We start from the raw sequence: 55170 nt of genomic DNA on the forward strand, positions 1-55170 counted from the left end.
CTATCGCTGGCTCAGCGACGAGCCGACCGGCGTCGTCGCCGGCGTCAAGACGGCGTGACATGATTGGCGAATGGGCTCGTGGTCGTCACGATCCCATTTCCATCGATGCGCCGAAGCGGTTCTGTGGAATTATGATTTGCGCGGCGGCGTCACTTCGGTGACGTGGCCCATCTTGCGGCCGGGGCGCGGCGTGCCCTTGCCGTACAAATGCACGGTGGCGCCGGGAACGCTGAGCCACTGCTCGTAGCTCAGGATGTCGTCGCCGATCAGATTGGTCATGGTGACCTCGCCATGGCGCACCGGCTTGCCCAGCGGCCAGCCGGCGATCGCACGGATGTGCTGCTCGAACTGCGAGATCGAGGCGCCGTCGAGCGTCCAGTGGCCGGAATTGTGCACGCGCGGCGCGATCTCGTTGACCAGCACCGTCGCGTTGCCGCTGCCGGGCACCACGAACAATTCCACCGCGAGCACGCCGACATAGTCGAGCGCCGTGGCGATCTTTTCGGCGATCGCGCGCGCCTCTGCGGCAAGCTGTTCGGGAATCGCAGCCGGCACGCGGGAAAATTTCAGGATGTGGTCGCGATGCTCGTTTTCGGTGACGTCGAAGCACTCGACGTCGCCGGATGCGGAGCGCGCTGCGATCACCGAGATCTCGCGCTCGAACGGCACGAAGGCCTCGAGGATCGCCGACTTGGTGCCGAGATCGTCCCAGACCTGCTCGATGTCGTCGCCCTGGCGGATGATGGCCTGGCCCTTGCCGTCGTAGCCGAAGCGGCGGGTCTTGATCACAGCAGGCAGGCCGATCCGCTCGATCGCGCTGCGCAGCGTCGCGACCGAGGAGACGTCGGCATAGTCGGCGGTGCCGATGCCGAGCTTGCTGACGAAATCCTTCTCGTACAGCCGGTCCTGCGTGGTCTCGAGGATCTTGTACGCGGGCAGCACCGGGCGGCGCGCGGCGAGCACCATCGCGGTCGCGGCCGGCACGTTCTCGAACTCATAGGTGACGACGTCGACGTCGTTGGCGAACAGCTCGAGCGCCTCGACGTCGGCATATTCCGCGCAGGTCGCGTGCTGCACCACGTCGAAGGCCGGCGAGTCCGGATCCGGAGAGAACACCTGGCAGCGCAGCCCGAGGCGCGCTGCGGCCATCGCCAGCATCCGGCCCAATTGCCCGCCGCCGAGGATTCCGATGGTGTCGCCCGGCTTCAGCCTCACAGGGTTGGAAGCCGTCACGCCGTGCCCTCCGGATGGTCCTTGACCGCATCGGTCTGCTCGGTGCGCCAGGCCGCGAGGCGGGCCGCCAAAGCGGGATCGCTGAGCGCGAGCACGCTTGCCGCGAGCAGCGCGGCATTGATCGCGCCGGGCTTGCCGATCGCGAGCGTTCCGACCGGAACGCCGGCCGGCATCTGCACGATCGAATAGAGCGAATCGACGCCGGACAGCGTCCTGGACTCGACGGGAACCCCGAACACCGGAAGCTCGGTCAGCGCCGCCGTCATGCCCGGCAGATGCGCGGCGCCGCCGGCGCCGGCAATGATCACCTTGTGGCCGGCCGCCTTGGCGCCCTTGGCAAAGGCATAGAGCCGATCCGGGGTGCGGTGGGCCGAAACGATGCGCGTTTCGCAGGCAATCCCCAGCGCGGCCAGGGTGTCGGCGGCATGGCGCATGGTTTCCCAGTCGGACTGGCTTCCCATGATGATGGCGATCGGAGCGGTCATCTCTTCAATTCTGTTCAGGAATCCAAAAGCATAGGCCGATTATAGGGGCGGCCCGGTTCTCATCCAAGGCGTGGCAAGGGAGATAGAATGGACTATCCTGTCTTGGTGAATCCCGGCAAGCCTTCATAAGCAAGCCTCAACAAAGATGCGCATGAAGAAGAAGACCACCGCGGCCGCCTCCGGGGCGGCCAAACGGCGAAAAGCCGCGGCTGCCGCGAGCAAATCGGCACCGGGCAGAACTGGAACCCAAAAGACCGGCGCAAAAAAGACTGGCGCAAAGGCGGCTGGAACCAAAGCGTCCGGAACCGGTATTGCCAGGCGTGCCGCGGTCACCTCCGGCGACAAATCGACCATCCGCAGGCTGCGGGCGCAGCTGGCGCGGGCCCAGGCCCGGATCGAGCAGCTTCAGGCCTCGGCCGAGACCGACTTTCTGCTCGACATCCTGAACCGGCGCGGCTTCGAGCGCGAGCTCGCCCGTTCGCTCTCCTTCATCAAGCGCTATCAGGCCTCCGGCGCGCTGATCGTGCTCGACGTCGACCGCCTCAAGCCGATCAACGATGCGTTCGGGCACGCGGCCGGCGACGAGGTGCTGAAGGCGATCGTTGCCGCGATCTCGGACCAGGTGCGCGCCTCCGACGTGATCGGCCGGCTCGGCGGCGACGAGTTCGCGCTGCTGCTGTGGAATCTCAGCGAGACCGACGCCCGCGCCAAGGCGGCTGCGCTGGAAGAAGCGATCGACCGCCTGACCTTCGTGTTCCGTGACTGCCAGGTCTCGGCGGGCGCCTCCGCAGGCGTTGCGATCCTCACTGCGCATTCGGATCTCGATCGGGTTCTCGATGAGGCCGACCGCGCGATGTATGTGCGCAAGGCGCAGCGGCGCCATGAAACCTAGATCTCAGAGAATCCCGGGGGATTACAGCGCGCTCAGGTCTTCAGGCACGTTGCCGTAGGCCCGCAGCAGCTTGGCATCGCCGAATTCGCCGATCGCGGGATCGCCGGTGCGGCTGAATGCGACGGCGCCGATGCTGCCCGGCATCCGCGACATCGTCTCCGCCCGGCGCAGCGCAATCGCCGAACTCTGGCATTCCTCGGCATTGCCGGCGACCGGCGTGCCGTCGTCGTCCTGCATGAAGGGCAGTGCCACGTAATAGGTCACATCGGCCATCGCTGTGCTCCCTGATGGTCAGGCCAACAATCACAAGAATCAGGCAGCGTCGCTTGCCACGTCGCTCGTCAATTCGCTCGCCATTTGGGGGCGTGCCGGCACGCAGCCGGCGGTGATCGCGGCCTGCAATTCCTCGAGCTCGGCCTCGAGATACTCGTTGGCCATGATCAGCGCCTTGATGGTGCTGCGCAGGTTGCCGTCGCACATCGCGATCGCCTGATCGCAGGCCTTTTCGTAGCGGCTGTTGTGGTCGGGCAGGGACGGCGGGGCGGACATGGCGAAACTCCCTTCGATGGCTGGCGGCTGGATCGAAATGTTCTCTTTTTGTTCTGATAGAGTCAAGCGCCGAGAAACGGAAGAACATCCGTTGCCGGGAATGTGAAGCCGAGGGGGCGCTGTGGATGACGGGGAAAACCGCCGGATCGAACCGAACCAGGGGCCGCGAGGCGGCGCGTGGCTCAGGCGATGATGTCGGGCGTGATCTGGTCTTCGATGAAGGCGATGCGATCGCGCAATTGCAGCTTCCGCTTCTTCAGGCGCTGCAGCATCAGGAGATCCGGCGCCGGCGACTGATGCAGCGCGTCGATCGCGGCGTCGAGGTCGCGGTGCTCTTGTTGCAGACGCGCAAGCTCGGCGAGGAGTTCGCGCTCATCCTGATCGTTCATGGTTGTGTGTTAACTGGTAAGCACGACGAAGCTGTTGCGGCCGAAGCAGCCGCTCGCCGGAATATCCTCCCTCGGCGCGCGCCGCGCAAGCCGAACCGGTTCCCTGATCACGATTGGTTACAGATAAACCGAAATGCGTGCGTGCGGCATATCGCGTCCCCTATCGACAGGCCCGTCCACTCGTGTACACTTGTTGGTCCGGATCGACCCTGAGGTTTAACGCACCGAGGAGTGTTCGCAATGGCAATACAGGCCCATCTCGTTGAGTTGGAGCGTAAGCACAAAATACTCGAGAACGAACTGCACGAAGCGCTCGTTCACCCCTCCGTAGACGATCTCCACATTTGCGAGCTGAAGCGCCGCAAGTTGATGGTCAAGGACCAGATCGAGCGGTTGAGACTGTCCGCCGACGACACGGTCCACTAAGCCGGCCCCCGCAAATCAGCAAACAATCCTGACCTTTTCACCGAGGGATGAACGCCGCAGCGCGCATCCCCCGGGAGGTCATGCTGCACGTGCTCAGCCGTATTGGCCAAGCCGAATTTGTTCAGTGTGCTGCCAGCTCGCCGACATGGTCGGCGACCGCGAGCGACGACGTCAGCCCCGGCGATTCAATCCCAAACAGGTTGATCAGCCCGGCGACGCCGTGGTCGGCCGGCCCCTGGATCAGGAAGTCCTGGGTCGCCACCGCCGGCGGCACGATCTTGGGCCGGATTCCCGAATAGCTCGGCATCAGCGCGCCATCCGGCAGCGTCGGCCAGTATTTCCGGATCGCCGGATAGAATCGCTCGGCCCGCGCCGGGTCGACCGCGTAATCGATCCGATCGATCCATTCGACGTCGGGACCGAACCGCGCCTGTCCGGCCATGTCGAGCGTCAAATGCACGCCGAGCCCACCGGGCTCCGGCACCGGATAGATCAGGTGCGAGAACGGCGCCCGGGCGCTGCAGCTGAAGTAATTGCCCTTGGCCAGATAGGCCGTTGGAATCAATTCGATGGGCATGCCCTCGACATTGCGCGCGACCGCCGGGGCGCCGAGCCCTGCGGCATTGACCAGCAGGTCGCAGGCGAGTGTCATCGGCGCCGCGCCGCCGGCCTCGACCTCGAACCCGTTGCCGGTGGCCCGGGCGTGGAGCAGCGGCGTATGGAACGCGAAGGCCGCGCCCGCCTCCTCGGCGTCGCCGCGCAGCGCCAGCATGTAGGCATGGCTGTCGATGATCCCGGTCGAGGGCGACAGCAGCGCCGCGTCGCAATTCAGCGCCGGTTCCAGCGCACGCGCCGCAGCGCCGGACAGCAGCTGCATGTCGTCGACGCCATTGGCCGCGGCATGGGCGCGGATCGATTGCAGCTTTTCGGTTTCCGAAGGCGTGGTGGCCACGATCAGCTTGCCGCAATTCCTGTGCGGGATGCCGTGCTCGGCGCAATAGCGGTACAGCGCCCGCTTGCCGCTGACGCACATCCGCGCCATCAGGCTGCCGGCCTTGTAGTAGATCCCGGCATGGATCACCTCGCTGTTGCGCGACGAGGTCACCGTGCCGATGGCTTCGGCCTCCTCGAGCACGACCACCTCACGGCCGGCCTGTGCCAGCCTCCGCGCCACGGCGAGGCCGATCACCCCCGCCCCGACGATCACGCAATCAACCCTGTCCATCTCGTCCTTCAGGTCCGACAATTTCCGCGCGATCGCGCCCCCGGCCGCCGCCGCCAACATCGTTCAGCCGATCCGATCGCTTTCGGCAAGTGCCTATTAGCCAAGTGCTTGGGCCATCTCAAAGAGTTGGGGAGCCATGCCCTGTTAGTGCAGCATTAATCATGTCAGGGCAATTGCCGCAAATTGCGCCACGTTTACCGGTTGCATCCTGACGCGTTTACCCGATCCAAACCGCCAAAGCCGGACACTCGCCCTGGAAATCCGCGGGTGATCGATGGCTGGCAGGAAGTGGCAGGCGGGCGGGAAGAATTCGATTCCGGCAAGGGCCGTGCTTTGCCTGATCGCTGCCGTCGTGCCGCACGCCGCAGCCCGCGCCGGCACCGGCGGATTCGCGCCATCGAGCTATCTCGGTGATCTCGATCCCGGCGTGGTCTGGGAGCTCCTGATCGGCAGCGTGGTGGCCGCGTCGTTTTTCGGCGCGATCGGATTGTGGATCCTCTCGGCGCTGCGCAAGGCCAAGCGCGCCCAATTGCGGCGCAACGCTTTCGTCTCCTCGGCGCTCAACCATCTGAACCAGGGCGTGGTGATGACCGATGCGTGCGAGCGCATCGTGTTCTGCAACGACCGCTATCTCGACATCTACGGCCTGTCGCGCGCCGACATCAGGCGCAACATGACCGGCACCGAGCTCTTGGAGCTGCGCCGCGACCGCGGCGTGCTCGACATCAGCGCCGCGGATTTCTTTACCCGGGCGGCGGCGCCGGAAGGCCTCGTCACCGAACTGCCCGGCGGCCGGTCGGTGCTGGTGAAGTATTTCCCGCTGCCGAACGGCGGCTCGGTCGCCACCCATCTCGATTGCACCGACCAGCGCCAGCTGTCGCGCAAGCTCGCCTCGACCACGCAATTCCTGGAATCGGTGCTCGACAACGTCCCGGTCTGCGTCGCCGCCAAGAACATCGAGGACGGCCGCTACATCTTCGCCAACCGCGCCTTCGAGCGCTTCTCGCGGTTCTCGCGCGATCACATCGTGGGCAAACGCGCCGACGAGATCTTCCGTCCCGAGACCGCGGTCAGCATCGACACCGCCGACCGCGCCGCGCTGGACGCGCCGCAAGGCTATCACCGCAGCGAGTTCTTCGTCGAACGCGGCTCGGAGAAGCGCATCCTGGCGTCCAACCGGGTGATCGCCCGCAACGAGGCCGGCGCGCCGGAATTCCTGATCGCGCTGTTCGAGGACGTCACCGACCGCCGCGCGCTGTCGCGCGAGCTCGAGAACAACAAGAAGTTCCTCGAGCTCGTGGTCGACAACATCCCGGTCTCGCTGATCGTGCAGCGCGTCAGCGACGGTCGCTATCTTTTGGCCAACCGCAGCGCCGAGACGATCCTCAACCGCCGCCGCGAGGACGCCGCCGGCCTCACCGCGTCCGACATCTTCAACGCGCGCGAAGCCAAGCTGATCGTCGCCCGCGACGAGGCCGCGATCAGAAAGCGCAGCATGATCGCCGAGGAGCATCCGATCTCGACCAAGGATGGTTTGCGGCTGTTCCTGACCCGCCGCATGACCGTGCTCGACGATGACGGCGAGCCGCAATATCTGATCAAGACCCATGAGGACGTCACCGACCGGCGCCAGACCGAGTCGCGGATGGCGCACATGGCCTATCATGACGGCCTGACCGATCTGCCGAACCGGGCCGCCTTCCTGCAGGCGCTGACCCAGATGATCGAGGCCTGCGACGGCACCGGCGAGGAATTCGCCGTGCTCTGCGTCGACCTCGACGGGCTGAAGGAGATCAACGACGTCTACGGCCATGCGATGGGCGACAAGGTGCTGATCGAGGTCGCGCAGCGCCTGCAGACCGTGGCGCGCGGCGGCGTGGTGGCACGGCTGTCCGGCGACGAATTCGGCCTCATCATCGACGGCCAGCAGCCCGCCGCCGGCATCGCGCTGGCCGAGCAGGCCGCCGAGGCGCTGGGTGGGGATTTCGCGATCGACGGCAAGTCGGTGCGCACCGGCCTCACCGCGGGGATCGCGGTGTTCCCGCACAACGGCACTGATGCGGCCTCGCTGCTGGCCAATTCCGGCGCGGCGCTGTTCCGCGCCAAGGCCAAATCGCGCGGCACGATCTCGATCTTCGAGCCGGAGATGGACCAGCAGATCCGCGATCGCCGCGTGCTGCACCAGGAGCTCTCGGTCGCGATCAAGAACGGCGAATTGTCGCTCTATTACCAGCCGCAGGCGGCTGCCGGCGGCAGCGTCGCGGCGAGCCAGATCATCGGCTTCGAGGCGCTGGCGCGCTGGCACCATCCCCTGCGCGGCTTCGTGCCGCCCGGCGACTTCATTCCGCTTGCCGAGGAAAGCGGCCTGATCGTCGAGATGGGCGAATGGATCCTGCGCGAGGCCTGCCGGGAGGCCGCCTCATGGGCCGTCCCGATGCAGGTCGCTGTCAATCTGTCGCCGGCGCAATTCATCCATGGCGACCTCGTCGGCCTGGTCCATTCGATCCTGCTCGAGACCGGGCTGACGCCCGACCGGCTCGAACTCGAAATCACCGAAGGCGTGCTGATCGAGGATTTCGACCGCGGCCTCTCGCTGCTGCGGCGGCTGAAGGCGCTCGGCGTCCGCATCTCGATGGACGATTTCGGCAGCGGCTATTCCTCGCTGAGCTATCTGCAGGCGTTTCCGTTCGACAAGATCAAGATCGACCGCGCCTTCGTGATCAATCTCGGCCGCAATCCGCAATCGGCCGCGATCGTGCGCGCGGTGATCGATCTCGGCCACGGCCTCGAAATGTCGATCGTCGCCGAGGGGGTCGAGACCGAGGCGCAGCTCGGCTTCCTCTCCGAGGAAGGCTGCGACGCGGTGCAGGGCTATCTGATCGGGCGGCCGGCCCCGATCGGTCAGTTTGCCGCGCTGGTCGGCGGCGACCGGCTCGCCGAAACCGTGCGCAAGGCCGGATAAGCCGGCGGTCGGCCAGGCCGGCTGCGCTTGCCATCGGTTGCACGTCCGGTTACCGTCCGACCACCACATCATTTCGGCCGAGAAAGGAGGGCTGCGTCGTGGCGAGATCTAGCGATCCCCACCTCAAGCGTGGCCCCGTCAACGCCCTGCAAATGCGTTTGCAGGGCTGACCGGAAACTCGGCTAAAATCTTGTCCTGGTCTGCCCTTCGTGGCCGTGCGGCACCGAACGTTTGAACGTTCGCGCCTGCACTCAAATTCCTCGCCGCGCTTCGACACGCACATCCGTTGATGGCTGCATGCCCACGCGATGACGTGATTGCCGGCAAGACCAGAGAATTGATCGTGACCCTCATCAATGTCCGCAATCTCGGCGTGACGCTGAACGCGCCGCTGTTTTCCGACCTGAATTTCGTCGTCAATGCCGGCGACCGCATCGGCCTCGTCGCCGCCAACGGCCGCGGCAAGTCCACGCTGCTGCGCTGTATCGCCGGCGCGATGGAGCCCAATACGGGTGACATCACCCGCGCGCGCGGACTGACCGTCGGCCATGTCGAGCAGGATGCGCCGGCGGGGCTGATGGATATGCCGTTCCATACCGCCGTGCTGGAGGCGCTCCCCGCCGGGCAGCGCGACAGCGAGAGCTGGCGGGTCGACATCGCCCTGCAATCGCTCGACGTGCCTGAGGAATTGTGGGCGCGGCCGTTGAAGCAATTGAGCGGCGGCTGGCTGCGGCTCGCGCTGCTCGCCCGCGTGCTGGTGACCGAGCCCGATGTGCTGCTGCTCGACGAGCCGACCAACCATCTCGACCTCGCCAAGATCGCCCGGCTCGAGGTCTGGCTCAATGCGCTGCCGCGCGAGATGCCGGTGGTGATCGCAAGCCACGACCGCGCTTTCCTCGATGCGACCACCAACCGGACGCTGTTCCTGCGGCCGGAACGCTCGCAGCTGTTCGCGTTGCCATACACCGCGGCGCGTGCGGCGCTCGACGAATGCGACGCAGCGGACGAGCGGCGCTTTACGCGCGACATGAACGCGGTCCGGCAGCTGCGGCAGCAGGCCGCCAAGCTGAGCAATCTCGGCATCAATTCCGGGAGCGACCTCCTGCTGTCGAAGACCCGGCAGCTGAAGCAGCGCGCTGAGCGACTGGAGGAGACCGCGAAGCCCGCGCATCTGGAACGCTCCGCCGGCACGATCCGGCTCGCCAACCGCGACACCCATGCCAAGGTCCTGATCAGGCTGAACAACGCGGTGATCGCTACGCCCGACGGCAGGCCGCTGTTCCGAACCGGCCCGCAATTCATCTGCCGGGGTGACCGGATCGCGCTGCTCGGGCCGAACGGCGCGGGCAAGACCCGGTTCGTCGCGGCGCTGCGGCTGGCGATCGAGAACTCCGTGGCGGCAGTCGCCGAGATCCGCGCCACCGAGTCATTGGTGCTGGGCTATTGCGACCAGGCACTGGCCGATCTCGCCGATGGCGACACCCCGATCGGCATGCTGACGCGGCGCTTTGCGGTCGGCGATCAGCAGGCGCGCGGCCTGCTCGCCGGCGCCGGGCTCTCGATCGAGATGCAGGGCCGTCCGATCGGGCGGCTGTCCGGCGGGCAGAAGGCCCGGCTCGGCATGCTGGTGCTGCGGCTGACCCAGCCGAACTTCTATCTGCTCGACGAGCCGACCAACCATCTCGACATCGAGGGTCAGGAGGCGCTGGAGGATGAACTGATGCAGCAGCAGGCCAGCTGCCTGCTGGTGTCGCACGACCGCCGGTTCGTGCGGACGGTGGCCAACCGGTTCTGGGTGATTGAAGGCAAGAAGCTGATCGAAGCCGATGGGCCCGAACACTTCTTCGCCTCGGTCGGCGCTGCGCCCTGACGCATTTTTCGTGCGAACACGTATTCCGTTCGCAATGAAATGCGATACGCGTTGTGCATGGCGGACTATGACGTTGCGATCATCGGCGGTGGGCTGAACGGCACGAGCATCGCACGTGATGCGGCCGGTCGCGGCCTGCGCGTGATCCTGCTGGAGCAGGGCGATCTCGGCTCCGGCGCGTCGCAGGCTTCGCCGCGGCTGGTGCATGGCGATCTGGCCGGGCTGGAGCGGCGGCAGTTGTTCCGCGTCCGGACCGCGCTCAGGGAGCGCGACGTCTGGCTGCGTATCGCGCCGCACCTGGTTCGGCCGGCGCGCTTCGCGATCCCGGTTCATGCCGGGGAGCGGCCGGTGTGGCAATTGCGGTCGTTGCTGCTGCTCTACGAGCGGCTCGCCTCGCGCAGCGGCCTGCCGCGCTCGACGACCCTCGATGTCACCCACCATCCGGTCGGCAACGCGCTGAAGCGGCCGTTCGGCACCGCGTTCGAATATTCCGACTGCGTCGTCGACGATTCCCGGCTCGTCGTGCTGAATGCCGTCGACGCCGCGGCGCGCGGCGCCGAGATCCGCACCGGCGCGCGCCTGACTCGGGCCGAGCGCGGCGAGACCTGGCGGCTGATCGCGATCGACCGCGGCTATCGGCGGGTGATCACGGCGCGGGCGCTGGTCAACGCGACCGGCGCGTGGACCGCCTCGGTCGCCGACACGGTGTTGCGCGTACCGGGGCCGCCGCTTGCCACCGTGCAGATCGGCCAGATCGTGGTGCGCCGCCTGTTCGACTGCGACAACGTCTATGCGTTCCAGAACCCCGACGGGCAATTGATCTTCGCCAGTCCCTATGAGCGCGACTTCACCCTGATCGGCAGCGTTAGCCATGCCTTCAAGGGTGATCCCGCCATTGTCGCGATGGATGCGCGGGAGGTGGCCTATCTCTGCGACGCAGCCAACCGTTACTTTCGCGAGCAGATCACCCCGGCCGATGTGCTGCGAACGGTCTCCGGTGCCAATTCCGTCGTCGCACCCGCGCGCTGGCGACGCGCTGGCACAGTGTCGCCCGACTTCAAGCGCGGCAGGGCGCCGCTTCTCACGATCTTCGGCGGCGACGTCACGACGTCGCGGCGCCGGGCCGAGCGGGCGGTTTCGAAGTTCGCGCGGTTCTTTCCGATGGGATCGCGCTGGACCGCGACGGCGCCGTTGCCGGGCGGCGAATTCGCCTGGCAGCGCTTTGAGAGCGAGGTCGACATCGCCCGCGACCGCTGGCGCTTCCTCAACGAGGCGCAGGCGCGGCGGCTGGTGGCCGCCTATGGACTGAACGTGAAGGATATCCTGGGTGACGCGAAGACGAAGGCCGATCTCGGCCCGGCCTTCGGTGCTGAATTGACCGGCGCCGAGGTGCGTTACCTCATGCGCAAGGAATGGGCGCGCTTTCCCGACGATGTGCTGTGGCGCCGCTCCAAGCTCGGGCTGACCACGCCGCAAGCCGATCGCGATGCGCTTGCCGCGTTCATGGTCAAGGCGGATTGAGCGCGATTAGCAGCGGTGTTTCCGCGCCGTCATGGCCGGGCTTGTCCCGGCCATCCACGTCTTTCTGTCGCGGAGACCAAGACGTGGATGCCCGGCACAAGGCCGGGCATGACGAGTTTGTGGAGCTATCGAGTCCATATGCGAAAGGCCGGCGCTTGCGGGGGGAAGGGACAGCTCCAACAGCTTCTATTGCCTTGCCGCCTCCTGCGCCCAGGCGAGGTCGCGCCGGGACGGACGGCGATGCAGCCGGTCCGAGATCAGGCCTGTGGCTTGCCGGCCCTGGCCGGCGCGCAGGCAGGCGACGATGAAGGTGTCCTCCCACAATTCGCGTTGCGCATGGCTGCCGCCGATCCGCACCAGCTCGGGCATCAGCGGTGCCAGGATGCGCACGGCGCCCTCGTGATCCCCGGCGGCGAAGGCCGCAACGCCTCGGCCGAGCCCGATCGCGGCCGGGCCGGGCGCCAGTTTGCCGTCGGCGTCGCGCGCCGCCATCTCGGCCAGCCGCGCCTCGAGCGCATCGTTGTTCGTCGTGGCGGCGACCAGCGCGTAGTGCACGTCGGCGAAATGCGCGCCGGCTTTCGGGAAATAGCCGTCGCCATAGGCGGCGACATCCTTCCAGTGCGCGTCGAGGCCGGTCTTGCCGGCGACCGCGAGACGCCACAGCAGCGAGGCCGTGTCGGTATAGATGTTGAGCGGCGGATAAGGGCGGCCCGCCGGCTTGATGTGCTGCTCGTAGATAGCGAGCGCACCGTCGGCGTCGCCCTCCTCGATCGCGATCAAGGCGAGGTGCCAGGCGAGATGGCCTTGCAGGAAGCTCGTGCGATCATTCGCCGGCAGCCACGCGGAGAGGAAGCTGCGGCCTTCGGCGCCGTCGCCCTGTTCGAACAGCGCATGCGCCAGCGCGTGTGCGGCGCCGGCGTTCTCCGGCTTCAGCGCATAGCCGCGCTCGGTGATGGCGCGGCCGGAGACGACGTCGCCGGCCTCGGTCTTCGACCAGCCGAGATAGGTGAGGAACCACCAATCGTCGCCATAATCCTTGGCGTAACGTTCGGAGATCGCGAGCCGCGCAGCGTCATGATCGGGCCGGCCGGAGAAGGCGTAGAGGCCGAACGCGCCGAGCAGCAGGGAGAGGATCTGCGCATCGCGCGGATATTCGCTGAGATGCTGTTCGGCCGCGGTCATCGCCTTCTTGGCCTGGCCTTCGATCACGGACGCGATGATCTCGATGTGCTGGCGCTCGCGCGGGCTTGCGGCAGCTGCGAGCTGCCGGGCATCGGCCGCCTTGGCGCGGGCCGCGGCGCCCTCCATGTTGAGCTGATGCACGCGGGCGCGGCCGAGATGGGCCAGCGCGAAATCGGGATCGTCGGCGATCGCCGCCTCGAACGCCGCATCCGCACCGTGCAGCGCCGCCAGCATCCGATCGACACCGTCGACATAATAGGCGGCGGCGCGGTCCGACGTGGTCGTCAGCGGCAGGCCGTAGCGGTCGCAAATCATCGGTTGTCCTCCCGAATTCGGCTGCGAAGTCTAGGGCATGTCCTCATAAAGGCAACGAGCCCCTTCGGGGCTCACGTCCGCTTAGCCCTCGATAGCATCGCAAAAGCGAACATCGCGGAGGTCCGAGTTGGGCCATGAGCGGACGTCGTTCATCGGAGCACGGTCGGTTCGGTCCGGTCCGAAGGGAAGGTGACCGGCGTTTGCGAATGCAGCCAGAGATGGCACGAAGGTCTGATGCCTGTTCGCCTGGCCGATTTTCCGCGTCGCTTTCCCTAACGGTTGTGTTCGGTAAATTGCGCCTGCTAGGATTGAGAGCAGTTGCGGGAGGTACTATGGCGATGAAGCGTATCACTCTTCTGGCTGTCTGGCTCGCGGTCGTCGCTTCAGTGACTGCTGCTCGGGCACAAAGCGGAGACGTTCTGCGACCGGAGGATGGTTTGCCGGTTGACGAACACATCGCCCGAGAGCTGCAAGAACATCGAGGTGTGGTGATCGTTGACGCAATCCTCATGATGTCAAATATCGGTGGGGGTCTCACGCGTTGTGTCTTTCCTGTAGTCACTCTCGGCCAAACTCTCGACAAGAGCGCGCCGACGAAAACGATCAGAGTCAGCGTGGTCGGAGGAGGAAAGTTGACGGCGTTTGGCGGGATTACCTCACTTCCTCCGGGCGAGTATCTTTTGCTGAGCATAAGGTGCGACAATATAAATGCCGGCTATGGTGGCCCTCATGCCAAATTCCAGGTTCGCGCTGGAGAGATCGTCGACATCGGCGCGCTTCGGCTTGATCACGAAGGCGGCGGGCTCTTTTCGAACGCCGGAAAGATGCACCGGTCTGTGGGAGATATAAGTCCCGAGGTCGTGGCTCTTCTGAAGGCACGTGCGCCCCGGGCCATGACCCACATGGTTAGACGTCCGATGACCATGTTAGGTCCGCCTGATTCCGTGACCCGCACCAGCATTCGGCGGTGTGGAATCATCGGATGCCTTTGATGGGATCGCGACCCCAGATCCGGTTTCGGCTTTGGATACGAGGTGTTCCAGGTCGCGTGATACAGCGAGTCAGAGCGCGCGACAGCGAGACGTCGCTCGCCGTTGCTCGCTACCTCCGTGCATTGTATCGCCGTCTGCTGGAGCGTTCTCTACCTTTTTGGCGCTGGTCGTCAGACGGTCGTTCTTCAAGATCGAATCAAGGACAAGTGCTGGGCCACCAACTGAGGCGGCCTTAATCTTTCTATAAAATGCTGTATTGAACCAAAACTCTTTATCGTTTTGGCAACCGAGAACGCTTGGCAAACAGTGCACCAAACTTCCGCAATAGGTCAAAAGCGGTAAGGTCTAGACTGAGCAGGTGCCTTCCGGTTTGAACCTCAAAGCCGACGCAACGCATTTAAGAGCCCGCCCCAGCGGGGGCCCGGAGCCTGACAATATTGCGGGAGATGTTCGTGAGGCGGTTGAGCCGGTGGCGATCCGCCGCTAGCTTGCCGCCAGGATCGGACCTTGCGGGAATCGGGGCTTCTTGACGTGACATCGGGCGAAGCGACTGCGGAGGCGGCAACGCCGTTGCCTGAACCGGCCGTCTCGGACATGCCGCTGCTGCGGATAGAGGGCGTCGCCAAGTCGTTCGGCAATTTCCGCGCGGTCGATAAGCTCTCGCTCGACATCCGCGCCGGCGAATTCTTCGCGCTGCTCGGCCCGAGCGGCTGCGGCAAGACCACGCTGCTGCGCATGCTCGCGGGCTTCGAGGCGCCGGACGAGGGCCGCATCCTGCTCGGCGGCAGCGACATCGCCCAGGTGCTGCCGCACGAGCGGCCCGTCAACATGATGTTCCAGAATTACGCGCTGTTTCCGCATCTGTCGGTGCGCGACAACATTGCGTTCGGGCTGAAGCGCGCCGGCATGGCGCGCAAGGATATCGCGACCCGCGTCGCGGAGATGGTGGCGCTGGTCAAACTCGAAGGGCTGGAGAAGCGCAAGCCCGATCAGCTCTCCGGCGGCCAGCGGCAGCGCGTGGCGCTGGCGCGCTCGCTGGCGCGCCGCCCGCAGGTGCTGCTGCTCGACGAGCCGCTGGCTGCGCTCGACAAGAAGCTGCGCGAGAGCACGCAGGGCGAGCTGATGGAGCTGCAACGGCGGCTCGGCACGACCTTCATCATTGTCACCCACGATCAGGAGGAGGCGATGACGATGGCCGGCCGGATCGGGGTGATGGACGCCGGCCGCCTGGTCCAGGTCGCCACCCCGCGCAATCTCTACGAGGCGCCGGCCTCGCGCTGGATCGCCGAGTTCGTCGGCGACATCAATCTGTTCGATGGCAACGTCGCGTCCCGCGAGAATGGACGGTTGAGGGTCGCGACCGCGGAGGCGGGCACGCTCGCGGTCAGCGAACTGTGGCCGCCGGTGACCAAGGAGGTCGTCAGCGTCGCGATCCGCCCCGAGAAGGTGAAGCTGTCGCGCCGCGCGCCGGCGTCGGACGAGGCGGGCTCGCATGCGATCAACCGGCTGGAGGGTGTTGTGGCCGACGTCAACTATCTCGGCGGCGTGACCAGCTACCGGGTCAAGCTGGAGACCGGCGCGGTGGTGCGGGCGTCGATGGCCAACACCGCGCGGCTCGATGTCGATGGCTATCTCGCCGGCCAGCGCGTGGTGGCGTGGTTCACCGCCGACGACTGCCTGGTGCTGGAGCAGTGAGCGCGCGCCGCATCTTCGCCCGGCCGGCGCGGCTCGCCGCGATCGCGCCCTATCTCTGGATGGTGCTGTTCTTCCTGGTGCCGTTCGGCTTCGTGCTGAAGATCAGCCTGTCGCAGACCGCGATCGCGCAGCCGCCCTACACGCCGGTGTTCGATTTGGCCGAGGGCCGCGCGGCGCTGGCGGCGGCGTTTGCGCAGTTGTCGTTCGACAATTTCCGCCTGCTGATATCAGACAATCTCTACATCCTGTCCTACCTGCGCAGCCTCGTCGTCGCGGTGACCTCGACCTTGATCCTGCTCCTGATCGGCTATCCCATTGCGTACACCATGGCGCGGCTGCCGCAGCGCTGGCAGGCTGTCGCGATGATGCTGGTCATCGTGCCGTTCTGGACCTCGTTCCTGATCCGCATCTATGCCTGGATCAACATCCTGCAGCATGACGGTCTGCTCAACCAGATCCTGCTGGCGCTGCACATCGTCTCGACGCCGGTGGTCTGGCTGTCGACCGACAGCGCGATGTATCTCGGCATCGTCTATTCCTATCTGCCGTTCATGATCCTGCCGCTCTATGCGACGCTCTCGAAGCTGGATGCGTCGCTGCTGGAGGCGGCCGGCGATCTCGGCGCCTCGCCGCTTCAGGCGTTTTGGCTGGTGACGTTTCCGCTGTCGCTGCCCGGCGTCGGCGCCGGCGCGCTGCTGTGTTTCATTCCGATCGTCGGCGAGTTCGTGATCCCCGACCTGCTCGCCGGCTCCGATACGCTGATGATCGGGCAGACGCTGTGGCTCGAATTCTTCACCAACAAGGACTGGCCGGTGGCATCCGCCGCTGCGGTGGCGTTGTTGCTGCTGCTGGTGCCGCCGCTGGTGCTCTATGACCGCCTGCAACGGCGCCAGCTCGAGGCTGACAGCTGATGGCGCGCACCGTTACCCGGCTGACGCGCTTCAACATGACCTCGCTGGCGCTTGGCCTGGCCTTCCTCTATCTGCCGATCGTGATCCTGGTGATCTACTCTTTCAACGCCTCGCGGCTGGTGACGGTGTGGGGCGGCTGGTCGCTGCGCTGGTACCGCGAGTTCTTCAGCGATCGCGCCATGCTGGAGGCGGCGTGGATGAGCCTCTCCGTCGCCGCGGTGTCGGCGACGCTCGCGACACTGCTCGGCACGCTGGCGGCGGTCGGATTGGCGCGGGGCGAGCGGTTCAAGGGGCGGGCGCTGTTCTCCGGCATGCTGTATTCGCCGTTGGTCATGCCCGAGGTGATCTCCGGCCTGTCGCTGCTGTTGCTGTTCGTGGCGCTCAATGCCGAGCGCGGCTTCTGGACGGTGACGATCGCCCACACCACGCTGACGATGTGCTTCGTCACCGTCGTGGTGCAGTCGCGCCTCTCCGCGCTCGACCGCAGCCTGGAGGAAGCCGCGATGGATCTCGGCTGCGATCCGGTGCGTGCGTTCCTGATGGTGACGCTACCGCTGATCGTGCCGGCGATCGTGGCGGGGTGGATGCTCGCCTTCACGCTGTCGCTCGACGACGTGGTGATCGCAAGCTTCACCACCGGGCCCGGCTCGGCGACGCTGCCGATCCGGATCTATTCGGAAGTGCGACTCGGCGTAAAGCCCGAGATCAACGCGATCTGCACGCTTGTCATCGCGCTGATCGCCGTGATCATCGTGGTGGCGTCGTTCGCCTCGAAACTGTCGAACGCGCGCGGCGAGAGCGCCGCGCCGCTGTAGAGGAGCGTCAGCGACGAGGCAATCCATTTCTCCGCTCGCGGCGAGATGGATTGCTTCGCTTCTCTCGCAATGACGAGGAAACGATGGGGATCACGACTTGACGGCGCCTGCCGTCAGCCCGCCGACCATGTAGCGCTTGAAGGCGTAATACACCGCGGCCGGCGGCAGCGCGTAGATGAAGCCGGTGGTCATCAACAGCTCCCACGGCGAATCGTCGGCGGCGAGGAAGTTGCCGAGCGCGACCGGCAGCGTGATGTCGGTATCCTTCGACAGCAGCAGGAAGGCGTAGAGATATTCGTTCCAGGCGAGCAGGATCGCGTAGGTGCCGACCGCGACCAGCGAGGGCATCATCAGCGGCACGTAGACCAGGCGGAATAGCTGCAGCGTGGTGGCGCCGTCCATCGTCGCGGCTTCATCCAGCTCGACCGGCAGCTTGTCGGAGGCCTGCTTCAAGACCCAGATCGCGTAGGGCGCGGCGATCGTGACCATCGCCAGGATCAGCGACCAGTGATTGTTCAGGAGGCCGTAGGTACCCATGGTGCGGTACATCGGCACGGCGAGGAACGCCGCCGGAATGAAGTAGGTGAACAGCGCCATGTTCATGACCGCACGGCCGCCCGGCACGCGCAGCCGCGAGATCGAGAATGCGGCGGCGGTGGCGACGAACAGCGTCAGCGCGCCGACGGCGAGTGCGATCACGGTCGAATTCCAGAACTGGATCCAGAAGTCGCGCAGGAAGTAATGCTGCTGGTGGAACACGATCGAGAAATTATGCAGCGTCGGATGCGTCGGCCACAGCTTGCCGGTGAACGCGTCCTCCTTCGGCGAGATCGCGAACACGAACATGTGGTAGATCGGGATCATGGTCCAGATGAAGACCGGGATGCCGATCAGCAGCAGCCTGGCCTCGGTGCCGACTTCGCGGAGGGTGGGCAGCTTCATCGCGACAACCGTTTCATCATGAAATAGACCAGCGGCAGCACGAACGGCATGGCGCAGACGATCGAGGCCATCGCCAGCGAGAGCTGGTCGAGCCTGAGATAGCGGATGCCGAGCGTCGATAGCACGTGGGTGAGGTCTGCCGGCCCGCCGCCGGTGAGCAGATAGACGCTGTTGAAATCGCCGAGCGTCCAGATCATCGAGAGCAGCGTGCAGGTGATGTAGAGCGTCTGCATCGACGGCCAGGTGATATAGCGGAATTTCTGCCACCAGTTGGCGCCGTCGACGTCGGAGGCCTCGTACAGGTCGTGCGAGATCGCGAGCCGCCCGGTCAAAAGGATCAGCGTCCAGAACGGCAGCGATTTCCAGATGTGGACGCCGATCGCCATTGCCAGCGCGACCGCGGGATCGTTCAGCCAGTTCGGGCCGTCATCGCCGGTGAACTTGAAGATCAGTTGGTTGACGACGCCCCATTCCGGATTGAGCATGAAGCGCACCGAGAGAATGGTCGGGATCGACGGCACCGCCCAGGGCAGGATGAAGATCACCGACAGCCACCTGATCCAGGGCCTTTGCTGGGCGAAGAAGCCGGACAGGAACAGCGCGATCAGCATCTTGATGTTGATGCCGATGACCAGGAAGATCAGCGTGTTGACCGCGGCGCGGGCGAAGATCGGGTCGTGATAGAGCGCGACATAGCTCGACGGATGGCGCGCCAGCCACAGGCCGTAGCCGACCGGATAGACCACGAAGGCGAGGAACACGAGCAGATAGGGCGCGAGCAGCGCGATGCCCCAGACCTGCGGCGGCGACAGCCGCGCCGACAGCGGCGGCGAGGGGGCATCGGATGCGGAAAGTGTGATCGCCATTGGGTTACTCTAACGAGATGTCGCTTACGTCGTCGTCCCGGCGAAGGCCGGGACCCATAACCACAGGTCCCGGCCGTTGCGCGAAAGCCGTCCACCAGCCTACTCCAAAACGACCGCCGCGGCGTATAGGTCCCGGCCTTCGCCGGGACGACGCGGAGCAAGTTCGGCAGTGCCGGTCATCGTCTACATTATCACCCCGCCACCTGCTTGATGCGGGCGATCAGTTCGTCGACGGCCTTGTCCACCGGCACCTTCTCGCTGACGACGCGGTTCATGGCCTTGGCCCAGACGTTCTCGTTGTTCAGGATGGTGAACTTCCAGTTCTTGGTGAAGTCGAACGGCGCGGTGCCGCCGGTGAACTGATTCCACACCGCCTTGCGATGCCGATCGGCCTGCCAGAACGGGCTGGCCTGGCTCGCCTTGGTCACCGGGAACCAGCGGCCGAGCGCGCCCTCGACATAGGGCCGCACATTGTCTTCCTGCATCAGGAAGGCGATGAACTGCTTGCCTTCCGCCTTGTTCTTGGCATTGGCGAAGATCAGCCCGGTCTTGACGTCGGAGCGGTACTTGATGGTCGAGCCGTCCGGCGCCTTCGGGAAGGACGCCGTGATGATGTCCTGCTCATAGGCCTGCTTGCCGGCGGCGCGCTGCGCGTCGGTCAGCGCCGGATTGGTGGAATCCTCGAACCACTTCGCCGCGATCGAGATCGTGAAATTGTGCGTCATCACGATCGTCTTGTTGTGGAAGGCGACGTTGTTGTCCGGATCCTTCCAGGTCGTCGAGGAGGGCGGCGTGCAGCCCTTGATGTAGGTGTCGGTGTAGTCCTTCAGCGCGTGGATCAGGCCGTCGCGCACCTTGGGATCGTCGACCAGAAGCTTGCCGTCGTCGTCGACCAGCTTGACGTGGTAGGCGTCCATGAAGGTGTAGAACGACTGGAACGAGTCGGTGGATTCCACGCCCATCGGCTGGCCGACGCCGTAGATGCGCTGGCCGGTGGCCTTGCGGATCGCCGGCTGCACCTTGTCGCACCAGAACGACCAGTAGTCCTCCCACTTGGTCGGGATGTCGGCGGCCTTGAAGCCGGCCTTCTCCAGCATGTCGCCCCAGATCTGGACGTGCATGCTCTGCTGCTTGAGCGGGAAGCCGTAATAGGACTTCTTCTTGGTGACGTCGTTGTAGAGCAACGCCGCTTCCAGCGTGTTCGGCGCGAAGGCATCCTTCATCGGCAGCATGATGTCGGAGAGGTCCTCGAGCTTGCCCTCATAAGCCCACTTGCCCTGCGCTTGCACATCGTAGGTGTCGGAATAGGCGACGTCGGGCACGGTGCCGGAATCGAGTGCCGCGACCGTCTTCGGGATCATGTCCTGGATCGCGTATTGCGACAATTCGACCTTGATGCCGGTCTTGGCTTCGAATTTCTTGATCGTCTCGAGCAGCGCGTCGTCTTCGGATTTGTAAAATCCCTTGCCCCACCAGACGGTGATCGTCTTGCCCTGCGCCAAAGCGGGCGCAGTTGCCGCGAACAGGCCAACCGCAGCGACCGCCAGTGATAGCGCACCGATAACCTTGGATCTCACGTTGTTCTCCCTCATGAGGCCGGCTTTTTAACCGGTTGGAGAAAACACTAGCGCATGCCCGTGACCCGATAAAGATGCCGGATCGACGACTTCTGTAGGGGTGCGCGGCGGGCGCGTGGATCAGTCCCGCGGCATCGATGCGCAAAGTGGATGGATCGGTCAGTTCGATTTGGCATTCTCGGCCGATGCCGCCGGTGCGCTGCCGGATGCGCCGGCCGCAGCGTCGGGCGCGGCCGCGGGCCGGGCGCCGCCGCCGGTGAAGCGCTCGATCACCGAGCGCACCGCGTCGCGGGTCTTGCGATCCTTCACCGCGTCGAGCAGCGGGGCGGATGCCGGCGAACGGCGGATCAGACTTTCCGGATCGGGGAAGATCAAGGGATCATCCCACGGACCCTGGATCACGAACGGCAGGTCGAACGCGGTGCCGCCGGCCGACGCCGAGGTCAGGCTGGCGACGCCCTTGAGATCGTATTCGCGCGACGGCACCGAGGCGGTGCCGGTCAGCGTGATCTTCGCCGCCGGGCTCACGACATGGATATCGTCGGCGGTGGCGACGCCGTCGGCGAATTTCACGGATATGCTGAGATTGTCATAGGGCGTCGAGCCGGAGCGGAAATTGCCGCCGCCGGACAGCGGCCGCTTCTCCAGCCGCCGCAGCAGCTGCTCGACATTGAAGCCCGCGATCGCGCCGTCGTGCCCGTTCAGCGTGGCGGTCCCATCCAGCGATGACGCGAGCCCGAACGGGCTCGAGCCCGAGGCCGTCAGCGAGACGTTGAGGTTGCCGCGGCCGGAGAGCTTGTTGATGCCGAACAATTCGCCGGCGCAGGCCTGCAGATCGACATCGGTGAACTGGAATTGTGCCCTGACGTCGGCGACCGCATCCGAGCGCGCGATCGCGAACGAGCCCTTGGCGATGCCGCCATACATCTGCGCCTCGCCGACGCTGAGCGCGAGCGCGCCGCCGCGCAGATTGGCGCCGAACGCGGTGCGGCCGAGCTTGGACGGGCCGACCGTCACCTTGGCGGCCGACAGCCGCATGTCGAGATCGGTCGACGACAGCGAGGACAGGTCGAACAATTGCCGGTTCCAGTCGCGCTGGCCGCTGGCCAAAAGGCGGAACGTCGAGATGTAGGGCGTGAAGTCGAGATTGCCGGCGGCAAGCGTCGCCTGCAAGGTCTGCCGGCCGTTATTGGCGTAGGTCATCACGCCCTCGGCGACATTGCCGTCGAGCTCGACATTGACATTGGTGAGCGCGACCGAGCCGCCGACCACATTGGCGCGGGCCTTCAGCGCGAAGCGGCCGAAGCCGCCACCGCCGCCGGGCGGCGCCTGTCCCATCCAGCGCAACGCATTGCGCAGCGACGGGCTATCCATGGTGGCGGTGCCTTCCATCATCAGGCTGGTGCGGTTGGCGACGGTTCCGTCGAATGCAACCTTGAGCGGCGCGCTACTGAGCCGGGCCTTGAGGCCGGAGCGGTCGCCCGACAGCAGCGCGACGAAATCGCTGGCGCTGATCGAGCCGTCGACGCGCTCGCCGCGCCAGTCGAACTGGCCGGTCGCGGCAAAGGAGCGCGAGATCGACGGCCAGGCCAGCGACAGGTCGATGTCGCCGAGCTTCTCGGAGATGCGGTTGGTGCCGTCCTCGTAATTCAGCTCGCCGTCCTGGATCCGGATCTCGGAGAACGACACCTGGTTCTCGGCGCCGGGCGTCATCGCCTTGGCGATGGTCTCGACGAACGGCGTCCAGTTGCTCTCGCCGGCGCCGTCGCGGACCACATGGATATGCGGGCGGAGCATCATGACGTCGGCGATTTCGAACCGCCGCAGCAACAGCGGCAGCAGGCGCAGATTGGCGGTCAGCACGTCGACCTGCAAAGCCGGGTCGGTGGTCGCGGCGCCCTTCAGCCCGACATTGTGGAAGGAGACATAGCTGCCCGGAAATACCGACACGTCGATCGGGCCGTTGACGACGAGTTCGAGCCCGGTCACCGCGCGGATCTGCGCTTCCACCGCGCGCTGCAGCGCGTCCCGGTTGAGGAACCATGACGTTCCGACCAGGCCGATGACCGCCAGGCCGAAAAGCGCCGCGATCGGCATCCCCAGGCGCTTAATTCCTTGGGCCATCGTCAATGACATATCCGGGTCGGGTTGAGGTCTGTCGGGTCGTCGTCGAACACAGCGGGCTCTCGCCGGAGGCCCCTGCCAACCCCCGCAACTTGAAGGGTTTTCTTGACGCTTTCAAGGCCATGTTGCCGCCCGAGGCCGCCGCCCGTCGCCGCACCGGGGCCTGATTGACGCATTGCGAAGATTTCGCCTAATAATCCGCATTGCCACAGCCGTTCCGCGCCCTCCATCAGGTATTCGCTGCATGAACAAAGTTTATCCCGACGCCAAATCGGCACTCGATGGTCTCCTCAAGGACGGCATCATGATCATGTCGGGAGGCTTCGGCCTTTGCGGCATCGCCGAGACCCTGTCCGACGCGATCCGCGATTCCGGCGTCAAGGGCCTCACGGTCGTTTCCAACAATGCCGGCGTCGACGGCATCGGCCTCAGCCGGCTGCTGGAGACCCGCCAGATCAAGAAGATGATCTCGTCCTATGTCGGCGAGAACAAGTTGTTCGCCCAGCAATATCTCGCCGGCGAGCTCGAGCTCGAGTTCAACCCGCAGGGCACGCTGGCCGAGCGCATCCGCGCCGGCGGCGCCGGCATCCCGGCCTTCTACACCAAGACGGGCGTCGGCACGCTGATCGCCGAAGGCAAGGAAGTGAAGGAATTCGACGGCGAGAAGTACATCATGGAGCGCGGCCTGTTCGCCGACGTCGCCATCGTCCACGCCTGGAAGGGCGACACCGCCGGCAACCTGGTCTACCGCAAGACCGCGCGCAATTTTAATCCGATGATGGCGACCGCCGCGAAGGTCACCGTCGCCGAGGTCGAGCATCTGGTGCCGGCCGGCGAGATCGACCCGGACCACATCCACACCCCCGGCATCTTCGTCAAGCGCATCATCGAGGTCGGCACGGCCAAGAAGCGGATCGAGTTCCGCAACACCCGTCCGCGGCCCGCCGCTTAATTCATCCCTCTTCAGGAGAGCCTCATGGCCTGGACCCGTGAACAGATGGCCGCCCGCGCCGCCAAGGAGCTGCGCGACGGCTATTACGTCAATCTCGGCATCGGCATCCCGACGCTGGTCTCGAACTACATCCCCGCGGGCATCGACGTCAGCCTGCAGAGCGAGAACGGCATGCTCGGCATGGGCCCGTTCCCCTATGAGGACGAGGTCGACGCCGACCTGATCAATGCCGGCAAGCAGACCGTCAGCGAATTGCCCTCGACCAGCTATTTCTCCTCGGCCGAGTCCTTCGGCATGGTGCGCGGCGGCCATATCGATCTGTCGATCCTCGGCGCCATGCAGGTGGCGCAGAACGGCGACCTCGCCAACTGGATGATCCCCGGCAAGATGGTGAAGGGCATGGGCGGCGCGATGGATCTCGTCGCCGGCGTCAAGCGCGTCGTCGTGGTGATGGAGCATTCCGCCAAGGACGGCCCCAAGCTGCTCAAGCAGTGCAATCTGCCGCTGACCGGCGAGCGCGTGGTCGACATGGTCGTCACCGATCTTGCGGTGTTCACCATCGACAAGCACGGCAAGGACGGCATGGCGCTGATCGAGCTCGCCGACGGCGTCACGCTCGACGAGGTCAAGGCCAAGACCGAGGCGGAATTCCGCGTCGCGCTGAAGAACACCTGAGATAATCGCTGCGGGACGATCCCAGATCCGTCCCGCACGATCCGACGATGCCGGCGTCGAGGCGATAGCCGCCACGCCGGGTTTTCACAGATTTACGCGGATGATTTGAGTGGGGTCATACGGCGACCACACAAGCCGCTGTCGTCCCTGCGAAAGCAGGGACCCATAACCACGAATGGTTATTGTTGTTCGACCTTGAACGACGAGTCTCGCCCACGACATCCGCCGCGGAGTATGGGTCCCTGCTTTCGCAGGGACGACGGTGATGATGCCTCTCGACTCATCGCCTCACAGCACACGCGGCGACCATAGATATCGCTTTCGCAAGGACGACGATGAGGATGGTTCGCTATGGGTGCGATCCATGCCGCAGGCCTTGCTCCGCCTGCGCCGCGATGGCAGGATTACCCCAATTTGTGCAGGATCGGTCACGGCCATGCCGCTCATCCGGATTTGGGTCTACGACGGCATCCTCGCTTCGGGTGTTGCGGGTATCGTCGACGTGTTCACCGCCGCCAATTCGGTGACGGCGAGGCGGCCCCAACGCGCCAGCGGCAAGCCGTCACAGCTGCGGTGGCGCGTCGAATCGCTGACTGGCCGGCCGGTCGAGACCGCCTCCGGCCAGGTCGTCGGCGTCGATGGAGCGATCAGCGCGCGATCTGCGGCGGATGCGGTGGTGGTTCCCGGGCCGTTCGTCGGTGATATCGAGCGGTTCTTCGAGCGGCTCGATACGGTCGAGCCGCTGCTCGCCGCGCTGCGGCGGCAACATGAGCGCGGCACGTTGCTCGCATCGTATTGCACCGGCAGCTTCATCCTCGCCGAGGCCGGCCTGCTCGACGGCAGGATCGCTACCACCCATTGGGCGAAAGGGCGGGCATTCGCGATGCGCTATCCGGCGGTGGATCTGCGCGTCGCCGAGATTCTCACCGAGCAGAACCGGATTGTCTGCTCGGGCGCGGTGACCACTTCCCTCAATCTCGCGCTGCGGCTGGTCGAGACATTCACCGGCGCCGACGTGGCGACCGAGACCGGCAAGTTGATGCTGATCGACGGCAATCGTGTTTCGCAGGCATCCTATGCCAGCCGCACGCGCGACACGCAGCACTGCGACGCACTGGTGGCGCGGGCGCAAAGCCTGATGGAGAAGTCGCTGCAACAGGGCTTCAGTCTCGCCAAGCTGGCCCGTGACCTTTCAGTCAGCGAGCGCACCTTGAACCGCCGCTTCAAGCTCGCGGTCGGCGAGGCCCCGCTGCAATATCTGCAGGCGCTGCGGGTCGACGTGGCCAAACGCCTGATCGAATCCCGACGGCTGAAGCTTGACGCGGTCAGCGCGCGCGTCGGCTACAACGATCTGTCGACCTTTCGCCGCCTGTTCAAGCGCGAAACCGGGCTTTCGCCGCGCGAATACCAGCGCCGGTTTGCGCCAGCCGCCGCGCGCACGGCACGAGCCGCCTGACGACGCCATGTCCGAATCTGCCCCAAGATTGGCGATACTGCCACTGCTGCGGGAGGCGTCCCGCGCATAGACCTCGTCCTGGCAACAACAGGAGGTCTCTCAATGCCGATGATCGACGTGACAATTCCCGAAGGAGCCCTGAGCCCGGAAGCCGAAGCGCGGCTCATCAAGGAACTCGGCGATATCCTGATCGGTCACGAAGGGTTCGATCCGGCCAACAGGATTGCGCAAAGCGTCACCGTTGTCTTCCTGCATCGGCCAGCCGCAGTTTATGTGGCGGGCCAACCCTCGCCATCGCCGCGCTACCGGATCGTGCCGACCGTGCCGGAAGGTCAGTACACCGAAGCCTCGCGCGCGGCTCTGGTGAAGGACGTGACCGACGCAGTGGTGCGAGCTGATGGCGGTTCGTTCGAGGATGTCGCGGCGCAGGTGTGGGTGTTTCCGACCGAGGTGCCGGATGGCCAGTGGGGCAGCCGTGGCGTGATCCGACCGCTGCCGGACATCCAGGCCTTCATTGCAGGCGAGCACGAGCGCAAGGTCGGCGAGGCGCGGCTCGCGCGACGGCGGCGCGTCAAGGCGCTCGAATTGCTGGCGGGTGCGCTCGACGCCGCACGCAGGGGCGTCGAGTAAAGCGGGCGCAGCCGTGACAATCGATCCGCATTTCCGGCTCGCGGCGATCCAGGCCGCCGCGGTGCCGTTCGATCGCGAGGCTTCGGTGGATAAGGCCTGCCGTCTGATCAGCCAGGCCGGCGCCATGGGGGCCACGATTACCGCCTTCGGCGAGACCTGGCTGCCCGGCTATCCGTTCTTCTGTCATGCGATGCGCAGATCGCGCGGATGAGGGCCGCGATCAACGAGAAGGTCTAGGCGGAGACGGCGGCGCGTGACGGCGCTTCGTCATGCAAAAAAGTGCGCCAGGCCAATGCATGGCAGCGTGCAAAGCTGCGTCATCTGTGATCGCACTCACATCAGCAGCCGAGACCACAGCAGCCCTGGAAGCGATTTATTTGTCGTCGGCGTGTCGCGTCAGGCCAAACGCTTGTCGCAATAGTCCAAGTGTTCGGGGGCAAGTTGCGGCAAGAGAAGGTGTTCTGGCGTTTGGCTGCGTGCACATCGCAAGTGTGTCACATCAGCAATCCGGCCAACAAAAAACAAAATCGAGATCGAAGCAGGGCGCGGCTGCGGCAGGGCACGTGTGATCTCGCGACATACGTCGCGCCGCCGCAGTCGTCTTTGCCCTCCGATTGTCTCCATCATCGAGGACCGTTCCGTGATTAAGCTCTTTCGCCGCTCGTTCGTTGCCGGCCTGCTGTCGCTTGGCCTGGCGTTGCTGTCATCTCATGGCGTTCGGGCAGAAGCCCAGGCGCAGGGCACCGACACCATTCTCGTGCTCGATGCATCCGGCTCGATGTGGGGCCAGGTCGACGGGCAGAGCAAGATCTCCGCCGCAAGGCAGGCGGTCGATGCCATCCTGTCAAAATGGAATCCGGCCGATCGTCTCGGCGTGATGGTCTATGGCCATCGCTCGAAGGGCGACTGCAAGGACATCGAGCTGATGGTGCCGGTCAGCAAGTTCGATCCGGCGCGGATCAAGGCCGCGGTCGACGGCATCAACCCGAAGGGCCGGACGCCGATTGCGGATTCGCTGCGCGCCGCCGCCGAGGCGCTGCATTCGACCGAGAACAAGGCCAACGTGATCCTGGTCTCCGACGGCATCGAGACCTGCGCGCCGGATCCGTGCGGCGCCGCGGCCGAATTGAAGAAGGCCGGCATCGGCTTCACCGCCCATGTCATCGGCCTCGATGTCGCCGATCCCGCGGCCAAGAGCCAGCTGCAATGCATCGCGCGCGCGACCGGCGGCGTCTATCTCGATGCCGGCAATGCCGCAAGCCTGACCGGCGCCTTGACCAAGGCAGTGGCGGCGACGCAAGGCAGCAAGGTCGCAAGCGAGGCGCCGGCGAAACCGGTGGTGGCCGATCCCTATCTCGGCAAGAACATCCGCGGCGTGGCGCGGCTCGCCGAAGGGCTCGATCCGATCAGCGACGAGGACGTCAACTGGGGTATCTACAAGCGTGCCGGCGACGAGAAGGGCGAGCATGTCAACACCTTCTACGGTGCGCCGTTCGCCGACAACATCGCGCCCGGCGACTACCTCGTCGAGGTCAGCTATCGGCAGCTCAAGCGCGAGTTTTCGCTTCTGGTGGAGAAGGGCAAGCCGGCCGTGCTCGATGTCATCCTCAACGCCGGCTACGTCACCAGCGAAGGCGCGGTGACCGGTGGTGCGGGCAAGGTCGATGACGTGGTCTGGCAGGTCTCCGACAAGGGCGGCACGCTGGTCGCGCAGGAATATGACGCGGTGCCGCGCTTCGTGCTGGCCGCGGGCAATTACACGCTGACCCTGACCAAGGGACAGTCGAAGACCAGCAAGCCGTTCTCGGTCGCCGCCGGTGATGCGAGCAACGTCCAGCTCACGCTCGACGTCGGCAAGCTGATCGTGACCTCGACCTATGCCGAGGGCGGTCCCAAGGTCGAGAAGGACATTGTGGTCGCGGTCTATCAGCCGGCCAAGGCCGACGGCGACGAGGGCGAGAAGGTCGCGCAGGGATACGACGCCGAATCCAGGTTCGATCTGCCGAGCGGCAGCTACGACGTGACGGCTGTGGTCGGCGAGGCCAAGGGCACGGTGCGCGCGGAGGTGAAGTCCGGCGCGCCGACCCGGATCAACGTCAACCTCAACGCCGGCGTGGTCGGGGTCAAGACCGACGGCGCGCAGGAGATCGATATCCTCGGCGCCGAGCGCGACCTCAATGACGAGCGCAAGCGCTTCTCGGTGAGCTATGACCCGGCCACCAACGTCGCGCTTCCCGCCGGCGACTATGTCGCCGTCGCCATCTATGCCGACGGCCAGAAGGTCGAGAAGCCCTTCTCGATCACCGCCGGCAAGCGCCAGACGGTGGAGATCAAGCAGCCGTAGGCAATGCGACGTCGCGGTGGCGTGAGGTGAGCACGCCGTACGGCTCCCTCCCCCGCATCCGCCTTCGCCAAGAGGCTTCGGCGGACAAGAGGGGGAGGGAACCCACCCGCCGGTGCGTCCCTTACATCCGCACCTGCCGACAATTTGAGCAGATCGCCCAGCTAATCCGTTTCATCTCCGCGGCATCTCTGCCTAGTCTGGCTGACACGGAGGCGAACAGCATGCGCGCGATCCTTGATCACTGCACCGGCGGCAGCAAGCGCAGCCTGCCGGCCGGCACGGATTTCGTCGAGGAGGGTGGCAAGACCGGGCACCTGTTCGTGCTGCTCGAGGGCAAGGTGGAAGTCATGAAGGGCGACAGCCTGGTCGCCGTGATCGATGAGCCCGGCGCGGTGTTCGGTGAGATGAGTGTGCTGCTCGATCGGCCGCACAGCGCGAAGGTGCGCACGGCATCCGACTGCGTGTTGTATGAATTCGACGATGCGGCGTCGTTCCTGCGCGAGCAGCCGGCGGTGGCGCTGTTGATCGCGCAGCTGTTGGCGCAGCGGCTTCACGTCGCGACGACCTATCTGGCCGACCTGATGCACCAATATGCCGACCACGGCACCCATCTGGCGATGGTCGGCGAGGTGCTGCAAAGCATGATCAACCTGCCGCCGATGCAGGTCGCGCCAGGCTCGGATCGGCAATCCGATCCAAGGATATGAGCCAGTCCGGCGCCTCGCGCACCGGCTCTGCCGGCCGTGACAACGGCGCCTTGAGATCGACGATCTGCGCGTCGCCGGCGGCGTGCCAGAAGGCTTTCTCCTGCGCGAGATCGAGCACGATGTAGACCGGCGGCCGGCCGGGCTGCAGGCCGGTGTTGAACACCCAGGTCGGGCCGATCCGGTCGAACCACGAGCCGCTTGGAATGAACGGCGATTGATGGACGTGGCCCGAGATCACCATCGCCGGATGGTGGCGCTCGATCCAGTGCAGCAACTCGACATCGCCGAAGAAGCGCTTGCCGCCCCAGCTGATCGGCGAATCCGCCGGCGGGGCGTGATGGACCCAGACCCAGCGTCCGTGCGGCATCGCCGCTGCCGCACGCAGCTGCTCGTCGATCCGCGCCTTGACCATCGGGCCGTCCCACCACGGGCACACCGTGAACAGCGTGTCGCCGATGGTCAGATTGTCGCCGTCGCAGGCGACGCCGAACTCCCTAATGCCGGCGATCCAGCGCGCGATCTTCTCGCCATCCGCGCTGCGCTCGTCCAGATCATGATTGCCCGAGCAGAAGATCACGCGCGTCAGACCGGCGAGCCGCGACAGATATTTCGTGACGACGACGATCTGGGCCCGGTAATCCACCGCCGAGCCGAGGTTGAGCGCATCGCCGGCGAAGATCACGAGATCGAATTGCGGCGCCGCCGCCAGCAGCCAGTCGAACTGCGGCAAGGAGTAGTGCAAATCGGCAACGACGAGACAGCGCATCCGCCGGATCCAGCGCCCGGAAAGCGGGCGTCCACATGGAAATGAATTATTCAAACAATCCAAATCGCAGCAAGATCTATGCCGCGCCACGCGGAAGAGGCGCGACAGATTCTCGCAGTGTCCTGCAAGACGTTCGCGTGCTTGCTTGCACACCAAGTAAGGTGAGCACGCTGCGCGGGCTCACCCTCCCTTGCGGGAGAGCGTGGGGAGAGCATATGGAAATTCCCGAGCCTCTTCCGCGGCTTGGTTTACATGTGGGCTTGCACGACGGGCACGCGCACAGGAATCGTAGCGAGAACAAGACGGAATCGAAGCGCGAAGGGCTGAGATGCTGCCCGAGAGCAGCGTCGTCGCACGTGCTGATTGCGATTGGTTTTCTCCATATGCGATAGCCCTACCCGCAAGGCCGGAAGGAGCCCTGCCGCCGGTGGCTTCCTTACAGTGGTCGCACCCTCATGGTGAGATCGTGCCGGCTACCCTTCGTGCCCCACCGCCAGAATCGTCACCGCACGCGTCTGGTGGCTTGGCGTCTGGAAATCGATGGTCTGGCCGACCGACAGTCCGATCAGTGCGGCGCCGACCGGCGTCAGCACCGAGATGCGGCGGAGCGCGATGTCGGCTTCGTGCGGATAGACGAGCACGACCTCCCTGACGTCGCCGGTCTCGTCGTCGCGGTAGCGCACGCGCGAGCCCATGCGGACCACGTCATGCAGGTCGGCATCGTCGGCGACGAGCTGGGCGCGGTCGGTCTCGCGCGCGAGGAACTGGGCGACGCGGGGAAACACCGCCATGCTGGAATCGGCCAGCGCGCTGAGGCGATGCGCCTCGCTCGCGGTGATCACGATCGGCGGCAACGCCGCGGCGGCAAAATTGGTCTGAATGGGTCGGGTCATGTCGATTTGACCTTGATCGGAGACGCACCAACGCCGGCGCGAATGTCACACGCGACGCAACGGGCTGAAATGATTTTGGATGACGCTTAAGGGAATCCGGACGGCGCGCGATCGCCGGCCGGCTAATTGCCTGCGTGCAGACGTCCGGCGCGCAAACCGAGGCGCGCAATGCGGGTGTCGATGCTCAGCATGTCGATCATGGCACCATCAACATAACCTCTGATCACGCCGCATCCATTGCGGCGAAAGCGCGCACGCGTCATTGCGGCAAGCGGCCATGATCAGGGCTGGCCGATGCCGGTGAGGCCGAGCATCGCACCAGCGGCGAGCGCGATCAGCGGATGGATGCGCGTCGTGGTGGTGGCGATCGCGACGCCGGCCGCGATCAGGATCGTGCCCCAGCTCGAGGTCGAGCTATGGGTGATGATGATGGCGCTGGCGGTGACGAGGCCGGCTGTCACCGGCACCAGCCCGGCCTGCACGGTGCGGCGCCAGGGCCGGTCCTTGAACCGTTCCCAGAGCTGAAGCGCGAAGCCGGTGACCAGCGATGACGGCCCGAACTTGGCGAGCGAGGTCACCAGCACGCCCGAGAAGCCCGCGACATGCCAGCCGACCAGCGGGACCACCATCATGTTCGGCCCGGGCGCGGCCTGCGCCAGCGCGAACAGCGCGCCGAATTCCTGCGCCGTCATCCAGTGATGGATGTCGACCACCTGGCGCTGCATCTCCGGCAGGATGGTGTTGCCGCCGCCAAAGGCGAGCAGTGAGAGTTCGGCGAAGATCAGCGCGAGCGTAACGAGGGTTGCGGTCATGACGCCTGCCTCGAGCGGAGGACGATGCTGAGCGGCGCGAGCGTCAGCAGCGTCGGCAGCAGCGGCAGCCGAAACACCGCGATCGCCAGCACGCAGAGCGCGCCGATGAGGAGACCGAGCACATCGCGCCGCAACGGCCAGGCGATCTTGATCGCGGTAGATATCAGAAGGCCGGCTGCTGCGGCGGCGAGGCCGCCGAACAAATGACGGACGACCGGGTCGTCGGCGAAGCGGCCATAGATCACGCCGAGCCCGATCACGACCGCGGTCGGCACCGCGATCAGGCCGAGGATTGCTGCGAAGGCGCCGGGGATGCCGCGAAACTTCAGCCCGACCGCGACCGACATGTTGATGATGTTGCCGCCGGGCAGGAACTGGCAGAGCCCGAGCAGGTCGGTGAACTCGGCACCGGTGAGCCAGCCGCGCTTCTCCACCATCATGTGGCGCGCCAAGGGCAGCACGCCGCCGAAGCCGGTCAGTCCGAGGATGAAGAAGCCCGTGAATAACTCGCCGACATCGGGCGCGACATGCTTGGTGGTCGGCGCGGCGGGTATGGCGTCCATCGGCGGGGCGGCTCCGGTTCGTTGGTTGTTGAGCCGACTTTAGTTGGCTGCGTGCCAAATATCCAATATATGGATTGAGCAATTTGCATACATTTTAGATATGGATCGACCGATGATCGAGCTGCGCCATCTTCGCTATGCCGTCGCGGTCGCCGAGGAAGGCCATATCACCCGCGCCGCCGCGCGGCTTGGCATCCAGCAGCCGCCGCTGAGCCAGCAGATCCGCGCGCTGGAAGCTGCGATCGGCGCGCCGCTGTTCCGCCGCCAGCCGCGCGGCGTCGAGCTGACCGCCGCCGGCCGCGCCTTCGTCGGCAAGGCGCGCGCGATCCTGCGCGACACCGAGCTTGCGGTCGAAGCCGCGCGCCGCGCGAGCCGCGGCCAGGAGGGCCAGCTCGCGATCGGCTTCACGTCATCGGCGGCGTTCCATCCCTTCGTCACCGGCGTGATGCGCGAGATGCGCGAACGGGCGCCGGCGATCACGCTGTCGCTGGAAGAGGCCTCGACCGGCGAGCTGATCGAAGCCGTCGAGGCCGACCGGCTCGATGCCGCCTTCGTGCGTTCGCCGAGCGAGCGGCTGGAGAATTTCACGATCACGCATCTGCTCGACGAGGAGATGCTGGTGGCGTTGCCCGACCATCATCCGCGTGCCCGCAAGGACGCGCGGCGGCGGATTGCGCTGGCCTCTCTCGCCGAGGAGCCGCTGATCCTCTACCGCCGTCCGACCGGGCCCGGCCTCTACGACAGCATCATCGCCGCCTGCCGCGCGGCGGGCTTCAGCCCGAAAGTGGCGCAGGAGGCGAGCCGGATGGTGTCGACGCTGAGCCTCGTCGCAGCCGGGCTCGGGATTTCGATCGTGCCGGAATCGATGGCGCGGCTGGAGACCGCTGGCGTCTCCTATCTCCGCCTCGACCGCGCCGCGGGCTTGGTCGCGCCGCTGGCGCTGGCGCGCAAGAAGGGCCCCGCCGCCGGCACACTCGGCCGCCTGCTCGCCATCGTGACGCGCCGGGTGAAGGACCGCGCCGGGGTTTGACGGCGCGTTGCGCACCGAACGTGCCCGGTGGCGCGGAATGTGGGCGGTTTGGCGAACGCGTGCGTCCCGGCGCGGCTAGATAGCCTGCATCGAAGCCGGTCGCCCGCGCGTCGATCGCAACAGCCCAGTTGCGTCTGGCGGCGCCGGCTTCAATCACCACCGTGAAAGGCAGTTCCAATGGCACGTTTTCCTGTCCATACGCACGACTCCGCACCGGAAGCCTCGAAGTCTTCCCTGCGTGACGTCGAGGCGCGGTTTGGCATGATCCCCAATCTCGCGGCGACGATGGCGACGTCGCCCGTGCTGATCCAGAGCTTCATCGGCATCTTCGACAAGGTGCACGGCGGCAGCTTCACCGAGCAGCAGATCCAGACCGTGCTGCTCACCGACGCGGTGACCAATCGTTGCACCTGGGCGGTTGCGCTGCATTCCACGCTCGGCTTGCAGGCCGGCCTGGCTGCGGCCGACGTCGAGGCGATGCGCGCCGGCCGCTCGCCCGCCGACAGGCAGCTCGGCGCGCTCTCGACATTGGCGAGGTCGCTGATCGAAAAGCGCGGCCGGCTCGACGAAGACGAGATCGAGCGATTCCTGGCGGCCGGATTCCCGAGGGATCTCGTGCTTGAGGTGATCAACATCGTGGCGGCGTCGACCATCACGAACTACACCGGCAGCGTCACCAATCCGCCGCTGGAGGCGGCCTTGCAGGCGCATGCCTGGAATGGCTGAGCCGCTTCACCTGAAGCCGCATCGCTGCGCGCCGGCCATGAGGCCGGCGTGCGTTTTGCGACGCGGTCCTGATCAGCCTGCAAATCTGGCGCGGTAGTCCTGCGGCGTGGTCGCCAGCAAGCGCATGAAGCTGCGGCGCATCGTCCCTCGGAGCCGAAACCGCAGCGCTGTGAAATCCGTTTGATCGGCAGGCGGGTCTCCGAGAGCAGGTGGCGCGCGCCCTCGACCCGCAATCGCTCGATCGCGCGCGCCGGCGTCAACCCGGTCGCATCGGCGTAATGCCGGCTGAAGCTGCGCTCGCTCATGCCGGCCTGTTTCGCCAGCGTCGCAAGCGAGAGGTCGTCGGCCAGATGGCCGCTGATCCAGTCATGCAGCGCGCCGAACCTGTCGTCGGTGGTTTGCAGCGACAGCACTTCGCTGAACTGCGCCTGTCCGCCGGGCCGCTTGAGAAACACCACGAGATAGCGGGCGACGGCGAGTGCCGTTGCGCGGCCGAGGTCGTCCTCCACCAGCGCCAATGCCAGATCGATGCCGGAGGTGACGCCGGCCGAGGTCCAGAACGATCCGTCACGCACGAAGATCGGATCGGACTCGACGCGGACGTCGGGAAAGCGCTCGGCGAGCTCCTGCCAGAATCCCCAATGGGTCACGGCGCGACGGCCATCGAGGGCCCCCGACGCGGCGAGCAGGAACGCGCCGGTGCAGACCGACGCGGTGCGGCGGGCGTCGCCTGCGCGCTTGCGCACCCATTCGACCAGCACGGCGTCCGCCGCCGCGGCGTTGACGCCGTCGCCGCCCGGAATCACCAGCGTGTCGACCGCGCTGCCGATGCTCGGCAAGGGATTCACCGCGAGCCCGACGCCGGCTGATGCCTGGACCGTGGGACCATCCTTTGCAACGACGCGAACCTCGTAGGGCTCGGCATGGCCTGCCTTGGCCGACAGCGCGTTGGCGGACGCGAACACCTGCAACGGCCCGGTGACGTCGAGCAACTGCACCGCCGGATAGGCCAGCACTTCGATCGCGCGGCGCGCTTTTGGCGGAGAATGTGGGGCTTTTGGCGTCATCGCCGAAGCGTGCCGCGCTAGATGGGCTTTGTCCATAGTGCAAGGAAACCTCAAGGGAAGTTCGATGATCGCTCATGATGTCCACCTGCGGATCGGGTCGCTGCTGTTCGAAGACATCGATCAGATCGACTTGACCGGTCCGTTCGAGGTGCTGTCGCGGATTCCGAATTCGACCTACCGCATCTACGCCAAGACCATGGCGCCGGTCCGCGACCTCAAGGGATTGCGGCTGACGCCGGATGCCACGCTGGCGGAAGCACCGCCGCTCGACGTGCTGCATGTGCCCGGCGGCTTCGGTCAGGAGGCGCTGATGGAGGATGAGGAGGTCCTACGCTGGATCCGCGAACAGGCGGCAGGCGCCTGCCGCATCTTCTCGGTCTGCACCGGCGCGCTGCTGTGTGGGGCGGCCGGGCTGTTGAAGGGGCGCAGGGCGACGACGCATTGGGCATCGTTTCATCTGCTGCCGTTGTTCGGCGCCACGCCGGTGAACGAGCGCGTCGTGGTGGACGGAAGTTTTGTCTTTGCCGCCGGCGTTACCGCCGGCATCGATGGCGCGCTGCGGCTGGCGGCCGAACTGCGCGGCGACGACGCGGCGCGGGCGATCCAGCTCTATATGGCGTATGCGCCGGAGCCGCCGTTCGACAGCGGCACGCCGGAGACCGCGCCGCCCGAGATCCTGCAACAGACCCGGCAAGCGACGCGCGCGATCACGATGCAGCGGGAAGAGACCGCACGCCGCGTCGCCGCAAGGCTGGGTGTCGTCGTTGAAGAGAACTAGTTCCCCGGCTCGAAGCTGCAGTCGGCGCCGCCGCCGGCCTGATCCTTGATCGCTGCCGGATCGAGCGTGCAGGACAGCTTCGACAGCGCCTCGTAGATCGTTCCGGCAGCGGCGTCCCCAGGCACGCCCGCTAGCGCCACGGTGGCGTAGATCGCGTTGGCTTCGCGTCCCTTCACGGTATGGGTCCTGCTGCCGAATGTCAGCTCGCAGGAGCGCGAGGTGATGGCGACATTGCTGGCGCGGCAGACCACCTTGTCGGCGGTGACGACGATCTTCCTGGTGATATGGACATTGCTGTCGCCGCTAAAGAACGCGGCGACCGCCTTCTTCTCCTTGGCCGGCAATGACGAATAGGGCGCCACCACGCCGGCTAGCGCCAGCGCGACCGAGCCGGACGTGGTCGCGGGTGCGGCCCAGGCCGCGGCCGAGGCCAGCGACAATGAACATGCCAGGATCGTCAGTCGGCCAAGTCTGATTCCAATCCTGATTCCAAGCCTCATTCCCGTCTCCTGTTGCGACGCATTTCGCGGCGCGGAATCGCTAGCACGTCCCGCGATCCGAATGGGTGACGTCATTCACATGCGATCCCGCAACTTCGCGTGAGGGCGGCTGCGCGCACAGGGCAGCCCCGCGCGCACCCGCTTGCACGATCGCGCCATCGGCGGCACAGTCCGTGTCGCGGCAGCGATGCCGCCAACAATGAAGACAAAGACAATCCCGGGGAACGCCATGGCGGCCACGCGCATCGACTGCGACATCCATCCCGCGGTGGGGGGAACGCGCACCACGCTGCTGCCTTATCTCAGCGATCACTGGAAGGAACAGGTGGTCAGCCGCGCCATCGACGGGCTCGACCTCAATTCCTATCCGCCGTCGATGCCGCTGTCCGGGCGCGCCGACTGGCGACCGGCCGACGGCAGCAAGCCCGGCAGCGATCTCGCCATGGTGCAGCGCGGCGCGTTCGACCAGCTCGGCGCCAGCCACGCCATCTGCAACGTCGTCTATGGCGCGCAGGCGGTGTTCGATTGCTACATGGCCGCGGACTTGTGCAAGGCGATCAACGACTGGATCGCGGCCGAGTGGCTGGCGAAGGACACGCGGCTGCGCGCCTCGATCGTGGTGCCGATCCAGGCGCCGGATCTCGCCGTCGAGGAGATCGAGCGCCGCGCCGGCGACAACCGCTTCGTGTCGGTGCTGGTGCCGTCGCAGAACGAGACGCTGCTCGGGCGGCGGCACTACTGGCCGATCTATCAGGCCGCAGAGAAATACAGGCTGCCGATCGCGATCCACGCCGGCAGCGCCTATCGCGGCGCGCCGAGCTCGATCGGCTGGCCGTCCTATCGCTACGAATATTATCTCGCGGAAGCGCAGGCGTTCCAGGCGCAGGCGCTGAGCCTGATCTACGAGGGCGTGTTCGGCAAATATCCCGGGTTGACCGTGGTGCTGATGGAGTCGGGCGTCAGCTGGCTACCGGCCTTCATGTGGCGCGCCAACAAGACCTGGCGCGGTGTCCGCGTCGAGGTGCCCTGGGTGGAGCGCGAGCCGGCCGCGATCATCCGCGACCATTTCCGCGTCACCATGCAGCCGTTCGACGCGCCGATGGATGCAACTGCGGTCGCCGACATCATCGACCAGATCGGCTCCGACAAGATGTTCCTGTTCGCGTCCGACTATCCGCACTGGCAGTTCGATGGCGACGATCCGGTCCCGCCGCATCTTCCTGATAGTATCGTCAGGCGGATGTGCGAGGATAATCCGCTGGAGACGTTTCCGCGTTTGAAGCTCGACGCCTGACCATGACGAAGCTCGACGCCACATCGGCGGTGCCACACCTCTCCCCGATGGGGAGAGGTGACAGCTACACAGACCAGATTCAATGGAGGATCGCATGAGTGATGTCATCGACCGCCCGATGCTCGACCAGGAGAAGTCCGCCGCGACTCGGCTCAAGATCATCGACTGCGATATCCATCCGAGCATCCATTCGCACAGCGACCTCAACGAGTTCCTGCCGAAGCGCTGGCAGCAGCATCTGAAGGAATATGGCAGCCATCTGCGCACGCCCTATATCGGCACCACGCCGTATCCGCGCTCCTCGCCGCTGATCGCGCGGCGCGATGCCTGGCCGCCGACCGGCGGCGTGCCCGGCTCCGATCTCGATTTCATGCGCAAGCAGCACCTCGATCCCTTCGATGTCGAGTTCGGCATTTTGCAGGTGCTCGATCTCTTCATCTTCTCGCAGCAGAATCTGGAATTCGGCGCCGCGATCCAGCGCGCCATCAACGACTGGCAGCTCGCCTTCTGGGCGCATCGCGATCCCAGGCTGAAGGCCTCGATCCTGGTCGGGCAGGACGGCTCCGACCTTAGCCTCGCCGAGATCGAGCGCTGCGCCAAGACAGGCGAATACATCCAGATCAACGTCTCGCCGCGCGCCAACGAGCCGCTCGGCCGCCGCCGCTACTGGCCAATCTATGAACGCGCGCAAGAGCTCGATCTGCCGCTCGGCATCCATGTCGGCGGCTATGGCGGGCACGCGCCGACCGGCGGCGGCTGGCCGTCCTATTATTGCGAGGAGCACCAGTCGAACGCGCACACGGTGGCCTCGAACCTCGCGAGCCTGGTGCTGGAAGGCGTTCCGGAGCGCTTTCCGAACTTGAAAATCGTGTTCATCGAGGGCGGCTTCGGCTGGATCCCCGCCACGATGTGGCGGATGGACCAGCATTTCGACCGCTTCCGCAGCGAGGTGCCGCATCTCAAGCGCAAGCCGAGCGAATATGTGAAGCAGAATTTCTGGTTCACCACCCAGCCGATCGACGAGCCGGATGAAGCGAAGCATCTACGTCAGCTGATCGAATGGGTCGGCATCGACCGGCTGCTGTTCTCGTCGGACTATCCGCACTGGGACTATGACGACGCGCGCTACGCCTTCAAGACGCCGCTGACCGAGGCCGAGCGGCGCAAGATCTTCAATGCCAACGCCCGCGCGGTTTACAAATTCTAGGACGCAGATGACTTTGCTTCGAATCGAGCCGCGACCTCCGCGTCACCTCGCCCCGCGTGCGGGGAGAGGCGTAGGCCGCCTTGGGCGGCCGTTCCTAAGAACGCCGAAGCGGGGCTTCGGCTATGACGCATCGCTTGATGCGTTCCGGGCGAGGGGGAGTCTCCGCAAACTCAGCTATTGCCGGCTACGCGGAGACAGCCCCTCACCCCAACCCTCTCCCCGCATCCGCCTTCGCCCGAAGGCGAGCTTCGGCGGACAAGAGAACGGGGCGAGGGAGCGCACTGCCGCCGCTATGCGACTTACTCTCATCACGCATTAGGTTTCCCGATGACCCGTCACATCGTCGCGCGCACAAGCGAAATTCCTGCCGGCGGCAACAAGGTGTTCGGCCTCGAGGGCCGCGACATCGTCGTGTTCCATGTCAATGGCGAGTTCTTCGCGCTGCTCAATCGGTGTCCGCATGAGGGCGCACCGCTGGAGAAGGCGGCCTGCGTCGCGCGCCTGACCTCGCCGGAGCCCGGCATCTATCAGCGCGACCGCGTCGGCGAGATGCTGCGCTGTCCGTGGCACGGCTGGGAATTCGACATCCGCAACGGCCAGTCCTGGTTCGATCCGACCCGGTTCAGGATCCGCTCCTATCCGGTCGCGGTCGAGAGCGGCGCCGTGTTGCAGAAGGGGCCGTATGTCGCCGAGACGTTTCCGGTGCACATCGAGGACAATTACGTGATCGTCGAGGTGTAGGCGGCACTTCGCCATTATTGCATGGTAAGCAATAATGAAGTGACAATAACGACGATTATAATAAGATGTGCAATGCGTCATCTTGAAGTCGCGGCCGGGATCACCCGGCCCACGACATCAGGAACGGCACCATGAAGCTCTATCACTTTGCTCTCTCCGGCCACGCGCATCGCGCGCGGCTGTTCATGTCCCTGCTGGGCATCCCGCACGAGCTGGTCGAGGTCGACCTGAAGTCCGGCGCGCAGAAGACGCCGGACTACCTCACCCTCAATCCGTTCGGCCAGGTGCCGGTGCTCGACGACGACGGCACCATCATTCCCGACTCCAATGCGATCCTGGTCTATCTTGCGACCAAGCTCGGCCGCACCGACTGGCTGCCGCGGGATGCAAAGGGCGCCGCTGCCGTGCAACGCTGGCTATCGGTCGCCGCCGGGGATCTGGCGTTCGGACCAGCCGCAGCGCGGCTCGTCACCGTGTTCGGCGCCAAGTTCAATCCGGAAGACGTGATCGCGCGCGCCCATGTCCTGCTGAAGCGGCTCGAAGCCCATCTTGCCAACCGCGACTGGCTGGTCGGCGCGCAGCCGACCATCGCCGACGTCGCGCTCTACAGCTATCTGTCGAGCGCGCCCGAAGGCAATGTCGATCTCTCCGCCTATCAGCGCGTTGTCGCATTCCTGCGCCGGATCGAGGCGCTGCCGGGATTCGTGCCCTTTGCCAAGACCCCCGTCGGTCTGGCGGCGGCGGCGTGACAGGCTGACCGGGCGTGCCTCGACGGAGCGCCCGTCCAAGCCCCGACATGGAGGGCGAGGCGATGAGCGACAGGCGAACCAAGCGCAAGCTGCCGGCCTGGCATGCCGGCGAGAAGGCGATCCAGCAGAAGGCCGGCGTTGCCGAGAAGATGGAGGCGGTCGGCCAGCGCGCGGTGCGCGACTTCATGCCCGACCAGCATCGCGACTTCTTCGCGCAGATTCCATTCGTCGTCGTCGGCAGCGTGGATCAAGGCGGTGACGCATGGGCCTCGCTGCTGGCCGGCCGGCCCGGCTTCATCGCCTCGCCGACGCCGCGCAGCCTCGAGATCGCTGCGCGGCCAGATCCCTCCGATCCCGTCAGCGCGGGCATGCGCGAGGGCGACGCCATCGCGCTGCTCGGAATCGAACTGCACACAAGGCGCCGCAACCGTGCCAACGGGCTGCTGCGCGCATCGTCCGGCAACGCGCTCAGCTTCGACCTCGATCAGAGCTTTGGCAACTGCCCGCAATATATCCAGCTGCGCGATTTTGCCTTCGTGCGCGCGCCGGATCAACCGTTCACGGGCGAGATCGAACAAAGCACGACGCTCGATCAGGCCGCGCGCGACATGATCGCGGCGGCGGATACGTTCTTCGTGGCGTCCTATGCCGAACGCGAGGACCGCCGCCAGGTCGACGTCTCGCATCGCGGCGGCAAAGCGGGCTTTGTCCGCGTTGCCGATGACGGCACGCTGACTGTTCCCGATTTCGCCGGCAATCTGTTCTTCAACACGCTCGGCAATATCCTCGTCAACGGCAAGGCCGGGCTGGTGTTTGCCGATTTCGAGACCGGCGACTTGCTGCATTTGACCGGCGACGCCGAGGTGATCCTGGATTCGCCTGACATCGCGGCGTTCCAGGGCGCCGAACGTCTGTGGAGCTTCCGTGCCCGCCGCGCGGTGCGCCGGCGCGGCGCGTTGCCGCTGCGCTGGGCGTTCCGGGCCGACGGCTGGTCGCCGAATGTGCTGATGACCGGCGACTGGGCGCAGGCCGCCGATCGCATCCGCGCAAGCGAGCTTGCGACGCAGTGGCGTCCGTTCAAGGTGACCAGGATCGTCGACGAAAGCCGGTCGATCCGCTCATTTCATCTCCAGCCGGACGACGGCGCGGGGCGGCTTCCGCACCAGGCGGGACAACATCTGCCGATCCGTCTGTCATTGCCCGGCGCCGACAAGCCGGTCATCCGCACCTACACGCTGTCGGTCGCCCCGTCCGACGGCATGTACCGCATCAGCGTCAAGCGTGACGGCCTGGTGTCGCAGCATCTCCATGACACTCTTCATGTCGGCGACATCATCGAAGCCCGCGCGCCGGTGGGCGGCTTCACGATCGATGCGCGCGAGAAGCGGCCCGCGGTGCTGCTTGCCGGCGGCGTCGGGATCACGCCGCTGCTCGCGATGCTGCGCCACGTGGTGTATGAAGGGCTGCGCACCCGCGGCATCCGGCCGACCTACCTGTTCCAGGCCGCGCATGCCAGGGCGGATCGCGCCTTCGGCGACGAGTTGCAGCAACTCGCCGACGCCGCCGGCGGTGCCGTGCGGATCATCCGCGTGCTCAGTGACATCGACGGCGCCGAGCAGGGCACCGACTACGATGCCGCGGGGCGGATCGACGTGGCGTTGCTGTCGCGCGTGCTGCCATTCAACGATTACGATTTCTATCTGTGCGGGCCGCCGCAGTTCACCCAATCGCTCTACGACGCGCTGCGCGGCTACAACATCGCCGACAACAGGATCCACGCCGAGGCGTTTGGTCCTTCGTCGCTGGTGAGGAAGCCGGACGTCGCCAGTACGGGGCTGCCGCGGCGGCCGCCGGCAACCGCGTCGGTGCCGGTCGCCTTCACCGCATCGGCGAAGGAAGCGCGCTGGACGCCGGAGTCGGGAACGCTGCTCGAACTCGCGGAGGCGCGCGGTCTCAGCCCCGCGTTCAGCTGCCGGGAAGGCAATTGCGGAAGCTGCCGGACCCGATTGCAGGCCGGCGCGGTGACCTATCTGAAGCAGCCGACTGCCGAAGCGGCCGATGACGAGGTGCTGATCTGCTGCGCAGTGCCGGCGAAGCCGGATGGCGACGGGGAGAATCGGATCCAGCTCGATCTCTGATCAGTCGCACTGCTGCGCGGTACCTCGGTGGCCGCTTCGTGCTGCATCACGATTCTCCTTCCGTCGTCATTGCGAGGAGCGGCAGCGACGAAGCAAACCATCTAACCGTGTCTGCGGGCAGATGGATTGCTTCGCGGAGCCTGTCATCCGGCGGCGCTTCGCGCCGACCGGGTGGCTCGCAATGCCAGCAGAATTCGTTCACAGCCTTTCGGGACAAGCAAAAAGCGTCCCGCTGAAAGATTAGCCCATGCTGCCCGGCATGAAGCAGCGCGGCCTCGGGTGGCCGTTCAGGTAATACGGCCAGACCATGGTGTGGCCGGCGCGATTAGGTCCGGTGACGACGGCTTCATCGGGAACGTCGACCCATTCGCCGTCCAGGCGGACACGGTAGTGGCCGTCCTTGGTGTCCCAATCCGCGTCATCGACGCGCGTCGCGTCGGTGCCGTCGCAGCAGGGCCCTTTTCCGCTCTGCAGGCTCTCATACCAGCCGTTCAGCTCGGGATGGTCGTGATCATGGGCCCGGGACGGGCCGATTGCCGGCATCGATAGCAGGGCGGTAAGCACCGTGAGCGTCATACGCAAGCGCGATCTGTTCATCTGGTTCCCAATTCCGGACGCCCATGTCAGGCCAATCCGGAAATGGTCACCAGGTTCCTCACATCAATAGAATGACGATTATCATATATTCACATTCGCGAGAGAATGCGGAACGCGGCCGGACCGCCATCAAGCATTGGGATCGTTCGCATTGGGAAAAAAGAGCTGCTGGCCGTTGATCTTGTAGCCCGCGATCGCGCTCTGCCCCTCCGGTGAAGTCAGGAAGTCGATGAATCGCTGGCCGGCTTCCTTCTTCACCGTGGGATGCTTGAGCGGATTGACCAGCATCACCCCGTACTGATTGAACAGCCGCTTGTCGCTTTCAACGAGGACGGCCAGGTCGCCGCGATTTTGGAAGGCCAGCCATGTGCCGCGGTCGGAGAGCACATAGGCGTTCGACGCCGAGGCCATGTTCAGCGCCGCGCCCATGCCCTGGCCGATTTCCTTGTACCAGGAGCCGCGGTCGTTCACGATGTCGATGCCGGCGTCTTTCCAAAGCTTCAGCTCGGCAATATGGGTGCCGGAATGATCGCCGCGGGAGACGAACGGCGCGGCTCTGGCCTTGATGGTTTGCAGCGCGGTGAGGACATCCTTGCCCTTGATGCCTGCCGGATCGTCCTTCGGACCGATGACGACGAAGTCGTTATACATCACGGGATAACGCTTCACACCGAATCCCTCCGCAAGGAACTTCTCCTCGGCCGATCTGGCATGAACGAACACCACGTCGGCATCGCCGCGACGCGCGGTGTCGAGCGCCTGACCGGTGCCTTGGGCCAGCACCTTCACCTCCAGACCTGCCTTCTGCTTGACGATCGGGAGCAGGTAACCGAACAGCCCGGAATCCTGGGTTGATGTCGTCGACGCCACGACAATGGTCTGATCTTCCGCCCAACCCGGATGAGTGAAGGTTTGCCAGGCAAGCGCGATGATTGCGAAGATGCGAAGTGAGCCGGACCAGTGCTTCATGCGGGCGATCTCCCTTTGAACAACAGTATCGTTTGGCGCTTCAGCGAGCGGCGAAGATGCGTCCGATCAGGAAGCTCAACGCGCTCACGGTCATCGATAGGATGATGAGGATGATGCCAAGCGCAAGGGCAAGGCTTAGCTCTCCCCTGCTGGTCTCCAATGCGATGGCAGTGGTCATGGTGCGCGTATGCCCGCGCACATTGCCGCCGACGATGATGATCGCGCCGACCTCTGCGATCGCCCGGCCGAAAGCCGCGAGAAACGCGGTCAAGAGCCCGTCGCGTCCGATCGCCATGAGTGTCCAGATGGCGCGCAAGCGCGAGGCGCCGTCGACGAGAAGGGCATCGCCGTAACGAGCCCAGACATCCACCATCGTCCGATGCACCAGGGCAATGACGATCGGAATGCCGAGAATGGCCTGCGCGATCACCATGGCGGCTGGCGTAAACAAAATCCCCAGCGCCCCTAACGGTCCCGATCGGGACAGCAGGAGGTAAACAGCAAGTCCCACCACGACCGGCGGCAACCCCAGGAGCGCATTGACGACGACGATCAACGCAACTCTGCCCCGGATCCGGTAGACGGCCAGCGCCGTACCGATCGGCGCCCCGATCGCGAAGGCAAAGAAGCTCGCGGTCAGGCTGACGCCAAGCGACAGCCCGACGATCTGACGCAACTCCGGATCAAAGCGGCCGATAAGGCCGGCCGCCAGTTCCAGCGCTTGGGTAAAATCATTCATGGTCCCTACTAAGCCAGACCTCGGCAAATAAGCAAAATCATCGAGGTCTTGAGACCCGCCCCGCTTACCGCTACCAGTGCATCCGGAAGCAATGCCAGGCGCATTGATGATAAGGACGTTTCTCATGGCACACACGACGGCGGAGCTTGAAGCGCTCCTGATGCAGCGGTCGCTGACCGATCCGCAGCTTTTGGCTGCGGCGGATGCGGCATCGGACTTCCGGATCCTGCCGGATGCCACGGTGATCAAGATCGGCGGGCAGAGCGTGATCGACCGCGGCCGCGCCGCCGTCTATCCGCTGGTCGACGAGATCGTCGCCGCCCGCAAGGCGCACAAGCTGTTGATCGGGACCGGGGCGGGCACCCGCGCCCGGCACCTCTACTCGATCGCGGCCGGACTGCGGCTGCCGGCCGGCGTGCTGTCGCAGCTCGGCGCATCGGTTGCCGACCAGTATGCGGTAATGCTGGGCCAATTGCTGGCCAAGCACGGCATCTCCGCGGTCAGTGGTGCCGGGCTGTCGGCCGTGCCGCTGTATCTCGCCGAGGTCAACGCCGTGATCTTCAGCGGCATGCCGCCCTACGGCTTGTGGATGCGGCCCGCGCCCGAGGGCATGATCCCGCCCTACCGCACCGACGCCGGTTGCTTCCTAGTCGCCGAGCAGTTCGGCTGCAAGGCGATGATTTATGTCAAGGACGAGAACGGCCTCTACACCGCGAACCCGAAGACCTCGAAGGGCGCGACCTTCATTCCGAAGATCTCGGTCGCCGAGATGAAGGCCAAGGGATTGCAGGATTCGATCCTCGAATTCCCGGTGCTCGATCTGCTCGCCTCCGCGCGCCATGTCCGCCAGGTGCAGGTCATCAATGGCCTCGTCCCCGGCAATCTCACCCGCGCGCTCGCGGGCGAGCATGTCGGCACCATCATCACCGCGAACTGACCAGGGGCACGACCATGGATGACACCATCAAGCACGTCGCTTCGCCGCTCGCGCACCAGACTCTGCTCGACAGCGATCTCACCCGTCCCGTCGCCGGCGGACGTCCGATTCCGCTGTTGCCCTGGGTGCAGGTGATCAAGATCGGCGGCCGCTCCATCATGGATCGCGGCCATGAGGCGATCCTGCCTGTTGTCGCCGAGCTGCGCGCACTGCTGCCCGAGCACCGCATGCTGATCCTGACCGGCGCCGGCATCCGCGCCCGCCATCTCTACAGCGTCGGCCTCGACCTCGGGCTGCCGGTCGGCTCGCTCCAGCCGCTGGCGGCGAGCGAGGCCGGGCAGAACGGCCATATTCTCGGCTGCCTGCTCGCACCGGAGGGCGTGTCCTATATCGAGCATCCGACCATCGCGAGCCAGCTCGCGATTCATCTCTCCGCATCGCGCGCCGTGGTGGGCAGCGCGTTTCCGCCCTATCACCATCACGAGTTTCCGAACTCGCGCATCCCGCTGCATCGGGCGGACACCGGCGCGTTCCTGCTCGCCGATGCGCTCGGCGCCGCCGGGCTGACGATCGTGGAGGATGTCGACGGTGTCTACACCGAGGATCCGAACGGTCCCAACGGCAAGAAGGCGCAGCTGTTGCGCGAGGCCAGCCTCGCCGATCTCGCCGAGCTGAAGGGCACGCTGCCGTTCGATCCCGCGCTGCTCGAGGTGATGGCCAACGCGCGGCACATCGCGCGCGTGCAGGTCGTGAACGGCCTCGTTCCCGGCCGGCTCACCGCGGCACTGCGCGGCCAGCACGTCGGCACGATCATCCGCACTGGCGCGCGGCCGGCGTAACTCGAGCGGCGGACTCCACTTCATCTCGCCCCGCCTGCGGGGAGAGGTCGGAATTCAAGCGCAGCTTGCATTCCGGGTGAGGGGGAGTTTCCGCGGACGCAGCTATCACCGTACGCGCGGATGCAGCCCCTCACCCCAACTCTCTCCCGTTAAGCCGGGGAGAGGGAGCTCAGCGCCATCGCGGCGATTACTTGATCGTCGCGTGCACGGTGATGACCGAGGTGCCGGACGCCTTCGGTCCCTGACCCGTTGCCTTGATGGCAAACGTATCATTGCCCTTGTACTTGGCTTTCGCCCGGTACTCGAAGGTCGACGCGTTGATCTTCTTCAATTTGCCATAGGCCGGCTTCTGCGAGATCGCCGAGTCTGTCACCGTGCCGCGGATCCCGATCGGAATCTGGCAGCTTTCGCCCGAGGCAACGTCGATATCGCCGGTCGAATTCTCGCCCCAATCCGCCAATGTCACCGACATCGAGCATTCCGGCGTGGGTTGCGCCGACAGCGCCGGCGTGACGTCTGATGCTGCAAGGATGAGCGCCACTGCGGCGACCACGATACACGTTTTCATGCAAGGCCCACTGCTGACCGTTTTCGGCGCGGGAATCCTGCAACGTGGCAGCAGGTGTGGCAAGGGCTTCACGGACAGGGCTTCGCGGCACCTGTGTGACGTGTGTCGTCACGCTCAGGCGCTTGTTGCGTCGTCGGAGCGTCCCCATCATCATTGCAGCCCGATCTGATCGGGCCAAAGGCTCGCGTGACCAAGGAAAGGGTTCCAATGGCTGAAAGCAACGACGGTCAGGCAAAGGGTCGACAAGGCGGATTTGCCGGCGTCACGCGCAGGACCCTCGAGCGTCTTGCATTGCCCGGCGATCATCGCGAACTCGTCGTTGCCGAGGTGACCTATCCGCCGGGCGGCGTGGCGCCGCTGCACCGCCATCCCGTTGGCGGCGTGATCTTCATCGTCGAGGGCGTTGCCGAGTCCGCCTATGGCGACGAGGCGCCACGGCAATACCGGGCCGGCGAGACCTTGCAGGATCGCGCTGACATTCCGCACACGCTGTTTCGCAATTGCGATCCGGAGCGGCCGCTGCGCTTCCTGACCATCTACGCGCTCGAGCCCGGGCGCGCTTACACGATGGAGCCGTAAGGCTGCGAGACGCTACCGCCGGCTCGCTTGCGGCTTTGGCGTTGCGCCGGCCAGCGCGGGTGGAACGGCCAGCAGCAGGCAAACCGATTCCACCAGCAGCTCATGGGCACGGTCGACGATATCGTCCAACGAACTGGTCTTCGCGAACATGGCCTGGGCTTCGGCCAGCAACCGCTCGCGCGTGGGAATGCTGGGCAGATGCAGATCGGCCCGGTGCTGCAACAGCACAAGCGCCTCCCGCACCGATAACCCGGTTTCGTGCACCGACGATTTGATGGCCTGCGCGATGTATTCGGGATTGAAACGGCCGGCGAGCTGCTCGGCCGTTCGCTTGATCACGCGCGATCCCAGGCGCTGCTCGTTGCGAAGAACCTGCGCCGGCGGCGCCTTCAGCTCCCGGACGAGGCCGAGCCAGGACAACGCCACCAGGACATAATAGGTCGCATCGATCTCCCACCACCGGAAGCCTTGCCGCGCGCTGCTCTGGTAGGCGTGATGATTGTTGTGCCAACCCTCGCCCATCGTGAACAGGGCCAGCAGCCAGTTGTTGCGGGAATCATCGCCCGTGACATAGCGCTTGCGCCCGTGAACATGGGCAAGCGAGTTGATGCAAAACGTCGCGTGATACAGCAGCACGGTGCTCCAGAAGAAACCGATCACGAGCCCCGGCCATCCGGCAATGAGGAAGCACAGAGCTGCGACCACGATCGCCGGGAGGACCTCCAATTTGTGCAGCCACATCAACTCCGGATAGGCGGCAAAATCCGCGACTTTGGTCAGATCCGTTGCATCATGCTGCCGATAAAAGATCCAGCTGACATGACTGTACAGGAAGCCCTTATGTCGGGGTGAATGCACATCGTGCTCGGTATCCGAATGAAGATGGTGATGCCGGTGTTTCGCGGCCCACCAAAGCACGCTTTTCTGGGCGCTGCTTTGGGCCAGGAACGCGAGGACGAATTGAAACGTCCGGCTTGTTGCGTAAGCCCGATGCGAGAAATACCGATGATAGCCGGCAGTGATCGCAAACATGCGCAGCCAGTACAGGACGATGCAGATTGCAATCGCTTGCCAGGAGACGCCGGTCCAGATCGCCGCCAGACACCCTGCGTGGACCAGCAGAAACGGCAGGACCTGCGGGTATATGATGTCGTCGTGCTGGAGATCGGGATCGATATTGGTGGACACGCGCGCGACCTCGGTTGCTTCGATGCGCGGGCCGCCGGGCCGGGCGGTCTTTGCGCGCTGTTATAAGTAGAACCCCACGGCCGGTAGACAAGTCGCGGGGTCGCGAAACCAGGGGCTCTGCTAGTACATCGGCTGTCAAAGCAGCATGGCGCCGATTGCCGCAGCTGACGCCTCACGCAGATGTGCCGCTGGATAGGGCGCCGGCGCTAATCCTTCTTCGCCGTCAGTCCGTCGACCATCGCACGCGTCAGGGTCGCGATCTCGCTGCGCAGTTGGCCGATCGGCACCGCGATCAGCTTGTGCTCCAGCCCGAGCGCGACCATGCCGTGCACGGCGGAGAACAGGCTGCGCGCGGTGACACCGAGTTGCGCCGGCGTGCGCTGCGGGAACAGTGCGGCGAGCGGCTTGTAGATGTGACGGAACAATTCCATCTGCTCGGTGATCGCCCATTCCGGCACCGGCTTGCCGGGCTGCATGCGATGCTCGAACAGCGCGCGCCACAGTTCGAGATTGTCGGCCGCGAAGTCGCAATAGGCGACCGCGATCCGCACCAGCATCTCGCGCGGCGCGGCCGCCACGCCGATCTCGGCCAGCGACAGCGAGGCATCGAGCCGGGCCAGCGTGCGTGAGCCGACCCGCAGGATCAGCTCGTCGACATCCTCGACCAGATTGTAGACGCCGCCATTGGCGACTCCGATTTCCTGGGCCAATTCGCGGGTTTTCAGCCCGCCGAGACCCTTTGTCGCAATCGCCCGTTCTGCCGCCTCGATCAGCGCTTCGCGCAATTTTGCACGTCGTTCCAATGCTTTGGACATGTTTTACCCGCCATTAATCACATGCGTGAGCGACGCTCATATAGTTCTTGAGCATCGCTCATTATGTGGTACAAGAGTTCATGAGCGATGCTCATAACAGGGAGCGACGAAATGTTCAAAACTGTTTTCACACTTTTCCGCGGCACCGTTGCGGTGGCCGAAGAGGAACTGCAGGACCGCACCACGCTGGTCATCCTCGACCAGCAGATGCGCGATGCCGCCGCCGCAGTCGAGCGCTCGAAGCGGTCACTGGCGCTGGCCATCGCCGGCGACCAGCAGGAAGGCCGCCGGCTCGAGGCCACCAACGCCCGGATCGCCGATCTCGAGGTGCGCGCGTCAGCGGCGCTCGAGGGCGGCCGCGAAGATCTCGCCCGCGAAGCCGCGCAGGCGATCGCCAATCTCGAGGCCGAACGCGATGCCGCGATGACCGCGCGGACGCTGTTCGCCACCGAGATCACCCGGCTGAAGCGCCACGTCGCCAATGCCGAGGCGCGCATCGCCGAGCTCGATCGCGGCCGCCGGCTGGCCCGCGCCTCGGAGGCGGTGCGCTCGCTGCGCCGGAGCGGCATCGAGGCGGCGCGGCCCTATGAGTCGACGCTGCCGGAAGCCGAGGCGACGCTGAAGCGGCTGCGCGAGCGGCAGATCGAGATGCAGGCGGCCGACGACGCGCTGTTCGAGATCGATACCGCCTCGGGACCGCTGGCCACCGCCGAGAAGCTTGCCGAGCAGGGCTTTGGCCCGCGCATGAAATCGACCGCCGACGACGTGCTGGCGCGGCTGAAAGCCAAGCGCCCGAACGCAGCCTGACGCCTCAAGCCTGAAACCACACCAACTTCAATCGACATCACATCAAGGAGACGACCATGAACCAGACCATTCAACCCCACAGCAGCAGCTGGGTGACCTTCACTTACGCGTCCTTCGCGGCCTCCGCCTTCCTCGTCGGCGTCGGCTTGTTCTTCCTGCCGATCGACCTCTGGATGAAGGGCTATCTGACGATGGGCATCGTGATGCTGGTCCAGACCTGCGTGACGCTGACCAAGACGGTGCGCGACAATTACGAAAGCGGCAAGTTCGTCAACCGCATCGAGGACGCCAAGGCCGAGCGCCTGCTGATGGAAGTGTCCAAGGCGGCCTAAGAAGACGACGTAAGCCGGGAGCCCCATTTCCTCCGCGTCATTGCGAGGAGCGCTAGCGACGAAGCAATCCATCGGCCCGCGTCTGCGGAAGGGTGGATTGCTTCGCTGCGCTCGCAATGACGGACGGCAGCTCTTGCGGCAACTTGTTCCGTTTCCGGAAGGCCTCGTTTACCCTGCGGCGAACAGCGTCAGGTTGCGCTCATGGCTCCTTAACGGGCCGGAGTGCAGAGATCGCGCCCGAGGGACAGAGAAATGGCGTCCACGGACAATCCGACCCCCGCTTCGCGCGGCAGCAAGGGTCTTGCGAAGGCGCGCGCGGCCTTTGACGGCCTGCGCAGCCATGCCGGCTTCTGGCTGAAGGCGCTGTCGCAGCCGACCATCGATCTCACTTTGCGGACCCAGGCCGGGCAGCGCACCCGCATCGTCGAATCTCCCGGCCTGTCGTTGCCGAAGGACGAACTCGACGCGCTGGTCGCGCAGCTGCGCATGGTTGCCGCGAAGACGCTGCCTGCCGAGAGCCTGAGCTACGGCATCTTCTCCGGCGAGCCGGAGCGGCTGTCGCGCGCCGTCGTCACCTTGATCTCGGAGGAAGACACCGGCCGGCCGATCGCGTTCAACGCGCTGTCGGTGATGGATGTGCCGCTCGACGGCGAGCCGGCTGAGGTGACCCATCTCGGCCTCGTCATGGTCGATCCCGACGTGCGCGGGCAGGGGCTGTCCTGGGTGCTGTACGGTCTGACCGCACTGGTGCTGTTCGCCCGCGACGGCTTGCGGCCGAAATGGATATCCAATGTCACCCAGGTGCCCGCGGTGGTCGGCATGGTCAGCGACACCTTCTCGGACGTGTTCCCGTCGCCGCAGCCGGGCGCGCGGCAGAGCTTTGCGCATCTGCAACTGGCGCGCGGCATCATGGCCCGGCACCGTGCGGTGTTCGGCGTCGGCGAGGAAGCCGGCTTCGACGAGGCGCGCTCGGTCATCACCAATGCCTATACCGGCGGCTCGGACGCGCTGAAGAAGACCTTCGAGATCGCGCCGAAACATCGCAACGCGATCTACAATGAATTTTGCGAGCGCGAGCTCGACTACGGCCGCGGCGACGATGTGCTGCAACTCGGCCGCATCGATCTGGCCGGCGCGCGCCGTTACGTCATGAGCGAAGTGCCCTCGGGCTCGCTGCCAGCATTGCTCGCGGCATCCGCGATGCTGGCCCTGCAGCGGCTGGTGCTGCCGGTGGTCTACTGGCTGGACGACAGCCGCGCCTTCGGCACCCTGCGGCCGCGCCGGCAGGAGAACGGGGCGGCGCGATGAATTTCGACTATTACTCGTTCACCGGCCGCAACATCGGCTTCATCGACGAGCACGAGCAGCAGCTGCTGCGTCAGGCGCGGGTGTTCGTCTGCGGCGTCGGCGGCATGGGAGGCGCGGCCTTCATGGCGCTGGCGCGCGCCGGTGTCGGCAAGTTCGTGATCGCCGACATCGATCGCTTCGAGGTCTCCAACCTCAACCGCCAGGTGTTCGCCTTCGCCGACGAGGTCGGCCGCGAGAAGGCGGCGGTCGCCGCCGAGGCCGCCAAACGCATCAACCCGACCATCGAGGTCGAGGTGCTCGGCGAGAACTGGACCAGCGAACTCGCCGGGATCGCCGAACGCTGCCCGGTGATCGTCAACGGCATGGACGATATTGCTGCCGGCGTGCATCTGTACCGGACCGCGAAAGCCGCGGATGCAACCGTGATCGACGCCTATATGTCGCCGCTGCCGTCGGTGATCGTGGTGCGCCCGCACGATCCACGGCCCGAACAGCGCCTCGGCTTTCCGACAACAGGCAAGGACTGGACTGCGATCACCGACGACGACCGCCGCGCCGCGACGCGGGCCGAGATCGAGCACGTGATGCTGCACTCCTCGTCGCGCAACTATGTCGATCTTGCGATCGCAGGCGAGGTGGCGGCCGGCCGCCGCAGCCGGATGTCGTTTGCGCCGATGGTGATCTCGACCGGGATGCTGATGGCCTATGAGGCGGTCGCGCTGATCCTCGGCCGCCGCTCCGGCACCGATTGCCGCGGCTGGTTCCTCAACCCGCACCGGCCCGCGATCGAGAAGCCGCGCAATGCGCTGGTCGCCGCCTTGATGCGTCCGCTGGTCCGGCGCGCCATCGACGAGTTGACGAGCGGCAAATGACATCAGGGGTGATCGCCGATTCCATCGTCAATCTCTGCGGCGCCATCGGCGTCGCGGTGGCGATGATGACGTTCTACCGCCGCGATCCCAGGAGCCCGCTGACCCGCCGCCTGCTGCTCGCGCTTGGCGTGATCGCGACCCTGTTTCTCGACCGCGGCCTTGCCTGGTGGAGCGGAAGCTTCGTGCTCGACCGCCTCTCGGTGATCCCGGCCGCGCTGATCCCGCTCGGCGCGCTGATCGTCACCGAAGGCATCCTGCGCCGGCATGCGCCGTGCGCGGTCAAGGTCGCAGCGCTTGCCGGCGGCATTCTGCTCGGCCTCGGCGGCACGTTCGGGCTGCAACGCTTTGCGATGCCCTATGCGATCACGCTGGCGCTGTTTCAGCTGCTGGGCTTTGCTACCTGCGCTGTGCTGCTGGCGACGCGCGACCGCGCCGCGCTGATGGCCTCGGAGAACCGTAGCATCGGCCGCATGGCGGTCGGCGCGCTGGTGGTGATCCCGTTCATCCTGACCGATTTCCGCACGCTATTCCCCCACATTCCGGTCCGGCTCGGCGCGCTGGGTGCGCTGCTCACGGTCACCGTGATGCTGATCGCCGGCGGCGGCGCCGAGACCCGCCGCCACGGACTTGCGATGATGGCGCTGCGCCTGATCTCTTCGGGCCTGCTCGGGCTCGCCGCCAGCTTCATGGCGCCCGATGTCGATGCCGCGCAGATGGTGCGGTTCGTCGCGGTCGCGATCGCCGGCGTGCTGACCATCGGGCTGATGACCGATGCGCTGCGCGCGCTGTTCGAATCCCAGGAGCCCGGCGTGCTTAATTCGGTCGCGACCTCGCCGGCGCAGACCCGCGAGCAGTTGATCGCCGAGCTGGCGCGGCACCCGATCTTCGAAAGCGCGCAGCGCTTCCGCGAACGCGATCTTGCGCTCTACGATCCGCCGCTGCTGCGCGACGTCCTGTCGACGCGGCGCGTGCTGCGCCGTCCCGACGCGCCGTGGGGCCTATCGCCGATCGACCCGGCCGCCGAGCGCCTCATCTCGCTGATGACGGCCAACAGCGCCACCCATGTCATCGTGCTCGCGCATGATCCGCTCGATCTGATCGTGCTGGCGGTGCCGGTCACCGCGGCCGATCCCGCCACCGAAACCGCGTTGGCGCTGGTCAGGCGGCTGTTGGCATTGACCCCGGAGGCCAAATGACGCTTGAGATCCGCGAGGGCGATCGCAAGGCGGCATTCGACGCCGCGCTCAACGCCTATGGGCGGGACAGCCTCTACGTACCGCCCCTGTGGAGCGATTTCGACCGGATGTTCGACCCGGCGAAGAACCCGTTGATCACCGAAGGCCATGGCCGCTATGCGCTGTTCTCGGCGCATCGCGACGGCAAGCCGGTCGGCCGCATCGCCGCCTCGATCCATGACGCGTCGAACCGCAAGCACGGCACCCGTCACGGCGCGTTCGGCTTCTTCGACTGTATCGACGATGTCGAAGTCGCCGATGCGCTGCTGCGCGCCGCCGAGCAATGGCTGTCCGCGCGCGGCATGAGCCGGGTCGCCGGCAATTTCAATCTGACGGCGATGCAGCAGATCGGCGTCATGACCGATGGCTTCGACCACGCCCCGTTC

The 55170-nt window shown here is 65.6% G+C and carries 56 protein-coding genes and 1 pseudogene (2 of these 57 only partly in view); 34 read left to right on the forward strand and 23 right to left on the reverse strand.

The window, feature by feature from the left end; translation table 11 throughout:
• Positions 1-58: the end of an aquaporin Z gene (gene aqpZ / locus ACVMB0_RS13840; protein ID WP_456796752.1), read on the forward strand. 665 nt of this gene lie to the left of the window's left edge; only the last 58 of its 723 coding nucleotides appear in the window; the start codon falls outside the window, past its left edge; its stop codon occupies positions 56-58.
• 71 nt (positions 59-129) lie between these two features.
• Here aqpZ and ACVMB0_RS13845 read toward each other — a convergent pair whose 3' ends face one another.
• Together ACVMB0_RS13845 and purE are read right to left on the reverse strand one after the other, a co-directional pair.
• Positions 130-1233, reverse strand: coding sequence for a 5-(carboxyamino)imidazole ribonucleotide synthase (locus ACVMB0_RS13845; protein ID WP_461346609.1), 1104 nt, complete (start codon positions 1231-1233; stop codon positions 130-132).
• Positions 1230-1718: a 5-(carboxyamino)imidazole ribonucleotide mutase gene (gene purE, locus ACVMB0_RS13850; RefSeq protein ID WP_456750304.1), complete on the reverse strand. Its 489-nt coding sequence runs from the start codon at positions 1716-1718 to the stop codon at positions 1230-1232. Before purE ends, ACVMB0_RS13845 begins: the two co-directional genes overlap by 4 nt.
• A gap of 145 nt (positions 1719-1863) precedes the next feature.
• Here purE and ACVMB0_RS13855 point away from each other — a divergent pair, with 145 nt between their 5' ends.
• Positions 1864-2610, forward strand: coding sequence for a GGDEF domain-containing protein (locus ACVMB0_RS13855; protein ID WP_461346610.1), 747 nt, complete (start codon positions 1864-1866; stop codon positions 2608-2610).
• A 21-nt stretch (positions 2611-2631) separates the two neighbouring features.
• Here the strand turns inward: ACVMB0_RS13855 and ACVMB0_RS13860 are convergent, their stop codons facing one another.
• The 3 genes from ACVMB0_RS13860 to ACVMB0_RS13870 all read right to left on the reverse strand — a co-directional run bounded on the left by ACVMB0_RS13860 (position 2632) and on the right by ACVMB0_RS13870 (position 3548).
• Positions 2632-2883, reverse strand: a complete 252-nt coding sequence (locus ACVMB0_RS13860; RefSeq protein ID WP_024583703.1) for a hypothetical protein — start codon at positions 2881-2883, stop codon at positions 2632-2634.
• Between the two features lie 39 nt (positions 2884-2922).
• Positions 2923-3159 carry a hypothetical protein gene (locus ACVMB0_RS13865; RefSeq protein ID WP_461346611.1) on the reverse strand — a complete coding sequence of 79 codons (237 nt, stop codon included), beginning with the start codon at positions 3157-3159 and terminating at the stop codon, positions 2923-2925.
• 182 nt (positions 3160-3341) lie between these two features.
• Entirely contained in the window at positions 3342-3548 is a 207-nt protein-coding gene (locus ACVMB0_RS13870) for a YdcH family protein (RefSeq protein ID WP_024583705.1), read from the reverse strand.
• A gap of 240 nt (positions 3549-3788) precedes the next feature.
• On the opposite strand from ACVMB0_RS13870, the gene ACVMB0_RS13875 reads away from it, so the two are divergent.
• Positions 3789-3974, forward strand: coding sequence for a YdcH family protein (locus tag ACVMB0_RS13875; RefSeq protein WP_050422666.1), 186 nt, complete (start codon positions 3789-3791; stop codon positions 3972-3974).
• 121 nt (positions 3975-4095) lie between these two features.
• On the opposite strand, the gene ACVMB0_RS13880 is transcribed toward ACVMB0_RS13875, so the two are convergent.
• Positions 4096-5199 carry an NAD(P)/FAD-dependent oxidoreductase gene (locus ACVMB0_RS13880; protein ID WP_461346612.1) on the reverse strand — a complete coding sequence of 368 codons (1104 nt, stop codon included), beginning with the start codon at positions 5197-5199 and terminating at the stop codon, positions 4096-4098.
• 274 nt (positions 5200-5473) lie between these two features.
• Here ACVMB0_RS13880 and ACVMB0_RS13885 point away from each other — a divergent pair, with 274 nt between their 5' ends.
• From ACVMB0_RS13885 to ACVMB0_RS13895, 3 genes are all read left to right on the forward strand, one after another.
• Complete coding sequence (locus tag ACVMB0_RS13885) at positions 5474-8161, forward strand: sensor domain-containing protein (RefSeq protein ID WP_461346613.1); 2688 nt, start codon at positions 5474-5476, stop codon at positions 8159-8161.
• 343 nt (positions 8162-8504) lie between these two features.
• Entirely contained in the window at positions 8505-10031 is a 1527-nt protein-coding gene (locus ACVMB0_RS13890; protein ID WP_461346614.1) for an ABC-F family ATP-binding cassette domain-containing protein, read from the forward strand.
• Positions 10032-10088: 57 nt separating this feature from the next.
• Positions 10089-11552 (forward strand): glycerol-3-phosphate dehydrogenase, encoded by a 1464-nt coding sequence (locus ACVMB0_RS13895; RefSeq protein ID WP_461346615.1) that lies wholly within the window; start codon positions 10089-10091, stop codon positions 11550-11552.
• A 186-nt stretch (positions 11553-11738) separates the two neighbouring features.
• Here ACVMB0_RS13895 and ACVMB0_RS13900 read toward each other — a convergent pair whose 3' ends face one another.
• Positions 11739-12968: a tetratricopeptide repeat protein gene (locus tag ACVMB0_RS13900; protein WP_461349648.1), complete on the reverse strand. Its 1230-nt coding sequence runs from the start codon at positions 12966-12968 to the stop codon at positions 11739-11741.
• Between the two features lie 413 nt (positions 12969-13381).
• Here ACVMB0_RS13900 and ACVMB0_RS13905 point away from each other — a divergent pair, with 413 nt between their 5' ends.
• From ACVMB0_RS13905 to ACVMB0_RS13920, 4 genes are all read left to right on the forward strand, one after another.
• Positions 13382-14041, forward strand: a complete 660-nt coding sequence (locus ACVMB0_RS13905; RefSeq protein WP_461346616.1) for a hypothetical protein — start codon at positions 13382-13384, stop codon at positions 14039-14041.
• 594 nt (positions 14042-14635) lie between these two features.
• On the forward strand, positions 14636-15736 hold the full coding sequence (locus tag ACVMB0_RS13910) for an ABC transporter ATP-binding protein (RefSeq protein WP_461349649.1): 1101 nt from the start codon (positions 14636-14638) through the stop codon (positions 15734-15736).
• Positions 15733-16647, forward strand: coding sequence for an ABC transporter permease (locus ACVMB0_RS13915; RefSeq protein WP_461346617.1), 915 nt, complete (start codon positions 15733-15735; stop codon positions 16645-16647). Before ACVMB0_RS13910 ends, ACVMB0_RS13915 begins: the two co-directional genes overlap by 4 nt.
• A complete protein-coding gene (locus ACVMB0_RS13920; RefSeq protein ID WP_461346618.1) occupies positions 16647-17462 on the forward strand; it encodes an ABC transporter permease in 816 nt (271 codons plus the stop codon). The genes ACVMB0_RS13915 and ACVMB0_RS13920 overlap by 1 nt, the downstream gene beginning before the upstream one ends.
• Before the next feature lie 90 nt (positions 17463-17552).
• On the opposite strand, the gene ACVMB0_RS13925 is transcribed toward ACVMB0_RS13920, so the two are convergent.
• The 4 genes from ACVMB0_RS13925 to ACVMB0_RS13940 form a co-directional block, all read right to left on the reverse strand.
• The gene (locus tag ACVMB0_RS13925) at positions 17553-18404 is read right to left on the reverse strand and encodes a carbohydrate ABC transporter permease (RefSeq protein WP_461346619.1); all 852 of its coding nucleotides are present in this window, start codon (positions 18402-18404) and stop codon (positions 17553-17555) included.
• A complete protein-coding gene (locus ACVMB0_RS13930; protein WP_028336011.1) occupies positions 18401-19270 on the reverse strand; it encodes a carbohydrate ABC transporter permease in 870 nt (289 codons plus the stop codon). Before ACVMB0_RS13930 ends, ACVMB0_RS13925 begins: the two co-directional genes overlap by 4 nt.
• Before the next feature lie 191 nt (positions 19271-19461).
• The gene (locus ACVMB0_RS13935) at positions 19462-20847 is read right to left on the reverse strand and encodes an ABC transporter substrate-binding protein (protein ID WP_456750292.1); all 1386 of its coding nucleotides are present in this window, start codon (positions 20845-20847) and stop codon (positions 19462-19464) included.
• Positions 20848-21006: 159 nt separating this feature from the next.
• Positions 21007-22971: an AsmA family protein gene (locus ACVMB0_RS13940; protein WP_461346620.1), complete on the reverse strand. Its 1965-nt coding sequence runs from the start codon at positions 22969-22971 to the stop codon at positions 21007-21009.
• A gap of 244 nt (positions 22972-23215) precedes the next feature.
• Between ACVMB0_RS13940 and ACVMB0_RS13945 the strand changes: the two genes are divergently transcribed.
• From ACVMB0_RS13945 to ACVMB0_RS13975, 7 genes are all read left to right on the forward strand, one after another.
• Positions 23216-23923, forward strand: a complete 708-nt coding sequence (locus tag ACVMB0_RS13945; protein WP_076861290.1) for a CoA transferase subunit A — start codon at positions 23216-23218, stop codon at positions 23921-23923.
• A gap of 24 nt (positions 23924-23947) precedes the next feature.
• Complete coding sequence (locus tag ACVMB0_RS13950; protein WP_106330010.1) at positions 23948-24598, forward strand: 3-oxoacid CoA-transferase subunit B; 651 nt, start codon at positions 23948-23950, stop codon at positions 24596-24598.
• Between the two features lie 265 nt (positions 24599-24863).
• Positions 24864-26054: a GlxA family transcriptional regulator gene (locus ACVMB0_RS13955; RefSeq protein WP_461346621.1), complete on the forward strand. Its 1191-nt coding sequence runs from the start codon at positions 24864-24866 to the stop codon at positions 26052-26054.
• Positions 26055-26156: 102 nt separating this feature from the next.
• Positions 26157-26684, forward strand: a complete 528-nt coding sequence (locus tag ACVMB0_RS13960) for a tautomerase family protein (protein WP_461346622.1) — start codon at positions 26157-26159, stop codon at positions 26682-26684.
• A gap of 13 nt (positions 26685-26697) precedes the next feature.
• Positions 26698-26895: a nitrilase-related carbon-nitrogen hydrolase gene (locus tag ACVMB0_RS13965; RefSeq protein WP_461346623.1), complete on the forward strand. Its 198-nt coding sequence runs from the start codon at positions 26698-26700 to the stop codon at positions 26893-26895.
• Between the two features lie 429 nt (positions 26896-27324).
• Positions 27325-29028 carry a vWA domain-containing protein gene (locus ACVMB0_RS13970; RefSeq protein WP_461346624.1) on the forward strand — a complete coding sequence of 568 codons (1704 nt, stop codon included), beginning with the start codon at positions 27325-27327 and terminating at the stop codon, positions 29026-29028.
• A 221-nt stretch (positions 29029-29249) separates the two neighbouring features.
• Positions 29250-29735 carry a Crp/Fnr family transcriptional regulator gene (locus ACVMB0_RS13975; protein ID WP_456750287.1) on the forward strand — a complete coding sequence of 162 codons (486 nt, stop codon included), beginning with the start codon at positions 29250-29252 and terminating at the stop codon, positions 29733-29735.
• Here the strand turns inward: ACVMB0_RS13975 and ACVMB0_RS13980 are convergent.
• From ACVMB0_RS13980 to ACVMB0_RS13995, 4 genes are all read right to left on the reverse strand, one after another.
• Positions 29674-30501 (reverse strand): metallophosphoesterase family protein, encoded by an 828-nt coding sequence (locus ACVMB0_RS13980; RefSeq protein WP_461346625.1) that lies wholly within the window; start codon positions 30499-30501, stop codon positions 29674-29676. The two genes, ACVMB0_RS13975 and ACVMB0_RS13980, sit on opposite strands and share 62 nt — an antisense overlap.
• A 473-nt stretch (positions 30502-30974) precedes the next feature.
• Positions 30975-31394 (reverse strand): nucleoside diphosphate kinase regulator, encoded by a 420-nt coding sequence (gene rnk / locus ACVMB0_RS13985; RefSeq protein WP_461346626.1) that lies wholly within the window; start codon positions 31392-31394, stop codon positions 30975-30977.
• Positions 31395-31675: 281 nt separating this feature from the next.
• Positions 31676-32206 carry a chromate transporter gene (locus ACVMB0_RS13990; RefSeq protein WP_461346627.1) on the reverse strand — a complete coding sequence of 177 codons (531 nt, stop codon included), beginning with the start codon at positions 32204-32206 and terminating at the stop codon, positions 31676-31678.
• Positions 32203-32769 carry a chromate transporter gene (locus ACVMB0_RS13995; protein ID WP_456750283.1) on the reverse strand — a complete coding sequence of 189 codons (567 nt, stop codon included), beginning with the start codon at positions 32767-32769 and terminating at the stop codon, positions 32203-32205. The genes ACVMB0_RS13990 and ACVMB0_RS13995 overlap by 4 nt, the downstream gene beginning before the upstream one ends.
• Before the next feature lie 115 nt (positions 32770-32884).
• On the opposite strand from ACVMB0_RS13995, the gene ACVMB0_RS14000 reads away from it, so the two are divergent.
• Positions 32885-33799: a LysR family transcriptional regulator gene (locus ACVMB0_RS14000; RefSeq protein ID WP_461349650.1), complete on the forward strand. Its 915-nt coding sequence runs from the start codon at positions 32885-32887 to the stop codon at positions 33797-33799.
• Positions 33800-33976: 177 nt separating this feature from the next.
• Positions 33977-34525 (forward strand): carboxymuconolactone decarboxylase family protein, encoded by a 549-nt coding sequence (locus tag ACVMB0_RS14005; protein ID WP_461346628.1) that lies wholly within the window; start codon positions 33977-33979, stop codon positions 34523-34525.
• Positions 34526-34597: 72 nt separating this feature from the next.
• On the opposite strand, the pseudogene ACVMB0_RS14010 reads toward ACVMB0_RS14005, so the two are convergent.
• Positions 34598-35592, reverse strand: a pseudogene (locus ACVMB0_RS14010) (GlxA family transcriptional regulator).
• A 64-nt stretch (positions 35593-35656) separates the two neighbouring features.
• On the opposite strand from ACVMB0_RS14010, the gene ACVMB0_RS14015 reads away from it, so the two are divergent.
• Positions 35657-36370, forward strand: coding sequence for a DJ-1/PfpI family protein (locus tag ACVMB0_RS14015; RefSeq protein ID WP_456750280.1), 714 nt, complete (start codon positions 35657-35659; stop codon positions 36368-36370).
• On the opposite strand, the gene ACVMB0_RS14020 is transcribed toward ACVMB0_RS14015, so the two are convergent.
• On the reverse strand, positions 36367-36870 hold the full coding sequence (locus tag ACVMB0_RS14020) for a hypothetical protein (protein WP_461346629.1): 504 nt from the start codon (positions 36868-36870) through the stop codon (positions 36367-36369). The genes ACVMB0_RS14015 and ACVMB0_RS14020 overlap by 4 nt on opposite strands.
• Positions 36871-37099: 229 nt before the next feature.
• On the opposite strand from ACVMB0_RS14020, the gene ACVMB0_RS14025 reads away from it, so the two are divergent.
• The 5 genes from ACVMB0_RS14025 (at position 37100) to ACVMB0_RS14045 (ending at position 42999) form a co-directional block, all read left to right on the forward strand.
• Positions 37100-38164, forward strand: coding sequence for an amidohydrolase family protein (locus tag ACVMB0_RS14025; protein ID WP_461346630.1), 1065 nt, complete (start codon positions 37100-37102; stop codon positions 38162-38164).
• A 94-nt stretch (positions 38165-38258) separates the two neighbouring features.
• On the forward strand, positions 38259-39371 hold the full coding sequence (locus ACVMB0_RS14030; protein WP_461346631.1) for an amidohydrolase family protein: 1113 nt from the start codon (positions 38259-38261) through the stop codon (positions 39369-39371).
• Positions 39372-39698: 327 nt separating this feature from the next.
• Positions 39699-40112, forward strand: coding sequence for a Rieske (2Fe-2S) protein (locus ACVMB0_RS14035; protein ID WP_461346632.1), 414 nt, complete (start codon positions 39699-39701; stop codon positions 40110-40112).
• Positions 40113-40243: 131 nt separating this feature from the next.
• On the forward strand, positions 40244-40861 hold the full coding sequence (locus ACVMB0_RS14040; RefSeq protein ID WP_461346633.1) for a glutathione S-transferase family protein: 618 nt from the start codon (positions 40244-40246) through the stop codon (positions 40859-40861).
• A 62-nt stretch (positions 40862-40923) separates the two neighbouring features.
• The gene (locus ACVMB0_RS14045; protein ID WP_461346634.1) at positions 40924-42999 is read left to right on the forward strand and encodes an FAD-binding oxidoreductase; all 2076 of its coding nucleotides are present in this window, start codon (positions 40924-40926) and stop codon (positions 42997-42999) included.
• Between the two features lie 240 nt (positions 43000-43239).
• On the opposite strand, the gene ACVMB0_RS14050 is transcribed toward ACVMB0_RS14045, so the two are convergent.
• The 3 genes from ACVMB0_RS14050 to ACVMB0_RS14060 form a co-directional block, all read right to left on the reverse strand.
• A complete protein-coding gene (locus tag ACVMB0_RS14050; RefSeq protein ID WP_461346635.1) occupies positions 43240-43596 on the reverse strand; it encodes a hypothetical protein in 357 nt (118 codons plus the stop codon).
• A 129-nt stretch (positions 43597-43725) separates the two neighbouring features.
• Positions 43726-44565 (reverse strand): ABC transporter substrate-binding protein, encoded by an 840-nt coding sequence (locus ACVMB0_RS14055; protein ID WP_461346636.1) that lies wholly within the window; start codon positions 44563-44565, stop codon positions 43726-43728.
• Between the two features lie 40 nt (positions 44566-44605).
• Positions 44606-45304 (reverse strand): ABC transporter permease, encoded by a 699-nt coding sequence (locus ACVMB0_RS14060; RefSeq protein ID WP_461346637.1) that lies wholly within the window; start codon positions 45302-45304, stop codon positions 44606-44608.
• 124 nt (positions 45305-45428) lie between these two features.
• Between ACVMB0_RS14060 and ACVMB0_RS14065 the strand changes: the two genes are divergently transcribed.
• The gene (locus tag ACVMB0_RS14065) at positions 45429-46241 is read left to right on the forward strand and encodes an amino acid kinase family protein (protein ID WP_461346638.1); all 813 of its coding nucleotides are present in this window, start codon (positions 45429-45431) and stop codon (positions 46239-46241) included.
• 14 nt (positions 46242-46255) lie between these two features.
• Complete coding sequence (locus ACVMB0_RS14070; protein WP_461346639.1) at positions 46256-47080, forward strand: amino acid kinase family protein; 825 nt, start codon at positions 46256-46258, stop codon at positions 47078-47080.
• 187 nt (positions 47081-47267) lie between these two features.
• Here ACVMB0_RS14070 and ACVMB0_RS14075 read toward each other — a convergent pair whose 3' ends face one another.
• Positions 47268-47648 carry a hypothetical protein gene (locus tag ACVMB0_RS14075; protein WP_461346640.1) on the reverse strand — a complete coding sequence of 127 codons (381 nt, stop codon included), beginning with the start codon at positions 47646-47648 and terminating at the stop codon, positions 47268-47270.
• Between the two features lie 207 nt (positions 47649-47855).
• On the opposite strand from ACVMB0_RS14075, the gene ACVMB0_RS14080 reads away from it, so the two are divergent.
• On the forward strand, positions 47856-48227 hold the full coding sequence (locus ACVMB0_RS14080; RefSeq protein ID WP_456750269.1) for a cupin domain-containing protein: 372 nt from the start codon (positions 47856-47858) through the stop codon (positions 48225-48227).
• A 12-nt stretch (positions 48228-48239) separates the two neighbouring features.
• On the opposite strand, the gene ACVMB0_RS14085 is transcribed toward ACVMB0_RS14080, so the two are convergent.
• Positions 48240-49415, reverse strand: a complete 1176-nt coding sequence (locus tag ACVMB0_RS14085; protein WP_461346641.1) for an acyl-CoA desaturase — start codon at positions 49413-49415, stop codon at positions 48240-48242.
• 206 nt (positions 49416-49621) lie between these two features.
• Positions 49622-50230 carry a TetR/AcrR family transcriptional regulator gene (locus ACVMB0_RS14090; RefSeq protein ID WP_461346642.1) on the reverse strand — a complete coding sequence of 203 codons (609 nt, stop codon included), beginning with the start codon at positions 50228-50230 and terminating at the stop codon, positions 49622-49624.
• Positions 50231-50341: 111 nt separating this feature from the next.
• Here ACVMB0_RS14090 and ACVMB0_RS14095 point away from each other — a divergent pair, with 111 nt between their 5' ends.
• The 6 genes from ACVMB0_RS14095 to ACVMB0_RS14120 all read left to right on the forward strand — a co-directional run.
• Positions 50342-51037, forward strand: a complete 696-nt coding sequence (locus tag ACVMB0_RS14095) for a PspA/IM30 family protein (protein ID WP_461346643.1) — start codon at positions 50342-50344, stop codon at positions 51035-51037.
• A gap of 56 nt (positions 51038-51093) precedes the next feature.
• The gene (locus ACVMB0_RS14100) at positions 51094-51369 is read left to right on the forward strand and encodes a YiaA/YiaB family inner membrane protein (protein ID WP_461346644.1); all 276 of its coding nucleotides are present in this window, start codon (positions 51094-51096) and stop codon (positions 51367-51369) included.
• A gap of 252 nt (positions 51370-51621) precedes the next feature.
• The gene (locus tag ACVMB0_RS14105) at positions 51622-52677 is read left to right on the forward strand and encodes a hypothetical protein (protein ID WP_461346645.1); all 1056 of its coding nucleotides are present in this window, start codon (positions 51622-51624) and stop codon (positions 52675-52677) included.
• Positions 52674-53549, forward strand: a complete 876-nt coding sequence (locus tag ACVMB0_RS14110) for a HesA/MoeB/ThiF family protein (protein ID WP_461346646.1) — start codon at positions 52674-52676, stop codon at positions 53547-53549. Before ACVMB0_RS14105 ends, ACVMB0_RS14110 begins: the two co-directional genes overlap by 4 nt.
• Entirely contained in the window at positions 53546-54745 is a 1200-nt protein-coding gene (locus tag ACVMB0_RS14115; protein WP_461346647.1) for a hypothetical protein, read from the forward strand. Before ACVMB0_RS14110 ends, ACVMB0_RS14115 begins: the two co-directional genes overlap by 4 nt.
• Positions 54742-55170, forward strand: partial view of a GNAT family N-acetyltransferase gene (locus ACVMB0_RS14120; RefSeq protein WP_461346648.1) — the beginning only. 693 nt of this gene lie beyond the right edge of the window; the window shows 429 of its 1122 coding nt (coding positions 1-429); its start codon is at positions 54742-54744; the stop codon falls past the right edge of the window. Before ACVMB0_RS14115 ends, ACVMB0_RS14120 begins: the two co-directional genes overlap by 4 nt.

Source organism: Bradyrhizobium sp. USDA 4451 (genome assembly GCF_054822585.1).

What these genes read in the sequence shown, in the direction of transcription:
- ACVMB0_RS13865 (WP_461346611.1), bottom strand. Translation starts at nt 3,159, where the DNA reads ATGTCCGCCCCGCCGTCCCTGCCCGACCACAACAGCCGCTACGAAAAG.
- ACVMB0_RS13995 (WP_456750283.1), bottom strand. Translation starts at nt 32,769, where the DNA reads ATGGACGCCATACCCGCCGCGCCGACCACCAAGCATGTCGCGCCCGAT.
- ACVMB0_RS13870 (WP_024583705.1), bottom strand. Translation starts at nt 3,548, where the DNA reads ATGAACGATCAGGATGAGCGCGAACTCCTCGCCGAGCTTGCGCGTCTG.
- purE (WP_456750304.1), bottom strand. Translation starts at nt 1,718, where the DNA reads ATGACCGCTCCGATCGCCATCATCATGGGAAGCCAGTCCGACTGGGAA.
- ACVMB0_RS13975 (WP_456750287.1), top strand. Translation starts at nt 29,250, where the DNA reads ATGCGCGCGATCCTTGATCACTGCACCGGCGGCAGCAAGCGCAGCCTG.
- ACVMB0_RS14050 (WP_461346635.1), bottom strand. Translation starts at nt 43,596, where the DNA reads ATGAACAGATCGCGCTTGCGTATGACGCTCACGGTGCTTACCGCCCTG.
- ACVMB0_RS13930 (WP_028336011.1), bottom strand. Translation starts at nt 19,270, where the DNA reads ATGGCGATCACACTTTCCGCATCCGATGCCCCCTCGCCGCCGCTGTCG.
- ACVMB0_RS14065 (WP_461346638.1), top strand. Translation starts at nt 45,429, where the DNA reads ATGGCACACACGACGGCGGAGCTTGAAGCGCTCCTGATGCAGCGGTCG.
- ACVMB0_RS13910 (WP_461349649.1), top strand. Translation starts at nt 14,636, where the DNA reads ATGCCGCTGCTGCGGATAGAGGGCGTCGCCAAGTCGTTCGGCAATTTC.
- ACVMB0_RS13900 (WP_461349648.1), bottom strand. Translation starts at nt 12,968, where the DNA reads ATGCTGGCGGCGCTGCACGGTGCGGATGCGGCGTTCGAGGCGGCGATC.
- ACVMB0_RS13920 (WP_461346618.1), top strand. Translation starts at nt 16,647, where the DNA reads ATGGCGCGCACCGTTACCCGGCTGACGCGCTTCAACATGACCTCGCTG.
- ACVMB0_RS13905 (WP_461346616.1), top strand. Translation starts at nt 13,382, where the DNA reads ATGGCGATGAAGCGTATCACTCTTCTGGCTGTCTGGCTCGCGGTCGTC.
- ACVMB0_RS13940 (WP_461346620.1), bottom strand. Translation starts at nt 22,971, where the DNA reads ATGGCCCAAGGAATTAAGCGCCTGGGGATGCCGATCGCGGCGCTTTTC.
- ACVMB0_RS14105 (WP_461346645.1), top strand. Translation starts at nt 51,622, where the DNA reads ATGGCGTCCACGGACAATCCGACCCCCGCTTCGCGCGGCAGCAAGGGT.
- ACVMB0_RS14055 (WP_461346636.1), bottom strand. Translation starts at nt 44,565, where the DNA reads ATGAAGCACTGGTCCGGCTCACTTCGCATCTTCGCAATCATCGCGCTT.
- ACVMB0_RS13875 (WP_050422666.1), top strand. Translation starts at nt 3,789, where the DNA reads ATGGCAATACAGGCCCATCTCGTTGAGTTGGAGCGTAAGCACAAAATA.
- ACVMB0_RS14015 (WP_456750280.1), top strand. Translation starts at nt 35,657, where the DNA reads ATGATCGCTCATGATGTCCACCTGCGGATCGGGTCGCTGCTGTTCGAA.
- ACVMB0_RS14100 (WP_461346644.1), top strand. Translation starts at nt 51,094, where the DNA reads ATGAACCAGACCATTCAACCCCACAGCAGCAGCTGGGTGACCTTCACT.
- ACVMB0_RS13950 (WP_106330010.1), top strand. Translation starts at nt 23,948, where the DNA reads ATGGCCTGGACCCGTGAACAGATGGCCGCCCGCGCCGCCAAGGAGCTG.
- ACVMB0_RS14095 (WP_461346643.1), top strand. Translation starts at nt 50,342, where the DNA reads ATGTTCAAAACTGTTTTCACACTTTTCCGCGGCACCGTTGCGGTGGCC.
- ACVMB0_RS14030 (WP_461346631.1), top strand. Translation starts at nt 38,259, where the DNA reads ATGAGTGATGTCATCGACCGCCCGATGCTCGACCAGGAGAAGTCCGCC.
- ACVMB0_RS14020 (WP_461346629.1), bottom strand. Translation starts at nt 36,870, where the DNA reads ATGAGGCTTGGAATCAGGATTGGAATCAGACTTGGCCGACTGACGATC.
- ACVMB0_RS14075 (WP_461346640.1), bottom strand. Translation starts at nt 47,648, where the DNA reads ATGAAAACGTGTATCGTGGTCGCCGCAGTGGCGCTCATCCTTGCAGCA.
- ACVMB0_RS13885 (WP_461346613.1), top strand. Translation starts at nt 5,474, where the DNA reads ATGGCTGGCAGGAAGTGGCAGGCGGGCGGGAAGAATTCGATTCCGGCA.
- ACVMB0_RS13945 (WP_076861290.1), top strand. Translation starts at nt 23,216, where the DNA reads ATGAACAAAGTTTATCCCGACGCCAAATCGGCACTCGATGGTCTCCTC.
- ACVMB0_RS13925 (WP_461346619.1), bottom strand. Translation starts at nt 18,404, where the DNA reads ATGAAGCTGCCCACCCTCCGCGAAGTCGGCACCGAGGCCAGGCTGCTG.
- ACVMB0_RS13990 (WP_461346627.1), bottom strand. Translation starts at nt 32,206, where the DNA reads ATGACCGCAACCCTCGTTACGCTCGCGCTGATCTTCGCCGAACTCTCA.
- ACVMB0_RS13855 (WP_461346610.1), top strand. Translation starts at nt 1,864, where the DNA reads ATGCGCATGAAGAAGAAGACCACCGCGGCCGCCTCCGGGGCGGCCAAA.
- ACVMB0_RS14090 (WP_461346642.1), bottom strand. Translation starts at nt 50,230, where the DNA reads ATGTCCAAAGCATTGGAACGACGTGCAAAATTGCGCGAAGCGCTGATC.
- ACVMB0_RS14025 (WP_461346630.1), top strand. Translation starts at nt 37,100, where the DNA reads ATGGCGGCCACGCGCATCGACTGCGACATCCATCCCGCGGTGGGGGGA.
- ACVMB0_RS14045 (WP_461346634.1), top strand. Translation starts at nt 40,924, where the DNA reads ATGAGCGACAGGCGAACCAAGCGCAAGCTGCCGGCCTGGCATGCCGGC.
- ACVMB0_RS14040 (WP_461346633.1), top strand. Translation starts at nt 40,244, where the DNA reads ATGAAGCTCTATCACTTTGCTCTCTCCGGCCACGCGCATCGCGCGCGG.
- ACVMB0_RS13955 (WP_461346621.1), top strand. Translation starts at nt 24,864, where the DNA reads ATGATGCCTCTCGACTCATCGCCTCACAGCACACGCGGCGACCATAGA.
- ACVMB0_RS14110 (WP_461346646.1), top strand. Translation starts at nt 52,674, where the DNA reads ATGAATTTCGACTATTACTCGTTCACCGGCCGCAACATCGGCTTCATC.
- ACVMB0_RS14070 (WP_461346639.1), top strand. Translation starts at nt 46,256, where the DNA reads ATGGATGACACCATCAAGCACGTCGCTTCGCCGCTCGCGCACCAGACT.
- ACVMB0_RS14005 (WP_461346628.1), top strand. Translation starts at nt 33,977, where the DNA reads ATGGCACGTTTTCCTGTCCATACGCACGACTCCGCACCGGAAGCCTCG.
- ACVMB0_RS13960 (WP_461346622.1), top strand. Translation starts at nt 26,157, where the DNA reads ATGCCGATGATCGACGTGACAATTCCCGAAGGAGCCCTGAGCCCGGAA.
- ACVMB0_RS13860 (WP_024583703.1), bottom strand. Translation starts at nt 2,883, where the DNA reads ATGGCCGATGTGACCTATTACGTGGCACTGCCCTTCATGCAGGACGAC.
- ACVMB0_RS13980 (WP_461346625.1), bottom strand. Translation starts at nt 30,501, where the DNA reads ATGCGCTGTCTCGTCGTTGCCGATTTGCACTACTCCTTGCCGCAGTTC.
- ACVMB0_RS14060 (WP_461346637.1), bottom strand. Translation starts at nt 45,304, where the DNA reads ATGAATGATTTTACCCAAGCGCTGGAACTGGCGGCCGGCCTTATCGGC.
- ACVMB0_RS14035 (WP_461346632.1), top strand. Translation starts at nt 39,699, where the DNA reads ATGACCCGTCACATCGTCGCGCGCACAAGCGAAATTCCTGCCGGCGGC.
- ACVMB0_RS13880 (WP_461346612.1), bottom strand. Translation starts at nt 5,199, where the DNA reads ATGGACAGGGTTGATTGCGTGATCGTCGGGGCGGGGGTGATCGGCCTC.
- ACVMB0_RS14115 (WP_461346647.1), top strand. Translation starts at nt 53,546, where the DNA reads ATGACATCAGGGGTGATCGCCGATTCCATCGTCAATCTCTGCGGCGCC.
- rnk (WP_461346626.1), bottom strand. Translation starts at nt 31,394, where the DNA reads ATGACCCGACCCATTCAGACCAATTTTGCCGCCGCGGCGTTGCCGCCG.
- ACVMB0_RS13895 (WP_461346615.1), top strand. Translation starts at nt 10,089, where the DNA reads ATGGCGGACTATGACGTTGCGATCATCGGCGGTGGGCTGAACGGCACG.
- ACVMB0_RS14080 (WP_456750269.1), top strand. Translation starts at nt 47,856, where the DNA reads ATGGCTGAAAGCAACGACGGTCAGGCAAAGGGTCGACAAGGCGGATTT.